Origin of the sequence: Microbispora sp. NPDC049633, assembly GCF_040675265.1 — a bacterium.
Taxonomy (GTDB): domain Bacteria; phylum Actinomycetota; class Actinomycetes; order Streptosporangiales; family Streptosporangiaceae; genus Microbispora; species Microbispora maris.
Window position 1 is genome coordinate 1 of the sequence record NZ_JBFAOO010000021.1, and the last position, 57,671, is coordinate 57,671.

43 protein-coding genes and 2 pseudogenes (1 of these 45 running past the window's edge) are annotated in these 57,671 nt (G+C 70.9%); 19 read left to right on the forward strand and 26 right to left on the reverse strand.

Annotated features, from left to right (window positions below; genetic code table 11):
* From AB0J39_RS08235 to AB0J39_RS08265, 7 genes and pseudogenes are all read left to right on the forward strand, one after another.
* Positions 1–114 (forward strand): annotated as a pseudogene (locus AB0J39_RS08235) (nucleoside deaminase); the annotation flags it as partial.
* Positions 115–205: 91 nt separating this feature from the next.
* The gene (locus AB0J39_RS08240; RefSeq protein WP_363462727.1) at positions 206–634 is read left to right on the forward strand and encodes a hypothetical protein; all 429 of its coding nucleotides are present in this window, start codon (positions 206–208) and stop codon (positions 632–634) included.
* 28 nt (positions 635–662) lie between these two features.
* Entirely contained in the window at positions 663–1,103 is a 441-nt protein-coding gene (locus AB0J39_RS08245; RefSeq protein ID WP_363462728.1) for an Lsr2 family protein, read from the forward strand.
* A 263-nt stretch (positions 1,104–1,366) separates the two neighbouring features.
* Complete coding sequence (locus tag AB0J39_RS08250) at positions 1,367–2,284, forward strand: TIGR03619 family F420-dependent LLM class oxidoreductase (protein ID WP_363462729.1); 918 nt, start codon at positions 1,367–1,369, stop codon at positions 2,282–2,284.
* A gap of 241 nt (positions 2,285–2,525) precedes the next feature.
* Positions 2,526–2,855, forward strand: coding sequence for a hypothetical protein (locus AB0J39_RS08255; RefSeq protein WP_363462730.1), 330 nt, complete (start codon positions 2,526–2,528; stop codon positions 2,853–2,855).
* 398 nt (positions 2,856–3,253) lie between these two features.
* Positions 3,254–12,649 (forward strand): calcium-binding protein, encoded by a 9,396-nt coding sequence (locus tag AB0J39_RS08260; protein ID WP_363462731.1) that lies wholly within the window; start codon positions 3,254–3,256, stop codon positions 12,647–12,649.
* Between the two features lie 14 nt (positions 12,650–12,663).
* The gene (locus tag AB0J39_RS08265) at positions 12,664–14,907 is read left to right on the forward strand and encodes a hypothetical protein (RefSeq protein WP_363462732.1); all 2,244 of its coding nucleotides are present in this window, start codon (positions 12,664–12,666) and stop codon (positions 14,905–14,907) included.
* A gap of 78 nt (positions 14,908–14,985) precedes the next feature.
* Here AB0J39_RS08265 and AB0J39_RS08270 read toward each other — a convergent pair whose 3' ends face one another.
* The 8 genes from AB0J39_RS08270 to AB0J39_RS08305 all read right to left on the reverse strand — a co-directional run bounded on the left by AB0J39_RS08270 (position 14,986) and on the right by AB0J39_RS08305 (position 22,805).
* Positions 14,986–15,603 carry a hypothetical protein gene (locus AB0J39_RS08270; protein WP_363462733.1) on the reverse strand — a complete coding sequence of 206 codons (618 nt, stop codon included), beginning with the start codon at positions 15,601–15,603 and terminating at the stop codon, positions 14,986–14,988.
* Positions 15,600–15,761 carry a hypothetical protein gene (locus tag AB0J39_RS08275; RefSeq protein WP_363462734.1) on the reverse strand — a complete coding sequence of 54 codons (162 nt, stop codon included), beginning with the start codon at positions 15,759–15,761 and terminating at the stop codon, positions 15,600–15,602. The genes AB0J39_RS08270 and AB0J39_RS08275 overlap by 4 nt, the downstream gene beginning before the upstream one ends.
* A 188-nt stretch (positions 15,762–15,949) precedes the next feature.
* Positions 15,950–17,266, reverse strand: coding sequence for an MATE family efflux transporter (locus AB0J39_RS08280; protein ID WP_363462735.1), 1,317 nt, complete (start codon positions 17,264–17,266; stop codon positions 15,950–15,952).
* 151 nt (positions 17,267–17,417) lie between these two features.
* A complete protein-coding gene (locus AB0J39_RS08285; RefSeq protein ID WP_363462736.1) occupies positions 17,418–18,446 on the reverse strand; it encodes a hypothetical protein in 1,029 nt (342 codons plus the stop codon).
* A gap of 414 nt (positions 18,447–18,860) precedes the next feature.
* The gene (locus AB0J39_RS08290) at positions 18,861–19,379 is read right to left on the reverse strand and encodes a cellulose binding domain-containing protein (RefSeq protein ID WP_363462737.1); all 519 of its coding nucleotides are present in this window, start codon (positions 19,377–19,379) and stop codon (positions 18,861–18,863) included.
* Positions 19,380–19,421: 42 nt separating this feature from the next.
* Positions 19,422–20,417: a lysylphosphatidylglycerol synthase domain-containing protein gene (locus tag AB0J39_RS08295; RefSeq protein WP_363462738.1), complete on the reverse strand. Its 996-nt coding sequence runs from the start codon at positions 20,415–20,417 to the stop codon at positions 19,422–19,424.
* The gene (locus AB0J39_RS08300; protein WP_363462739.1) at positions 20,414–21,496 is read right to left on the reverse strand and encodes a glycosyltransferase family A protein; all 1,083 of its coding nucleotides are present in this window, start codon (positions 21,494–21,496) and stop codon (positions 20,414–20,416) included. Before AB0J39_RS08300 ends, AB0J39_RS08295 begins: the two co-directional genes overlap by 4 nt.
* Before the next feature lie 82 nt (positions 21,497–21,578).
* Positions 21,579–22,805 (reverse strand): endonuclease/exonuclease/phosphatase family protein, encoded by a 1,227-nt coding sequence (locus AB0J39_RS08305; protein ID WP_363462740.1) that lies wholly within the window; start codon positions 22,803–22,805, stop codon positions 21,579–21,581.
* 208 nt (positions 22,806–23,013) lie between these two features.
* On the opposite strand from AB0J39_RS08305, the gene AB0J39_RS08310 reads away from it, so the two are divergent.
* From AB0J39_RS08310 to AB0J39_RS08330, 5 genes are all read left to right on the forward strand, one after another.
* Positions 23,014–24,021 (forward strand): glycosyltransferase family 2 protein, encoded by a 1,008-nt coding sequence (locus tag AB0J39_RS08310; protein WP_363462741.1) that lies wholly within the window; start codon positions 23,014–23,016, stop codon positions 24,019–24,021.
* Between the two features lie 6 nt (positions 24,022–24,027).
* Complete coding sequence (locus AB0J39_RS08315; RefSeq protein ID WP_363462742.1) at positions 24,028–24,729, forward strand: sulfotransferase family protein; 702 nt, start codon at positions 24,028–24,030, stop codon at positions 24,727–24,729.
* Positions 24,726–25,757: a glycosyltransferase family 2 protein gene (locus AB0J39_RS08320; protein WP_363462743.1), complete on the forward strand. Its 1,032-nt coding sequence runs from the start codon at positions 24,726–24,728 to the stop codon at positions 25,755–25,757. Before AB0J39_RS08315 ends, AB0J39_RS08320 begins: the two co-directional genes overlap by 4 nt.
* A 1-nt stretch (position 25,758) precedes the next feature.
* Positions 25,759–26,799 carry a glycosyltransferase family 2 protein gene (locus tag AB0J39_RS08325; protein ID WP_363462744.1) on the forward strand — a complete coding sequence of 347 codons (1,041 nt, stop codon included), beginning with the start codon at positions 25,759–25,761 and terminating at the stop codon, positions 26,797–26,799.
* A gap of 130 nt (positions 26,800–26,929) precedes the next feature.
* Positions 26,930–28,009, forward strand: a complete 1,080-nt coding sequence (locus AB0J39_RS08330; RefSeq protein ID WP_363462770.1) for an endonuclease/exonuclease/phosphatase family protein — start codon at positions 26,930–26,932, stop codon at positions 28,007–28,009.
* Here the strand turns inward: AB0J39_RS08330 and AB0J39_RS08335 are convergent.
* The 11 genes from AB0J39_RS08335 to AB0J39_RS08385 form a co-directional block, all read right to left on the reverse strand.
* A complete protein-coding gene (locus tag AB0J39_RS08335; protein WP_363462745.1) occupies positions 27,990–28,787 on the reverse strand; it encodes a BTAD domain-containing putative transcriptional regulator in 798 nt (265 codons plus the stop codon). The genes AB0J39_RS08330 and AB0J39_RS08335 overlap by 20 nt on opposite strands.
* Positions 28,788–28,828: 41 nt before the next feature.
* Entirely contained in the window at positions 28,829–29,812 is a 984-nt protein-coding gene (locus AB0J39_RS08340; RefSeq protein ID WP_363462746.1) for a UbiA prenyltransferase family protein, read from the reverse strand.
* 15 nt (positions 29,813–29,827) lie between these two features.
* The gene (locus tag AB0J39_RS08345; RefSeq protein ID WP_363462747.1) at positions 29,828–30,868 is read right to left on the reverse strand and encodes an NAD-dependent epimerase/dehydratase family protein; all 1,041 of its coding nucleotides are present in this window, start codon (positions 30,866–30,868) and stop codon (positions 29,828–29,830) included.
* Positions 30,850–32,283, reverse strand: a complete 1,434-nt coding sequence (locus AB0J39_RS08350) for an aminotransferase class III-fold pyridoxal phosphate-dependent enzyme (protein WP_363462748.1) — start codon at positions 32,281–32,283, stop codon at positions 30,850–30,852. The genes AB0J39_RS08345 and AB0J39_RS08350 overlap by 19 nt, the downstream gene beginning before the upstream one ends.
* A 148-nt stretch (positions 32,284–32,431) precedes the next feature.
* Positions 32,432–34,357, reverse strand: coding sequence for a BTAD domain-containing putative transcriptional regulator (locus AB0J39_RS08355; protein ID WP_363462749.1), 1,926 nt, complete (start codon positions 34,355–34,357; stop codon positions 32,432–32,434).
* A 414-nt stretch (positions 34,358–34,771) separates the two neighbouring features.
* Complete coding sequence (locus tag AB0J39_RS08360; protein WP_363462750.1) at positions 34,772–35,902, reverse strand: lytic polysaccharide monooxygenase; 1,131 nt, start codon at positions 35,900–35,902, stop codon at positions 34,772–34,774.
* A gap of 356 nt (positions 35,903–36,258) precedes the next feature.
* Positions 36,259–37,764: an endo-1,4-beta-xylanase gene (locus AB0J39_RS08365; RefSeq protein WP_363462751.1), complete on the reverse strand. Its 1,506-nt coding sequence runs from the start codon at positions 37,762–37,764 to the stop codon at positions 36,259–36,261.
* A gap of 776 nt (positions 37,765–38,540) precedes the next feature.
* Positions 38,541–39,959 (reverse strand): cellulase family glycosylhydrolase, encoded by a 1,419-nt coding sequence (locus tag AB0J39_RS08370; protein ID WP_363462752.1) that lies wholly within the window; start codon positions 39,957–39,959, stop codon positions 38,541–38,543.
* A gap of 329 nt (positions 39,960–40,288) precedes the next feature.
* A complete protein-coding gene (gene lgt / locus AB0J39_RS08375; protein WP_363462753.1) occupies positions 40,289–41,125 on the reverse strand; it encodes a prolipoprotein diacylglyceryl transferase in 837 nt (278 codons plus the stop codon).
* A gap of 123 nt (positions 41,126–41,248) precedes the next feature.
* Positions 41,249–42,280, reverse strand: coding sequence for an NAD(P)-dependent alcohol dehydrogenase (locus AB0J39_RS08380; protein ID WP_363462754.1), 1,032 nt, complete (start codon positions 42,278–42,280; stop codon positions 41,249–41,251).
* Positions 42,281–42,285: 5 nt separating this feature from the next.
* Positions 42,286–42,708, reverse strand: coding sequence for a hypothetical protein (locus AB0J39_RS08385; RefSeq protein ID WP_363462755.1), 423 nt, complete (start codon positions 42,706–42,708; stop codon positions 42,286–42,288).
* Positions 42,709–42,827: 119 nt separating this feature from the next.
* Here AB0J39_RS08385 and AB0J39_RS08390 point away from each other — a divergent pair, with 119 nt between their 5' ends.
* Together AB0J39_RS08390 and AB0J39_RS08395 are read left to right on the forward strand one after the other, a co-directional pair.
* Entirely contained in the window at positions 42,828–43,631 is an 804-nt protein-coding gene (locus AB0J39_RS08390) for a helix-turn-helix transcriptional regulator (protein WP_363462756.1), read from the forward strand.
* 344 nt (positions 43,632–43,975) lie between these two features.
* On the forward strand, positions 43,976–45,613 hold the full coding sequence (locus AB0J39_RS08395) for a hypothetical protein (protein ID WP_363462757.1): 1,638 nt from the start codon (positions 43,976–43,978) through the stop codon (positions 45,611–45,613).
* Positions 45,614–45,743: 130 nt separating this feature from the next.
* Here AB0J39_RS08395 and AB0J39_RS08400 read toward each other — a convergent pair whose 3' ends face one another.
* The 3 genes from AB0J39_RS08400 to AB0J39_RS08410 all read right to left on the reverse strand — a co-directional run bounded on the left by AB0J39_RS08400 (position 45,744) and on the right by AB0J39_RS08410 (position 48,141).
* A complete protein-coding gene (locus tag AB0J39_RS08400) occupies positions 45,744–46,196 on the reverse strand; it encodes a hypothetical protein (RefSeq protein ID WP_363462758.1) in 453 nt (150 codons plus the stop codon).
* Positions 46,197–46,361: 165 nt separating this feature from the next.
* A complete protein-coding gene (locus tag AB0J39_RS08405) occupies positions 46,362–47,015 on the reverse strand; it encodes a response regulator transcription factor (RefSeq protein WP_363462759.1) in 654 nt (217 codons plus the stop codon).
* Positions 46,993–48,141, reverse strand: a complete 1,149-nt coding sequence (locus AB0J39_RS08410) for a histidine kinase (protein ID WP_363462760.1) — start codon at positions 48,139–48,141, stop codon at positions 46,993–46,995. Before AB0J39_RS08410 ends, AB0J39_RS08405 begins: the two co-directional genes overlap by 23 nt.
* A 167-nt stretch (positions 48,142–48,308) precedes the next feature.
* Between AB0J39_RS08410 and AB0J39_RS08415 the strand changes: the two genes are divergently transcribed.
* Entirely contained in the window at positions 48,309–50,180 is a 1,872-nt protein-coding gene (locus AB0J39_RS08415; RefSeq protein ID WP_363462761.1) for a serine hydrolase domain-containing protein, read from the forward strand.
* 59 nt (positions 50,181–50,239) lie between these two features.
* On the opposite strand, the gene AB0J39_RS08420 is transcribed toward AB0J39_RS08415, so the two are convergent.
* From AB0J39_RS08420 to AB0J39_RS08430, 3 genes are all read right to left on the reverse strand, one after another.
* Positions 50,240–51,157 (reverse strand): endonuclease/exonuclease/phosphatase family protein, encoded by a 918-nt coding sequence (locus tag AB0J39_RS08420; protein ID WP_363462762.1) that lies wholly within the window; start codon positions 51,155–51,157, stop codon positions 50,240–50,242.
* Positions 51,158–51,354: 197 nt separating this feature from the next.
* Positions 51,355–53,115 carry an ATP-binding protein gene (locus AB0J39_RS08425; protein ID WP_363462763.1) on the reverse strand — a complete coding sequence of 587 codons (1,761 nt, stop codon included), beginning with the start codon at positions 53,113–53,115 and terminating at the stop codon, positions 51,355–51,357.
* Between the two features lie 421 nt (positions 53,116–53,536).
* The gene (locus AB0J39_RS08430) at positions 53,537–53,779 is read right to left on the reverse strand and encodes a hypothetical protein (protein ID WP_363462764.1); all 243 of its coding nucleotides are present in this window, start codon (positions 53,777–53,779) and stop codon (positions 53,537–53,539) included.
* Positions 53,780–53,861: 82 nt separating this feature from the next.
* On the opposite strand from AB0J39_RS08430, the pseudogene AB0J39_RS08435 reads away from it, so the two are divergent.
* Positions 53,862–54,092, forward strand: a pseudogene (locus AB0J39_RS08435) (integrase core domain-containing protein); the annotation flags it as partial.
* Between the two features lie 7 nt (positions 54,093–54,099).
* On the opposite strand, the gene AB0J39_RS08440 reads toward AB0J39_RS08435, so the two are convergent.
* Complete coding sequence (locus tag AB0J39_RS08440) at positions 54,100–54,318, reverse strand: transposase (protein ID WP_363462765.1); 219 nt, start codon at positions 54,316–54,318, stop codon at positions 54,100–54,102.
* Positions 54,319–54,545: 227 nt separating this feature from the next.
* Here AB0J39_RS08440 and AB0J39_RS08445 point away from each other — a divergent pair, with 227 nt between their 5' ends.
* From AB0J39_RS08445 to AB0J39_RS08455, 3 genes are all read left to right on the forward strand, one after another.
* On the forward strand, positions 54,546–56,510 hold the full coding sequence (locus tag AB0J39_RS08445) for a BTAD domain-containing putative transcriptional regulator (RefSeq protein WP_363462766.1): 1,965 nt from the start codon (positions 54,546–54,548) through the stop codon (positions 56,508–56,510).
* Between the two features lie 67 nt (positions 56,511–56,577).
* Complete coding sequence (locus AB0J39_RS08450) at positions 56,578–57,234, forward strand: peroxiredoxin (RefSeq protein ID WP_363462767.1); 657 nt, start codon at positions 56,578–56,580, stop codon at positions 57,232–57,234.
* A 41-nt stretch (positions 57,235–57,275) separates the two neighbouring features.
* Positions 57,276–57,671, forward strand: the 5' portion of a protein-coding gene (locus tag AB0J39_RS08455; RefSeq protein ID WP_363462768.1) for an FAD/NAD(P)-binding oxidoreductase. The gene runs 747 nt beyond the window's last position; only the first 396 of its 1,143 coding nucleotides appear in the window; it begins with the start codon at positions 57,276–57,278; its stop codon lies beyond the right edge, outside the window.

The window sequence follows — 57,671 nt, forward strand, 5'->3', positions numbered from 1 at the left end:
GTGCGGACGCTCCCGGTCGACGAGGTCGCGCCCGGGGTGCGGGTGGCCGGACCCGTGCCCGCGCTGGTCGACGAGATCCGCGCGCTGCACCGCCGCCTCCACACCGGCTCCTGAAGCGGTGTCCGAGCACCCCGCACCGCGTGCGGCGAAGGCCCGCCGAGCATGGCCGTGGCTGATCCTGGCGGTGTCCGCCTCGGCGGCGCCCATGATGTTCCCAATCGCGACGGAGAGTGGATACATCGGCTACCAGGCGATCCTCTCCTTCCTGGGGCTCTTCATCGGAGTCGCCGCGCGGCCGTTCTTCGGCGTCGACGCGATGGTCGCGTGGTGGCTGCCGATGCTCGTCCTGCTGCCGGCCGTCTTCCACCGGCACCTGAGACGGACGAGGTGGGTCGTCGCGGCGCTGCTCGGCGTCATGACGGTCGTCAACCTGGTGGTGGCCATCGACGAGTACCCGCACGCGGACGTGAGCGCGGGCAGCCAGCCCGACTTCTCCGGTCCGGGAGACTTCCTGCCCGCCCTGCTCACGACGGTCGCGTACGGCGTGGCCGCGGCGGCGCTCGTGCTCGGGTCGAGGGACCGGGGAGGACGGGCCGGCGAGCGGAGCACCAGTAAGATGCCACGGTCCAGATAGACGGAGATCCACCCTGGAAGGGCTGCACGTGGCGCAGAAGGTGATTCTGGTTGACGACCTCGACCACTCCGAGGGCGACGATGTGGCGCGACGGGAGTTTCCGCTGCTGAACCGGACCTTCGCCATCGACCTGTCCGACGCGAACCAGCAGCGGCTGAGCGAGGCTCTCGCGTTCATCGAGGAAGTGCTGGAGAACGCCCGTGAGGTGAAGCAGGCGTCGCGGTCCAAGAAGGCCGCCGACACCTCCCCGCGCCTGCGGGGTTACACCCTGACGGACGTCCGCGAGTGGGCCCGCGAGCAAGGGCTGGACGTGCCTCCGCGCGGGAAGATGGCCGACGAGGTCATCGAGCGGTTCGTCGCGGCGCACCCCGACGCCGCCCCCGAGGACCCCGCCGGACAGTCCGCGGAGGAAGCGGAGGAATCGGCGGAGACGATCACCGCGCGGGCGGAGGCGACGGCCGGCGTCTGAACGGCCGCCTCGCAGCGGGCTCCGCCCGGCCCGGCCGCCGTGACAGGCGTCCGGGCCGGGTGAGCGTCCGGCCCGCGTCGCCGGGCGAGCGGCGCGGGCAAACCCTCGTGACGCCGGTTTCGACCCCCGGCCTCCGGTAACGCCAGCCCTGGGATGCTCCTTGGACCCTGCCTGTCCAAGTTTTCCGCAAGCGGGCCTTTCTAGCGTCTCCGCCGACGCCCGGACAGGGCGATTCCGCTACGGCGAAGTGCGAGGAGACACTCATGCGGCTCGGATACACGGTTCCCCAGTACGGCGCGTTCGCCGACCCGGACTTCATGCGGCAGGCGAGCGCGGATCTCGAGGCGATGGGCTACGACAGCCTGTGGGCGGGCGACCGCATCCTGCTGCCGCTGAACCCCAGCGACCCGTACCCGGGAGGAGACGGGACGGTCCCCCCGGCCTTCGGGACGTTCTTCGACCCGCTCACCGCGCTGACGCTGGCCGCTGTCAGCACGCGCGAGATCCGGCTGGGGACCAGCACGCTCAACGCGCTGTGGCAGCCGCCCGTGCTGCTCGCCCGTACGCTGACCTCGCTCGACCTGCTCAGCGACGGACGGCTGGACGTCGGCATCGGCCTCGGTTGGCTGCGCGACGAGTACACCGCGACCGGGGTGCCCTGGCGGGGCAGGGGAGACCGGCTGGAGGAGACGCTCGACCTGATGGAGGCCGTCTGGACGGACGAGGTGGTCGAGCACAAGGGCGCGCTCTGGACGGTGCCGCCGTCGCACATCGACCTCAAGCCCCGCCAGCGGCCGCGTCCTCCGATCCTGCTGGCCGGTTACACACCCGGGGCGCTGGAGAGGGTCGGGCGGCGGGCCGACGGCTGGCTGAGCGCGGCCATGCCCATGCCGTACCTGACCGGCCTGTGGGACATGGCGCTGCGGGCCGCCTCCGGTGCGGGCCGGGACCCGTCCGCGCTGCGCATGGTGGTGCGCGTCAACCCGGCGATCACGGACTCGCCGGCCCCCGCCGACCAGGTGCCGCACGCGGGAACCGTGCGGCAGGTCGCCGACTACCTGCTGACCCTCGCCGAGGCCGGGGCACACGAGGCGTTCGTCGACCTGCAGACGACGAGCTCTTCGCGTGACCGGTTCCTCGACGTCGCGCACGAGCTCGTCACCATGGTGCGCGCGGGCTGAGGTCCGACTGATCGCTCGACGAAATCGGACATTAGGGGATAAAGGCGGCATAAGTTCCCATCCAACGCCCCTTATTCATCAATAAGTCGTTAAACGCCTCCAGCCACCGTTTATCGCTTGTCCGGCCTGGAAAACATGACGTCGCGGGGCAATGGCCGCTTAACGGTCATTAGGCGCCATTCCTGTCCATTCAGGATTGGCGCACACATTAGGCAGTTGAGCCTTTAGAGGGGGATATAGAATGCCCAAGCTCAAGAAGGTCATCGCCGGACTCGCACTTTCCGCCGCGCTCGGCGGTGGCGCCCTCGTCGCGGGCGCCACGGCCGCGAGCGCGACAACCGCCCCAACTGGCTGGGGCTGTACCAACCCGTGTAGCAACGAGTTCGACAACGGGTTCAACAACACCTTCGAAAACAGCCGGATCCAGAACGGAGCCTTCCAAAACGGATGCTCCCAGAACGGATGCTCCCGGAACACCTGCTCGGATCTCGACGACATCCTCTGGGACGTCTGCGTCGCCGGCAACTGCTCCGACGCACTCCCCGCGTTGTTCGGCTGCGGTTTCAACTAAAAGCCGGTCTGACGTCCTGGGGAATGGGCCGAATGCTGCTCGGAGCGCGAGCTCGCACATCCACTCGCCGATGAGTCACATGGAGGCGTTCATTTCCCAGGAGCAGGAACATGGGCTCCGGCGGTCGAACCGCCGGAGCCCGGACTTTTCGCATTCCCCGGCGGGAAGCCGGAGCGGCGGCCCGCACGCCTCGGCGTGCCCCTCCGCGTCCACGTGACGTGCGTGGAGGGCACCTGCCCGGACGTGCCCACGCGTCCTGCTGAAGTCAGATCCAACCGGATCACAAGTCGCCGTCACTAGAACAGGCCGTCGGTATGCAACCCGTCGGTTCTGGGGGTCCGGTGTCAAGGCGGCGATTGATCAGCGCGTTATGCGCCGTGGGAATGATGTCAGGCTTGGTGACCGGCCTGCCACAGGCCGCGTCCGCGGCCGCGCAACCGGACGCGGAGACCACCGCGCTCGTGTCCGCGGTCGAGCGCTTCGCCGCCGTCGGCAGGGGCATGGCGGTGCTCGGCCCGATGGGCGAGCAGTTGCCCCTCGTCGGACTGGTCCCCGGCGGGGAGGACGGCCTGGGCCTGGGCGACCTGTTCGACGTCGCGGTGTACGACCGGCTGAAGAACCTGACCAGCCTGTCCGATCTGGAGGACGAGTATCCGCTGTCCGGTCCGCGTACCGGCCGGTTGCAGGCCAAGGCGAGCACGCAGGGCGGCGTCAGGCACCTCGACCTGACCCTGGAGGTGACCAGGACGGTCGCCGACCGCCCGGTCTCCGTCAGCAGCGCACAGCCGAAGGTCGCGCTCGCGACGTCCGGGGGTGTGGACGTCACGCTGAAGCTCGGCGCGAAGCTGCCCTTCGCCTACGACCCCGCCACCAAGACGGCCTGGCTGGGCACGGACGCCGCGGTGACGGTGCAGGCCGACGGGCGGCTGGCGGCGGGGGCCAGACCCACGGCCGCCTTCGGCATCCTCGGCGCCGACCTGTCCGCGGGCTCGTCGCTCTCCTTGACGTCCACGTTCACCTCCACCACCTCCGACCCGGACGGCGACGGCAGGCTCGACCCGCGGGAGCTGGGCGCGGACGGCGCGGCGGCCGGACTGTTCGCTTTCTCCAGGAAGGGCTCGGCGGCCGCGAGGCTCGCGGTCACCGCGCAGCCGTTCGCCGGCGCCCAGGTCGAGGGCGCCACCGCGACCGTCGACGTGAGCTGGCCCGATCTCGCCACGGGTGGACCGCAGGTGAGCGTGAGTCAGCCCGACCTCGACCGGCTGAACCGCTTCCAGACGCTCACGCCGAAGGACCTGCTCGACGGGCTGACGCACCTGTCCGGCGCGATCACCGCCGTGCAGCGGGCCCGCTGGGGCGACCAGGGAGGTCAGGGCGGCCAGGGCGACCTGGACCTGCCGTTCATGCGCGGTTCCCTGGCCGACGCCGTGCGCATCTCCGAGGCGATCGACAAGTTCGTCGCCGACAGCGTCGACCGGAACACCGGCCAGCCCACCTTCACCTCGATCCAGGACATGTTCGCCGCGCTCGGCAGGGCACGCGGCCTCCCCGGCGGCGCGATCATCAAGGTCGCCGACGCGGGCTACGACGACGCCACCAAGAAGATCGCCTTCACGCTCGTTATCGACCGCGCGGTCAACCCCGTGCCCGAGCCGCTCAACCCCGGCGGGCAGGCGAACAGCGGCGCGGGCGCCGGCGTCACCTACACGGCCACGACGCTCAGGCACGCCGGCCAGAAGTGGACGCCCGGACAGTTCGCCGGCCGCACGATCACCGCGGGCACGTCGACCGGCATGGTGGCCGACAACACCGCCGACGTCGTCACGCTGACCGGCGAGGGCTGGCGCGCGGGCGTGCCCGCGGCCGGTACCGCCTACCGGATCGCCGCCGCCGACCCGATGATCGGCCAGGTCTCGTTCGGCGACGCCTTCAAGGCCCGCGCGGGCCTCGCCCAGGCCAACGCGACCACCTCGGTCGCCGGGGTGATGCGCGGCTACCACGCCGCCGCCACGGTCGTGCTCGACCTGAGCGACCCGGCCACCGGCCAGGCGTGCGCCACCCGCCCGGACGGGCAGCAGAAGGCGTGCCCCTACAAGCACACCAACCCCGACGGCAGCGCGACCGTGGTCACCGAGCTGCCCCGGCCCGCCGACCGGATCATGCTGCGTACCGGCCGTGACCTGTTCGGCGCCCGCGTGTCGGTCCTCACCTCGGTCAACGTGGACGCCGTCGTCGGCTACCTCGGCGTACGGCTCACCGGCGACCTGTCCATGAGCAGCAAGACCGGGGGCGACGTGGTGAAGGTCGCGCTCAAGGACGCCGGGGACGTGCCGCTGACGCGGCTGTTCGAACGTCTTGCGAGCGACCCCGCGGACGTCCTCACCACCCAGGTGGACGCCACCGCCACGGCCAGGCTGACCCTCGGCGTCCCCGGACTGGCCGACTTCTTCGGCGGCAAGGTCACCGGCGACGTGCAGATGCCGGACGTCCGCACGCCCGGCACCGTGGTCTTCCGCGGCTTCGACCAGATCGGCAAGGTCAAGGACTTCGCCTTCGATCCCGACAACCCGCAGGCGCTGTTCGGCGCGCTGGTCAAGTCGCTGGGCGCGCTGACCACCTATCTCGACCACGTCAAGCCCGACGGACCGGTCGGCACGGCGATGACGGCGAAGCTGCCGCTCCTCGGCCGCTCGCTGTCCGACCTCGTCGCCGCCGACGAGATGGGCTCCGGCCCCGGCGTCGTGTACGGCGACGGCGCCTGCGGCAGCGAGAACGGCTTCGTCACCGACCCGTCCCGGACGTTCACCCAGGCGCACATCGGGCGCGGTGTCGTGATCGGCACCCGCGTGATGACCGTCGGGGCCGTCTGCGGCCAGCACACCATGGCGTTCACCGCGAAGTTCGGCCAGGTCCGTCCCGAGCCGGGCACGGCGTACGCGCTGCGTTCGCCGCTCAGGGACGCGATCGACCGGCTGACCGCGGCCCCGCCGGACACCGTGCAGGCGCTGGTCGCCGAGCTGAACAAAGCCTTGGGCGGCCAGGTCCGCATCGGCTACGAGGACGGCGCGCTGCGCCTGTCGCTGGCATACGACAAGAAGGCGGCGCTGAAGGAGCCGCTGCGCTTCTCGTTCGGCGACAGCAGCCTGGTCGCCGCCTCCGGTTCCGGCACGCTCGACGCCTCCGTCGGCGGGCAGATCCGGCTGGGGCTGCGGGTGGCGCTCAAGCGCGACTTCGACCTCGCCCGCGACCTGCTCGTCGACACCGACTCCGGCCTCGACCTGGAGGCGAACGCCCGGCTCGACGGCGCGATCAAGGCGAACATCGGCCCGCTGCCCGTCTCCGTCGGCAAGGCGGACGACGACGACCCGATGCAGGCCAGGCTCGCGTACGGCGTGACCCTCCGGTACGACGGCGAGCCGCAGGACGCCGTGCCGCCGGCCGACTTCTTCGCCGGGCTCGACCTGGCGCTCAACGAGACGACGGACCCGGTCACCTGCGACCGCGACCCCCGGCGCGACGAGACCGACCTCGCGCTGTGCGCGGTGCTGCCCGCCTACGTGAACGGCGGCCCGATCACGGCGGACGGCAGGCACGCGCTCGTCCTGCGCCTGCCCAGGGCCGCTCCGCTGGCCGAGATGTTCGACCTGACGAAGAAGCTGCCGGGCGACGTCGACCGGCTGGAGGTGCCCGAGTTCGACTTCTCCACCCTGCCCGCGGGGCTGGAGCTCGACTGGACCAACCTGGGCGACGGCATCGACCGCTACCTCACCGCGCTCGAGGCCGGCCTGCGTACGGCCTCCTACGGCGGCAAGCTGCCCCTGGTCGGCGACGACCTGCAGCAGGGCGCGGACTTCGTCGGCGCCAAGCGCCAGGAGATCAAGGCGGCCGTCGCCAAGCTGCCGAACGGCGGCCGGGTGCCCACCGGCAAGGACCTGCGCGAGTGGTACAACGCCGAGCTCGCCCCCAAGGTCGGTCCCGGCGTGCAACCGCTGATCACCTGTGTGCAGGCGCCGGAGCCCGCGGACCCCACCGCCTGCGACGCCGCCAAGGGCACCGAGCTGACCGGCGTGAAGTTCACGATGAGCATCGGCAAGGGCACGGTCGACCCCCAGCAGGGCTGCGTGGAGGGCTGCGCGGCCGTCGAACGGCAGCTGGACATCGGCGTCCCCGGCCTCGCGCTGCGTCAGGGCCCGGGCAAGGGCGTGCGGGCCGAGCTCGGCTGGCACGTGGACGTGACCGTGGGCCTCGACCGCGTCAACGGCTTCTACGTCGACGCGACACCCGACAAGCGGCCGCAGGCCACCGTGGGCGTGAACGTGTCGCTGCCCGACGAGATCAACGCCAAGCTGTCCATCCTCGACGTCACGGTGAAGAACCGCTCGCCGCAGTCTCCCGACCTGTTCGCGGGCACGTTCACCGTCGGGCTCAAGCCGGTCGGCAAGATCGGGCTCCAGCAGCTCGCCGACGCCTCCGAGCTGGTGGAGACGTCGCTGCACGCCAACGCGGCCGTGGACTGGCGCTTCACCGTGACGCCCGGATCGCCGATGCTGCCCGGGCTGTTCGGAGACTTCCACCTGGCGTGGGACCTCACCAAGGGCGGCGCGCCCGACCCCGCGAACCTGTCCATCGCCTTCACCGACGTGAACCTGGAGGCCGGCGACTTCTTCCGTACGGTCCTCGGGCCGGTGGTGACGCAGGTCAAGCGGGTCACCGACCCGGTGCGGCCGGTCGTCGACCAGCTCTACGCGCCCATCCCGGTGCTCTCGGACCTCAGCCGGGCCGCGGGCGGCGGCGACGTGAACCTGATGACGATCGCCAAGAAGTTCAACACCCTGGGCGGCAACAGCACGACTCAGTTCATCGAGCGGATGATCGAGATCACCAAGCTGGTGACCTCGCTGCCCGACTGCCGGGGCGAGCTGCACATCCCCATCGGCAGCTTCACCGTGGCCGGTGACAGGGCTCTCACCACGGAGAACTCGCCGGACGTGGCGGACTCGCTGATCGCGGACGTGACGCCCAAGACCGACAACCTGCTCGCGGCGCTCGACCAGGGCGCCAGGACGTGCGACCAGGCCAAGGCCGCCACCGCCACGAAGACCGCCACCGCCACGAAGGCCGCCGCGGACGCGCAGGGCCCGATGCAGCAGTCCGGCAAGGCCGGTTTCAGCTTCCCCGTGCTCGACAACGCCGGGCGGTCGATCTTCAGCCTGCTCATGGGCAAGGACGTCGAGCTGGTCGCCTTCGACTCCGGTCCGCTGCGCCTCGGCTTCACCTACAGCCAGTCGTTCGGCCCGGTCTACGCGCCGCCGCCCATCATGGTCGTCATCTCCGGCACCGCCGGGGTCGAGGCGCGGATCAGGGCGGGCTTCGACACCTACGGCATCCGCAAGGCCATCGAGCAGGGCAAGGCCGACCTCCAGATCCTCGACAGCCTCTACCTGAAGACCACCGACGAGCGCGGCCGCCCCCTCCCGGCGATCAGTCTGTACGGAACGCTGGAAGCGGGAGCCGGAGTCGACCTGCTGCTGGTCAAGGCGGGCGTGAGCGGAGGAATCGCCCTGGGCATCTCGATGCTCTGGGCCGACCCGACCAACGACGGCAAGTTCAGGTTCTTCGAGTTCGCGGGCATCCTGCTGCGCAACCCGTTGTGCCTGTTCACCATGGAGGGCAAGCTCAAGGTCTATCTCAAGGCCTGGGTGGAGATCGGCATCTCGATCTTCAAGAAGCGGTTCGACTGGACGATCGTCGAGGCCACGCTGCTCGACTTCTCGGCCAAGCCGAAGTGCGACGAGGCCCCGCCCAAGCTGGCCACGGTCAGCGGCGAGGCGCTGGTGCTGCACATCGGCCCGATGCGCGCGGCCAGGGGCGGCAGCACGGCCAAGCCGAGCGACGACGCCGAGCAGTGGACGGTCAGCCAGCTCCCCGGCGACGAGGGATTCGTGGTCAACGCCCTCGGCGTCCGCGAGGAGCACCACACTTCCGGTCTCGACCGGGTGCTGGCCGACGGCCGCGGCGCCAAGGGCGGCCTCAAGCTGGTCTTCCAGGGGTACGCCGACGACTCCGGCGCGCCGTTCCCGTTCGACCGGAAGATCGTCGCCTTCGGCGGCGACGGCGACGACATGGTCCTCGCCGGCGCCGGCAAGAACGTGATCGACGGCGGCAGGGGCAATGACCAGATCACCAGCGCCGACTCCTACGACGAGCAGGGCGGCCGGGCCGCGATCGTGGCCGGCGGCCCCGGCGACGACTACCTGACGATCGGCGGCGCGGGTGGCTGGGTGGCCGGCGACGGCCGCCTCACCCCCGCCGTCCGCAAGGTCGGCACGGCCGAGGTGGCCGACTGGACCGCCGACGGCCTGCCCGGCGCGCCGGACGACGGCCCGGGTGACGGAGACGACCGGATCGCCGCCGGGCTCGGCGCGAACCGGCTGTGGGGCAACGGCGGAGACGACACCATCGGCGTCGCCTCCGACAGCCCTCTCGCCGAGACCGATTCGTCGCCCCGCTACCGCGCCCAGCCGAGCCTGCTGGTCGGCGGGCCCGGCGGCGACACCCTCACCGGTGGCTCGGCCGCCGACGAGATCCACACCGGGCCGCGGGAGGAGTTCGGGCCCGACGCGCAGGGACCGGCCGACTCGGGGCCGAACTACGTCGACACCGGCGCGGGCGCCGACAAGGTCTACGGCAGCCAGGCCGTCGACCTGGTCGCCGGGCACTCCCGTCCCGGCGAGACCGTACGGATCCTCGGCGGCGGCGGCGAGGACGTCCTGGCGGGCGGCCACGGCAAGGACGAGATCTTCGGCGGCCCCGGCGACGACTGGGTGATCGCCGAGCCGTCCGACGTGAGCGAGGCCGAGGGCCGCGACGACTACGGCCCGGCCAGGCGGGTGCGTCATCTGCCGCTGCCCGCGGGCGTGGAGCCCTCGGTCAAGCTGCTGGTCGGCGGTGACGGCGACGACCACGTCGTGGGCGGCGACGGCGGCGCGACGATCTTCGGCGACCGGCTGCGCGAGGAGCCCTGCACGGACGCCGGGGCGGACGGCGACGGCCGCGACCTCGTCCTCGGCGGCTCCGGCAGGGAGACCGTCTCGGCCGGCGGGGGAGCCGACCGGGTCGAGGCGGGCGGCGGCCAGGACCGCGTCTGCGGTGAGAAGGGCGACGACACCCTGTACGGCGGCGCGGGCGACGACGACGTGAGCGGCGGTTCGGGCGACGACACCGCCTACGGCGACGACGGAGCCGACGAGGTGACCGGCGGTCCGGGCGACGACACCCTGTACGGCGGCGCCCAGGACGACGTGGTCGCGGGCGAGGCCGGCGAGGACACCGCGTTCGGCGGCCTCGGCGACGACCTGCTCGTCGGCGGCAGCCGTACGGCGGGCAGGGACGACGCGGGCGACACGCTCTACGGCGACGCCGGGGCCGATCGCCTGGTCGGCGACAACGGCGACGCCACCGGCTCCCTCGACCTCGACGGGACGCCGGAGAAGGCCGGCGGGCCCGACGTGATCCACGGCGGCGACGGCGACGACACCGCCTTCGGCGGGATCGGGGCCGACGAGGTGCACGGCGACGCCGGTGACGACCACCTGGAGGGCGGCAACGGCGCCGACAGGGTCTTCGGCGAAGCCGGGGAAGACGAGCTCGCCGGCGGCGGCTCCGGGCCGCACCCCGACGGGGGCGACACCCTGCTCGGCGGGGACGGGCCGGACGTCATCGCGGGTGACAACGCCGTCCTGAGCACGACCGGCACGGCCACCCCCGTCGCCGTACGGCCCGGCCAGTCGCACACCCACCGGGTGGAGCCGCTCGCGGGCGGCTCCGGCGCGGACGTCGCCGACGGCGGCGCGGGCAACGACGTGATCTTCGGCCAGGGCGGCGCCGACCGGCTCCGCGGCCAGGACGGCGACGACTACGCCGAGGGCGGCGCGGGCGTCGACTGGGTCGAGGGCGACCGGGGCGACGACGACCTCGTGGGCGGCTCGCACGTCGCGGCCGACGACGACGCCGACGCGCTGTTCGGCGGCCCCGGCGACGACGTCGTCGCGGGCGACAACGCGCTGATCACGCGGGCGGGCACGCCTGCCCGGGCCACGGTCCGGCTGGGCTCGGCCGGTGCGCCGATGGCCCCGCGGGCGGTGCGGCTCCTGGGTGAGGGCTCGGGCGGGGACCGCGTCTCCGGCGGTTCGGGCGTCGACGTGCTGTGGGGACAGGACGGCGACGACCACATCTCCGGCGGCGGCCAGGGCGACTACGCCGAGGGCGGCGGCGGCGCCGACCAGATCCGCGGCGACCTCCCGCTGTCGGCCGAGTCCGCCCAGACCGAGAGCGAGCCGCTCGGCGACCCCGGTTGGAAGGGAACCGCGAGTGAGCCCGCCGAGTTGGAGGGCGACGACGCCGCTCCCGGCCAGGACGACCTCATCGGCGGCTCGGCCACGCCGGGCGCGGCCGACAAGGGTGACGCGATCGAGGGCGGCGGCGCGGCCGACGTGCTGCTCGGCGACAACGGCTCGCTCGTCCGCACGCTGACCGGGAACACCGAGCGGGTCTACACCGAGCGCTACGCGGCGGGCCAGGCGCCGGCCGACGCGACGCGCAGCCGTACGCACGACCCGGCGCTGCCCGGCGGCTCCACCCGGTTCTGCACTCAGGCCCAGCCGACGTGCGAGCCCGCGGGGGCCTTCGGCGACGACCGCCTGTACGGCGACGAGGGCGACGACGGGCTGTGGGGACAGGACGGCGACGACCGGCTGTACGGCGGCGCGGGCGACGACGACCTGTTCGGCGAGCTCGGCGACGACGAGATGGACGGCGGTGCGGGCGAGGACGCCATGCTGGGCGACCGCGGCGGCGTGGTGAACGAGCGCATCGACGCGGGCGACGCCCAGCGGCTCGGCTTCACCGTCAGCCTGAACGCCCCGCCGAAGGAGACCTACCGGGGCTTCCCGGCAGGCTCCTACGACCGCCGTACCGATTTGCTGCACGACGCGGACGGTGACACCTGGGTCACCGCGGCCATGCCGCACGACGGCTTCGCCAAGGGCGGCGACGACCGCATGCGCGGCGGGCCGGGCCGCGACAGCATGCACGGCGGCGCGGGCGACGACCTGATCAACGGCGACAGCGGCGGCGACGAGGTCTTCGGCGACGACGGCGCGGACGTCATCTGGGGCGGCAAGGGCTGCGACCCCGTCCTGGACGCGGCGACCGCCGACTGCCTCAGCGGCGGCGCGTTCGACCCGGCGGCCCGGGGCACCGGCGACCGGTTCGTCGACCACGTCTTCGGCGGCGCCGGGGCGGACCTGCTCGACTACAACCCGCGCGGCTCCTACCCGGACGACTGCGCCTCCGGCCGCATGCCCGAGGGCACGCTCACCACCGTCGTCGACCCGTGCCTGTGGTTCCGGATGACCGGCAAGGACAACGCGTCCGCCGCCGACGACCAGCACCACCAGGGCGTCGACTGGCAGTACGGCGGCGAGGGCCGGGACGTGCTGCAGGGCGACCGCACCGCGAACGGGCCCAACCCGGGCGACAAGATGATCGACTGGAACGGCTCGTTCAACCTGTACACCCACTGCGGTCCGGCCAACGGCGGGCACAACATCGTCCGCCAGCACTCGCCCGCGATGCGCGACTTCCTCGCCAAGGTGGCCTGGGGCTCCGGCGCGGGCCGTGTCCAGGGCGACCCCTCGGCCGAGCGTGAGCTGGCGATCCCCGCCGGCGACAACGGCTCGCCGTACCCCACCTCACCCGGACACTTCGACTCGCCCGTGGCCTGCGCGGGCTGATCAGGAGATACAGGATGTTACGCCGAATGATGGCGGCCGCCGTGGCCGCCACCGGACTGGCCGCGGCGGGCCTCGCCGCGGCCCCGGCCCACGCGGCCCCAGCCAAGCCGCCCTCGTGCGATCCGGGGTACTGCTTCACCGTCGGTGTCAGGCTCGACCACGCCCCGGCCGTGGGACAGACCGCGACGCTCACGGTGGAGGTCACCGCGAAGGAGGACCTGCCGGACGCCACGACCGTCATCGAGCTGCCGGAGACCCTCCGCTGGGTGCGCCCGCCCGCCGGGCTCGACCACCGGGCGGCGACGATCGGCCGCAGCCCCGTGGACCGCGCGAGCCGTACGGAGCGGGCCCGGCGCGGCAAGGCCGTCCGCTACGAGGGCGTGGTCGCCGCGGTCGCCCCCGGTCCCGCGTCGATCCGCGTCCAGGCCCGCGACGGGCGGCCGGGTCCGGGCAGCGAGGGACTCGCCTACCTCACGATCGGGGAGCGGTCGTCGATCTTCGGCATGCCGCGCGACCTCCCCGTACGCGAGGCGCGGATGCCGGCCGCGACGAAGTCCCTCGCCGGGGACACCTGCGTGCAGGGGCGCGTCAAGCACGTCCAGTCGGAGGACGGCACGGTCAGGGGCGTGCCCAGGACGCTCGTGGAGGCGTGGGACACCGACGCGAAGGGCCCCGACACACTCGGTTGGACGTTGACCGACGGCGCGGGCGACTACAAGATCTGCTTTCCCGGCGTCGACCAGGACGGCGGCGCGCAGGACGTCTACATCCAGGTCGGCTCCATCAACAACGAGTGGGACGTGGTGAACCCGGCCACCGGGGACTCCTACAGCGGAGTGAGCGAGGTGACCTGGGACGTGCCCGCGGGCACGCTGACGACCATCGACTACGAGTCCGGGCGCGGCAGCCCGCTCGAAGGCGCGTTCCGCGTCTTCACCTCGGCGTACGCGACCTGGAAGGCGTACACGGGCTGGCTCGGCGTGCCCGGGAACGACTGCTGGAAGCCCGGCGAGGCGAACTGCCGGTCCCTACGCATCCTGTGGGCGCCCGACCTGCTCGGCGGGTCCTACTACTGTTCCGGCGGGGGCGACGTCCAATGCCCGAACCGCTTCGAGGTCCATCTGGACGCGCCGGCCCAGCTGAGGAAGATGACGGTCGCCCACGAGCTGGGGCACTTCATCATGGACTACACCTACAACGGCATGCCGCCCGTCGACCCCTCCTGCCAGGTCCACTGGGCCCAGAAGATCACTACGCCGGGTTGCGCCTGGACCGAGGGGTGGGCCGACTGGGTGGCGCTCCAGGTCTACGACGACACCCACTATCGCTGGGGCACCGAGGCCTCGGTCGACCTGGAGAGCCCGCGGTGGTTCACCGAGGGCTGGCCGAACGGCGACGGCGACAGGGTCGAGGGCAGAGTGGCCGGCGTCCTCGTCGACCTCGGGGACTCCGGAGTGCGCAACGAGAAGTACTGGGACACCTCCAGCCTGGGCCCCGCGGCGATCGTGACCGCCTTCAGGAAGGCGCGGGCGGACGACATCCACCAGTTCCTCGGTCAGCTGGAGGCCCGGGACCGGCCCGCCGCGGACGACGTCCTGTTCCACAACACCGTGCTTCCCGACTACTCCGAGATCCTCAACGACAGGAAGGCGGCGTACCGGCCCGCCAACCTGCCGTACACGCAGGACTTCCTCACCACCGCCGGCAGCTGGTCCGTCGTCACTACGGCCACCTCGGGGGCCGGCGGCGCGGACGTCGACATGCGGGTGACGCCCGTCGGCGCTCCGAACGACGCGGTCGCCAGTTCCGAATGGGGCAGCTCGGGCCCGGACTTCGTGGCCGTGCAGCCCACCCCGCAGGACCAGCTCTTCTCCGTCGCCGCGACTTCCGACACCGACTACCAGGAGTTCGTGACGGAGGCGGCGCAGGCGCCCGACGGCGACCTGGAGAAGGGCACGCCCATGGAGTTCGGCATGGGCGCCGACCGCCTGGTGGAGATCCGTACGACCTGGATCGAGAAGGGCGTGCCCTCGACGATCAACATCGTCCCCCGGAACGGCCAGGACGTCGACCTGTTCGTCATGGCGCCGGACGCCAATCGATGGGGCCTGCCGCGGTCCGCCGCGCGGCGCTCGGCGAGCGGCGGACCGAACAAGGCCGAGCGGGTCACCATCGCGGACCCGAAGGTGACCGGCGTCTACGCGGTCATCGTGATCAGGAAGAGCGGCGAGGGGAACGTCCTCCTCACCCACACCTGATCGGTACCGGAGCCGGGCGGCGGCCCTCCCTCCTCCCGTGGAGGGCCGCCGCCCCCGTCCCGTCCGTGCTCGCAGCGGTCAGAGGTCCGAGAGCCGGTCGAGCAGCACCTCGACGTGATCCCAGCGGGTCACGACGTCGCGCGCCGGGACGCTGGGGTAGGCCGTGGTCAGAGCCTTCGCGGTGAGGGCCTGCAGGGATTCGAGGCAGGACGTGGCCAGCGATTCATGCCCCCGATGCCGCATGGGTTCGAGGTTGAAGCAGAGGACCTTGTCCACCGGGTAGAGCTGGACTATCCGCAGGCCGCTCCGGCTCAGCACGCGGACCCCGCTCGGCGCGTTCTGCAGCGCACGCCCCTGCTGCCGTGTCCACTGTTCGAGCCGATCCCACAGCTCACGCACATGGTCGTCGGCGCTGTCCCGCATCTCCTGCAGGTTGGGCCGCTGCGGAGCGGTCTTCACGGAAGCGGCGGCGGTGCGTCCGTAGACGACCGGAACGAGCGTCTTTCCGGGGTAGCCCTCCGCGAGGTACTGCTTGACCTCCACCGCGAGCACCTCGGCCGGGTTCATCTGCTCGTTGAGGAATTCCACGATCCGGCGGAGCTCGTCGGGGACGACGTCGGCGACGAAGACCATCCGTATCCGGCCCGTGCGCAGATTGTCCGCGACCCTGATGAAGAACTCGTCCAGGGTGATCATCGCGTCGCCGCAGAGCCGGCCGATCGCGTCCTGCGGGTCCTGGCCGATCTCAGCAGCCGGCGGCGAGGAACATCGGGGGTCATCTGCCCGCCGGCGAGCAGGTCCGGATGGGTGGCGAGCAACTCCTGCAGCACCTCTTCGGCTTCGTACGGTGCCACGCGCATCGCCACGAGGCCGTTGTTCTCGTCGATGTGAAAAAGGCCGTCGCCGCTGATGTCCCGCTCCTGTCGATCTCCCGTTGCGTCGGGTGACCATGCTAGGAAACGAGGCCGGTGTTCGCCGGCGATCGGGGGAGGAGAACCGGTCTCCGGACGGTTCGCACGACTCTCGTGGACCGCGCGGCGGGTCAGCGTTCGGCGCCGAGCACCGCCCAGCGGCCGGACCGCAGTCTGGCCAGCGAGGCGACCATCCGGATCAGGAGGAAGGCCGACAACCCCGACCAGATGCCCACCAGTCCCCAGCCGAATCTGAGCGACGCCCACACCACCGGCAGGAACCCCAGCACCGCCCCGCTCACCGTCGCGGTACGCAGGTAGGCCGCGTCGCCGGCGCCGAGCAGCACTCCGTCCAAGGCGAACACGACGCCGCCGATCGGCTGCAGGACGACGAAGAACCACCACGCCCGCGGCATCTCGGCCAGCACCGTGGCGTCGGTGGTGAACACGTGGGGCAGGGACCCGGCCAGCGCCGCGAACACCACGCCGAGCAGGCTCCCGAAGACCAGCCCGCAGCCGGTCACCCGCCAGGCCAGGCGGCGCGCCCGCGCCGCGTCGTCCGCGCCGAGCGCGGCCCCGACCAGCGCCTGGGCGGCGATGGCCAGCGCGTCCAGGACGAAGGCCAGGAACATCCACAGCTGGAACACCACCTGGTGGGCGCCGGCCGCCGCGGCGGAGGTGCGGGCGGCGACCGCGGTCGCCGACACCCAGCACGTCTGGAAGGCCAGGCCGAGCACCACCAGGTCACGCGCCATGCCGAGCTGCGCGCGAATCGCGGCCGGACCCGGGGCGAGCGGCACGCCCTCGGCCGCCAGCGCCCGCACGAACAGGCTCGCGGAGATCAGCTGCGCGACCACGTTGGCGACCGCGGAGCCGTTGATCCCCCAGCCGAGCCCGTACACCAGCACCGGGCAGATCACCGCGGAGATCCCGTTGCCGAGGAGCACGTAGCGCAGCGGGCGCCGCATGTCCTGGACGCCGCGCATCCAACCGTTGCCGGCCATCGTGACCAGGATCAGCGGCGCGCCGAGCAGGGCGATCCGCAGCCAGCTCACCGCGGCGTCGGCGACCGGGCCCTCACCGGCGAGCAGGCCGGCGGCCGGTGCGGCGAGCAGCTGTCCCGCCAGGGTGATCACCAGCCCCACGACCGCGCCTAGCCAGGTCGCCTGCACCCCCTCGGCCACGGCGTCGGCCCGGCGGCCGGCGCCGTACAGCCGGGCCGCGCGTGCGGTCGTGCCGAAGGACAGGAACGTCATCTGCGAGGCGATCTGCGCCAGCACGATCCCGCCGACCGACAGCCCCGCGAGCGGCACCGCGCCGAGACGGCCGACCACGGCCGTGTTGACCAGCAGGTAGAGCGGCTCGGCGGCCAGGACCCCGAGCGCGGGCACGGCGAGCGCAAGTATCTGGCGCAGCGGTGACCCGGCCCGATCCCCCTGCTCACCCATGGACGTCCTCAAGGAAAGGGCCCAGTGCTGGACCTCGCGACGTACTTGTTGCCAGTCTCTTGTTATTGCGAATACTTCGCAACAAGTGCCGCTGAGTGAGGCAGAGAAAGGCCGGCCCTCGCCGGTGATGCGAGGGCCGGCCAACACGTGATCAGGACGCGGGACTCGGGGTCGGGGTGTCCGCGGGCGTCGGCTCAGGGCTGGGAGTTGTGGTCTCCGTAGGGGTCGCGGTCGGCTCGGGTGTGGCGGCCGGCGGCTCGGTGGGGATGAGCGTCGGCGTCGGGCAGGGCTTGGGGGTGCGCCAGACGGGCTTCCCGGAGCGCCACTGCAGGGAGTACGGCGTGCTCTTGCCGTGGTACCACAGCCGCTTGCCCGGCCGGGAGAGGTCGAAGACGTAGGCGGCCGCCGCCGTCTCCCCCTGCGGGGCGGCGGGCGTCGTCTCCTCGATGGGCGGAGGAACGGAGTCCGTCCCGCCCGGAAGGGGAGTGGGGGAGTCCGCGGGTGGCGCGGGCGTGCCCTGGGAGGGAGCCGCGGTGCCATCGGGCGGCGTCGGCGTGCTTACCGGAGGAGTCGGGGTGCCCTCGGCCGGAGGAGTCGGGGTGTTGCCGGGCGGGGTCGGCGTGCCCTCGGTCGGCGTGCCCTCGGTCGGCGGGGTCGGCGTGCTGTCCGGTGGCGTCGGCGTATCGGTCGGCGGCGGGGCCGGGCTCTGCGGGGCGGGGCTCTGCGGGGCGGGCTGCGCGGCCGCGACCACCGAAACCCAGGCGTCCTGCCGGATCTCGCCGCCGCGGCGCCCGGTGAACACCCGCGTGGAGTCGGCGATCGCGTACGACCGCTCGAAGCCGTCCTGGCTGCGGATGGTGATCGAGTCCTCCGCCACGGCGACGGCCTGCCCGGTCTGGGTGAAGACGGTGACGGTGCCGCACCCGTCCTTGGTGGGCACGACCACCTCGCCGTGCAGCGCGCCGAGGAACGGGCCCACCAGGGGGACCTCGGTGGTGGGGGTCGCCGCGGGGGCGCCGGTGGCGGCCTCCGCCGGGCCGGCCGTCGGCGTGATCGTGACGGTGGCCGTCACGACGGGCTCGGACGTCTCGGGCGGCGGATTGACGGGTGTGGCGGCGGAGGCCGCGGACGCCCCGGCGCCGCCCGCCGCGGTCAGCACGAACGCGGTCGCGAGGATCATAGGTGGGGAGACACGCCGGCGTGGCCCACCCGATCGGGACCACAGTCCTTTTCTCGGGTGGTGGGGGTTGGTCGGCATCACCGTTCCTCCGTATCGTCGATCCGATGGTCGCCGCCGAACGGCGGCGGTCGTATCGGAGCGCCCTGCCCCGATATCCGACGGAAGTGACCGGCAATTTGTTGCCAAACCGTGTCACTTCCGAGGGATTGTGGAGACCTTCCCCATATAGACCGACTCCATTCGGGGCAATCCGCGCCATGAGGACGGTCCGGTCGTCTTTCGGCAGGTCGCGCGGGGATCGACTGATTTCAGATTCTCCGGTCATCCGGGCGTTGACCGGGTGGGTGGGCCCACACCCCACCACACGGTCGCGGGCCGGGCGCACGCCGCGCCCGGCCCGCACCGTGTATCCGATCAGCTCGCGGCGCAGGACAGCGTGGGGACGCTGTTGCCGCCGTTCCATGACCCGAGGAACCCGAAGGTCGTGCCGGCTCCGGCGCCGAGGCCGCCGTTGTAGCTCATGTTGCGGGCGGTCACGCTCGCCCCGCTGCTGCTGACCGTCGCGTTCCAGGCGTTGGTGACGGTCTGGCCGTTGGCGAAGGTCCACGTCACCGTCCAGCCCTTGATCGCCGAGCTGCCCGCGGTGACCTTGACCTCGGCCTGGAATCCGCCGCCCCACTGGCCCACCACCTGGTAGGTGGCGGAGCAGCCGCCGGGCCGGGGCGAGACGCTCGCGGACGGCGAAGGGGACGGCGACTTGGACGGGGACGGGCTCGGAGACGGCGACGTCGACGGCGAGGCGCTGGGCGACGGCGAGGGGCTGCTGCCGCTGTAGATCGACGCCTCCTTGGCGGTCGCCTTGATGCCGTTGGCGCCGTTGAAGACCCTCGTGCCGAAGGTGGTGAGCTGCTTCGGGTCGAAGTTGACCGTCATGTCCAGGATCGGGTCGGTGTTGCCGCTCCAGGACGGGAAGGCTCACACACCAGCGGATTCGCCGTCAAAAGTTTGGAGACCAGAGAAACTTCGCGGCTTGCGGCGGATGAAATATTCGGCGGCGGTGAGGGCGGCCGCGCCGAGGACGACCTCGCTGACGGTGGAGACCAGGCGGCTGGCCAGGGCCACCACCGCGGCGGCGGGGGCGGGGAGCACCAGGGCGAGCGCGGCCGCCAGCACCGCCTCGCGGACACCGATGCCGTCGGGGATGAACACGCTGGCGATGCCGATCGTCGTGGCGAGCGTGAACGCGCCGACGCACAGGGCGAGGGAGCGCGACGGGGGCGCGCCCACCGCGATGGCCAGGGGCCACAGGTGCAGCCCGGTGACCACCCAGGACAGGCTCTGCCAGGCGACCGCGAGCCGCACTCCCCGGACCGAGACGGCACTGGCCGCCGAGGGCCGGCGCAGCAGCCGCAGCAGCAGAGCCGAGCCCCGGTTGACGATCTGCGGGCGCACCAGGACGAGCACGATCAGCACGGCGGCGCCCGCGAGCCAGGCCGCCCGGGCGCCCAGCATCTGCACGCCCGCGAGCAGCCCGACCGTGAACCCGCTCAGCAGCACCAGGCTCATGACGAGCGCGGCGGTGCTCATCAGCCGGCCGAAACCGACGCCGTTGGCCGTGGCCACCTTGGTGATCGCGATCATGCCGGGCACCCGCCCGGGGACGTACTTGGACAGGAAGCCGACGAAGAAGATCCGCACCACCCGCGGTTCGCTGACCGGGGGGCCGCTCTCCAGCAGCACGACACGCCAGGCGAGGAACCCGAACGACAGTCCCGCCATGCTCGCCAGCAGCGCGCCGCCCAGCAGGAGAACGATCTGCCCGGCGTCGCGCCGGGCGAACAGGACGGCGACCACGCCCCAGTCCAGCCGGCTCAGCGTCAGCGCGATCGCGCCCACGGCGACGAGGACGAACGCGGCCACCAGCGCCCGCCGGACCGGGCGTGGCAGCCGGGGGAGCCTGATCGCCCTCACTCGGGCGCGCCGCTCGACGGCACCGGCGACAGGCCCGTCCTGACCGGCTCTCCCTGCCTGCGGCCCAGCTCGTAGGCGACGCGTACGAGCCCCACGCAGGCGCCGAGGAAGAACGCGGTGTGGAAGCAGAGCTGCATCCAGGCGACCCACAACGCGAAGCGGACGCCCCCGTGACGGCGGGCGAAGCCGATGAACCTGCCGTTCATCCTCAGGAACACCCCGAGCGTCGCCGCCGGCACGACCAGCATCCAGGGGCTGAGGAGAGCGAGCGGCAGGGTGAGGAAGGTGGCCGTCGCGGACGCGGACGACACTCGGGGAGGCTTGCGGCGTTTGTGCTGGCCCGTCCCGATCATGTTGAGCTGGAAGCCCACCTTCCCCTCGTCACGCAGCCGGCGGGCACGCACCATGATCACCGGTAGCGTGGTCGACCGGACGAACCGCTCCACGAGGCATCCCCAGAACTTGTCCTCGTCGTCGGCCTTCGTCACCACCGAGGTGGTCACCACCAGCCGGTAGCGGGCCGGGACACGCGTGCCGAACTCGAAGTCCTCGCCGTCGCGCAGCCGCTCGTCGAGCCGTCCCGCCTCCTCGAAGACATGGCGCGGGATCAGCGTGCAGGACAGGAACGTCGCCGTGGTCTGGCTGCGCTCGTAGTGCTCGCACAGCACCCGGTAGCGCTCGACCGGGCCGTCGTCGTACAGCGGATCGGCGTCGTAGATGCCCTGCACCATGCCGCAGTCCGGGGTGTTCCGGTACTCCTGCACCGCGTTGCGGATCGCGTCCGGCGCGAGTGCCGTGTCGGAGTCGACGAAGAACAGCAGCGGCGCCGAGCTCCTCGCCACCCCGAGGTTGCGGGCCACCGCGGGCCCCCCGTTGTACGGCGACTCGACGATCGTGCACGGGAAGTCCCGCGCTATCTCCAGCGAGCCGTCGGTGCTGACGTCGTCGACGACGATGACCTCGGCGGGCCGGTAGGTCTGCGCGTACACCGACTCCAGGCAGGCGCGCAGGGTCTTCCTCTTGTTGTAGTTCGGCACGATGACCGCGACGTCATCACGCCACATCGGCTCGTCGGACATGTCCGGTTCCTCTCGTCGGTCAGGTCGTCGGCAGGATCGTCCGCGGGGTCGTCTGCAGGGTCGTCTGCAGGGCCCGCGACGGTCAGGACACCGACATGAGCATGCGCTGGGCCCGGTGATCGGACTGCTCCTCGGCGCCGGGCAGCTCGTAGTCGTGCACCGCCACGTCGGGGGTGGTGAAGAGCCAGTCGATCCGCCACAGCTCGGCGGTCCCCGACAGGTAGGTCGCCGGGTAGAGGGACGAGAGCGCGGGCGTCCAGTCGACCAGCCCCTCGGGGAGCAGGCGGCGGATGCCCATGGCCGGGGAGGTGTTCAGGTCGCCGGCGAGCACCACGGGATTGGGGTTGGCCGCGATGTCCGCGCTGATGGCGTGGTAGCTCGCCTCCCGGCGGAGGGTCCGGCTCTCGTTGACGTCGCGGGACTCGGCGTCGTACAGCCGCCATTCGAGCGGGGGCTGGGAGACCTGCGCGTCGTAGAAGGAGACGACGGTGCCGTTCACGTCGATGTCGGTGCGCAGCGTCTCGACCGTGTACCCCTCCGGCCAGTGCCGGAGGACTTCGGGGATCTCCTTCTGGTCGGCCGGCAACCACGGGCGCATGTCGAGGCCGCGGTGCGCGGTGATGGGGAACCGCGAGAGCGTGATCTGCTCGCCGGAGACCGCGACGTGCCAGCCGGGGAACTCGCGGCGCAGCTCCGCCAGCTTGTCGATGCGCAGCGCCAGGTCACCCGTCCAGCGCTGCACCGGGCGCATGTCCCTGTGCAGGTACTCCGCGAGCAGGTAGACGTCGGCGTCCAGTGTGTGGAGGTAGTCGTAGAACCCGGGCGAGAACGCGGTGCCGTCGGAGGTGCGCAGGTCCTGGTCCCAGAACTCGGTGTTCCAGGCGACGACGGTGATGGCCCCGGGGCGGGCGGGCGGCGGGGTGTACCAGAGCGTGGCGTAGTTGACCCCGCTCCGCCCGGCGCCGAGCACCGCGGCGACCACCAGCAGCGACATGATCCGCCAGCGGACCGGCCGGGCCAGTGGCGCCACGATCATCAGCGACGCGGGGACCGCCAGGAACAGCAGCGGCGGGATCAGCTCGAGCGGCGCCCACAGCGACGTGCGCCCGCTCGCCAGCAGGTGGCAGACCACGAAGAGCAGCCACGCCACGGTGGCGGTCACGACCAGCCTGGTGCCCAGGCACCAGCGCCGCCGGGGGCGGACGAATCGGCGGACACGTGCCGCCCAGCCCGTCCCGGGCTCGGACTGGGCGGGGACGGACTGGGCGGGGATGGACTGCTCCTCGATCAGGGCGTCCCGATCGCTCATCAATCGACACCATCCTCGGTGGGGGGACCGGCGACGAACCTACTGAGCGCTCCTTGTCGCATCCTTGTCGGCCGCCGACGGCGGGAGGCGCGGCCGGCCCGCACGTAGGCGACAAGATTGGGACAAGCCGCCGTGCCTAGCGTGTGCCGAACACGAGGTCTGACATGCACGTTTCGGAACCGACGACCTCCGGCCTCTGGAGCACATCATGAATCAGGACCATCCGCTCGTCTCGGTCATCATCCCCAGCTACAACCGGTCCGACGTACTGCGACTCTGCCTCGACGCGGTGAAGGAGCAGACCTATCCACACATCGAGGTCATCGTGGTGGACGACTGCGGCACCGAGGACGCGGCACGGGTGGCCGAATCGAAGGGCGTCACGGTGGTGCGCACCCACGTCAACGGCGGCCCGACCCCCGCGCGCAACCTCGGCGCCGAGCACGCCACCGGAGACATCCTGTTCTTCCTCGACGCCGACATCGCGCTCGACCCCGACGCCGTGGAGAACGCGGTGCGGATACTGGAGTCCCACCCGGAGATCGGCGCGCTGGGCGGTGTCCTGCGGCCCGAGTCGCTGGTGTCCCAGAGCCTGGCCTCCCAGTATCGCGCCGTGCAGATGCACCGCTGGTGGATGCCCGCCCACCGGCCCACCCTGGAGCTGCACGCGTCCGTGCTCGCCGTACCGGCCAAGGTGTTCGCCGAGGTCGGTCCCTTCGACCCCCGCCTGCGCGAGACCGTCTCCTCCGACTACCGCATCCGCGTGACGCGGTCCCACCAGGTGAAGCTCAGCGACGCGATCCGCGGCAGGAAGGACCACGACCCGACCGTACGGACGATCCTGCGCAAGGTGTTCCGCCGCGCCCGCCTCAGCGCCCTCGACTGGCACCAGGGCGAGACGCCCGGCGACTCGGTGCCCCGCGCGGTCGGCGGCGTCCTGCTGCTCGCCGCGGTCCCCGCGCTCGCCCTGCCCATGGTGGCGGGCCGGGCCGGGGCGCTCGTGTCACCCGCGCTCGTCGCCGCCGCCGCGGCCCTGGACGCCGGCACCCACCGCTTCGCCTTCGCCCAGCGGGGGACCGCGTTCGGCGTCTACTTCTCCGGCGTGCACCTCGCCGTCACCTTCACCGGCGCCCTCGGCGGAGCGGTGGGCGTCCTGCAGCGTCTCGCCCTTTCCCGCCTGGAGAAGCCCGCCCAGATGCTCGCGGCCCAGGATTGAACGGCCATGCAGGTCATCGGCACCGGCTTCGGCCGGACGGGGACGCTCTCCCTCAAGACCGCGCTGGAGCGGCTCGGCTTCGGGCCGTGCCATCACATGGTGGACGTGTTCACCCGCCCGTGGCAGATCAGGAGCTGGCTCGCCGCCGCAACGGCCCGCGAGGCGGACTGGGACCATCTGCTCGTCGGCTACGAGTCGTGCGTGGACGGCCCGACCTCGATCTACTGGCGGCAGCTCGCCGAGCACTACCCGAAGGCCAAGGTCATCCTCACCACGCGTGACCCGGACCGCTGGCTGGAGAGCATGCGGCGGACGCTGTTCGCCCAGCGGCGGCGCATCGAGTCGCTGCCGGGCCGGGCCGCCGTCCTGCTGTCGTCCCTGCTCGGCACCGACCTCGCCGCGTTCGTCAGGATGGTCGACACGACCCTCGACGCGCGGACCTTCGCGACACCCGCCGACCGCGAACGCGAACGGGCCATCCGGCTGTTCGAGGAGCACGCGGCCAGGGTGATCGCCGCAATCCCGGCCGAGCGGCTGCTCGTCTTCGACGCCGCCGACGGCTGGAACCCACTGTGCGAGTTCCTCGGGGTCCCGGTTCCGGACGAGCCGTTCCCCCGGGTGAACGGCGCCACGGACTTCACCAGGAGCGGCCTCGGCCGGCCTCTGCCGTTGCTGCTGCGCCGTACGAGGCGAGGAGGACACCGATGACGTCACAGGTACGCCCGCTGGTCTCGGTCATCGTGCCGAACTACAACTACGCCCGCACGCTCGACCTGTGCCTGAGCGCACTGGAGCGGCAGACCTATCCGCACATCGAAGTGATCGTCGTCGACGACCGCAGCACCGACGACTCGGTGGAGATCGCGCACCGGCACGGGGTGCGGGTCGTGGAGACCGAGACCAACATCGGCGCTCCGGCGGCGCGCAACCTCGGCGTGGAGTACGCGCGCGGGGACGTGCTGTTCTTCCTCGACTCCGACCTCGCCCTGGCCGAGGACGTGGTCGAGCACACGGTGGACCTGCTCACCTCCGACCCCACGCTGGGAGTGGTGTGCGGCACCTACGACCCGGAGCCGCTGATCCCGGACAGCCGGGTGGAGCGGTACCGCAGCCTCCAGCTGCACTACTGGATCTCCGGCGACGAGGGCGAGATCACCACCATCTACTCCGCGCTGTTCGCCATGCGGACGGAGGTCTTCCGCGAGGTCGGCCCGCTGAACCCGGCCTTGCGGCACAGCGAGAACGCGGAGTACGGCCACCGGATCACGCAGCGGTACCGCATCGTGCTGGACAACCGGATCAGGGGCAGGCACGACCACGACGACAGGCTCGGCGTGGTGCTGTCGAAGTTCTTCCACCGCGCCCGCCTGCACATCCCGCTGTACCTGCGCCGCCCGGACTTCAACGGCGGCCCGGCCCAGAGCAGCCGGGGCTGGGGCTCGCTCGCCGCCCTGTTCGCCGTGCTCTGCGCCCCGCTGCCGCTGCTGCTCGGGCCGGTCTGGCTGGTGGCGCCGGTCGCGCTGCTGGCCGCATCGATCGCGTCGGACCTGGGCATGTACCGCTTCGTCCTGGGCTACGCCGGCGCCCGGTTCACGCTCTACTTCGCCGCGGTGCACTTCCTGGTGAACGTCACCGTCGCGGTGGCCGTGTTCGCCGGCGTCGCCCAGTGCGTCCTGTCCAGCCGGTTCCGCCGTACCTACGACATCCCCGCCCGCTCCGCGTCGGTGGAGGCGTGACATGACCGAACACTCGCCGCTGGTCTCCGTGATCGTGCCCAACTACAACTACGCCGCCTCCCTGGAGCTGTGCCTGCGGGCGATGCAGGCGCAGACCTACCGGGCGATCGAGCTGATCGTGGTGGACGACGGCAGCACCGACGACTCGGTCGAGGTCGCGCGGCGGCTCGGCGTCCGAGTCGTCCGTACGGAACGCAACATGGGGGTGGCGGGGGCGCGAAACCTGGGCGCCGCGCACGCCCGTGGTGAAATCCTGGTGTTCGTGGACTCCGACGTGGCCGCCTATCCCGACGCCGTCGAGGTCGCCGTGGGCATGCTCGCCGCCGATCCGCGACTGGGGGCGGTGTGCAGCATCCACGACCCCGAGCCGCTGATCCGTCACAGTCTCGTCGAGGAATACCGCGCGCTGCAGTACCACTACTGGACGGCGAGCTCCGAGGGGCCCATCTCGTTCCTGTTCCCGGCGCTCATGGCGATGCCCCGCCGTGTATTCGACGAGATCGGGCCGTTCAACACCCAGCTGCGCGAGACCGAGGAGGTCGACTACGGCCACCGCCTCACCCAGCGATACAGGATGGTGCTCACGTCGGCGATCCGCTCGCGGCACGACCACGACCACGAACTGCCCGGCCTGCTGCGCAAGCTGTACCGGCGTGGCCGCGCCCGGGTTCCGCTGTACGCGCGGCGGCGCCGGTTCGCCCGCGGGTTCGAGACCTCCAGCAGGGCCGGCGGCAGCCTCGCCGCGCTGGCGGCGCTGGCCGCGATACCGGTGGCGGTGCCGCTCGGGGCGGCCGGCGCCGCGCTCCCGGCCCTCGCCCTGGCCGCGTCGGTCGCGGCCGACCTCGGCATGTACCGCTTCGTGCTGCGCCGGCGCGGCCCGCTGTTCCTGCTCTACTTCGGCGCCGTGCACTTCCTGGTGAACGTGACCATCGCGGCCGGTGTGGCCGCCGGAGCCGCGCGCTGGCTGTGCTCGGCGAGGTTCCGCCGGCTCTACGACCCCGACCTGCCCGTGCGCTCCCCGGCCCTCGGGGAGGCCGTGTGACGGCGCTCGCCGTGCCCGTCGCGCCGCGCTCCGGCACGGGGCGCGGCGCATGACCGGCGGCACACGGGTCGCGACGCGACCGGGCGGGTCCCTGGGCGCTCCGAGGGCCCGCCGGAGGATCCCGGTGGTGATGCCGGCGGCGGCGGCCTGGCTGATGTTCGCGGGGCTGCACCGCGCGCTGTCCGGCCGGGTCTGGTGGTGGCAGGTCCCCGAGCTCGTCCCGCCGCTGGCGTTCGCGGCCGTGCCCGTGGTGCTGCTCGCCGCGGTCGCGGTGGCGCGCCGCGCACGCCGTACGGCTCTCGCGATGGCTCTGGTGTCACTGGTGCTGGGCGGGGGCGCCGGCGGGCTCAACCTCGCCTCGCTGTGGCACCGCGCGGCCCCCGCTCCGCCGGACGCGATCAGCGTGTTCTCCTGGAACACCTGGTATTGGGACCAGCCGGCGGCGGGCGGACAGCCGATGCCCCCGCCCACCGGCACGCCCAGGCGGGACGTCGAGGGTTTCTACCGCTATCTGCGGGCCCAGCACGCCGACGTGCTCCTGCTGCAGGAGTACGTCTATTTCGGCGCCGACTCCCGGCCGATCCGGGTGAACGACCTCGACAGGCTGCGCCGCGAGTTCCCGGGCTACCACGTCGCCACGGTGAGCGAGCTGGTGACGCTGTCGCGCTTCCCGATCGTCGCGCAGCGCGGCCTCGACCTGCGCCCGTGGCTCGATGACGGCCGCGACACGCCCGTGCCGCCCGGCTCCGGCTGGCCCGGCTTCCACACGGTGAAGACGCTGCGCACGGACCTGCGCGTCGGCGGCAGGACGGTCTCGTTCTACAACGCGCACATCAACACGCCCGTCGACTCGTCGCCGCCGGGCCTCGACCCCCGCCGCCTCAACCGCACCCAGCACGAGGCGCGCGAGGCCAACCTCCGCGCGCTCGCGGCCGACGTCCGGGCGAACCCGCTGCCGGCCTTCCTGGCCGGGGACTTCAACGCCTCCCCGGCCATGGGCATCATGCGCCTGCTGCCACGGCGGCTGACCGACGCCGCCCCCGCGATGGACTCGCTCTACCCCGCCACCTGGGACGAGCGGTGGCCCCTGTGGCGGATCGACTGGGCGTTCACCAGCCCGGAGGTCGCCGTACACGAGTATCGGCTGGTGCCCTCCGACGGCCAGTCCGACCACAGCGGCCAGCGTCTGGTCATCTCACTGACTCGCTGACCTGGGCCAGCAGCAGGTCGCGCGGCTGAGCCCGCAGGCCCGTCCGCACGAGCGGTTCCGCGTCGCCGCGCAGCATCCGCAGGTGCAGCGCGCGCAGTTCGGGGCCCGGCTCGACGCCCAGGCGGTCGGCGAGATACCCGCGCAGACGGGCGTACAGGGCGACCGCCTCCGCGGTGCGGCCGAGGGCCCACAGGCCGCGCATCAGCATGTTCGCGAGGGGCTCCGCGAGCGGGTAATGCGGCACCAGCGGGGTGAGCTCGGCGACCACCATGTCGGGGCGGCCCTGGCGCAGGTGCGCCTGGGCCCAGGTGGCGAGGGCGCCGACGAACTGCTGCTCGATGCTGTACCGCATGCGGGCCGCCCAGTCGCCCGGGACGCCGGTCAGCGGCGCGCCGCGCCACAGCTCCATGGCCTCGGCGAGCAGCGCGGCCCGTACGGTGTCGTCCCGGGCGTTCTGCGCCTGCCTGGTCAGCCGGCGGAACCGGTGGGCGTCCACCCGCTCGGGGTCGACCTCGAGCGCGTACCCGCCGCCGCGGCGCGCGATGCCGACCCCGGTCCCGGTCAGCGCCTGCCGCAGCCGGGCTATGTGGGCGTACAGCGAATCGGTCGCCCGATCGGGCGGGTCGTCCCAGACCCGCTCGATCATCGTACGGAGCGACACGGGACGGTCGGCGTCGACCGCGAGTGCGGCCAGCACCGCGTGCCGCTGTGGCGGCCCCAGGGGGACGCGGCGGCCGTCCAGGGTCACCTCGACCGGTCCCAGCAAGCGGACGTCCATCGGCTTCCTTCCATGTCGCTCCATGTCGCTCCATGTCGCTCTCACCACGAGAGGGCGGCCGCCAGGGACGGGTGGTGGACGAGCGCGAGCGTCACACCCAGGGTCGCGGCCCACACCATCGAGTTCGCGACCATGACGCGGTCGCGCAGCAGGATGCGGACCGGGTCGCCGCCCTCCTTGTCCATCAGCTGGATCTGCAGGTAGCGGAACAGCGCGAACAGCGCGAACGGCGTGGACAGCATCATCGCCGTCTGACCGTGCTGGGGTCCGAACGGCCCCTCGTCACGCAGGTACATCAGGCCGGAGACGAGGGCGAGCACGGAGGCGATCTGGAGCAGCCAGTTGGTCAGCTCCATCGAGTAGCCGCGCAGCGCGGGCCGGTGGACGGATCCGCCGTGCAGCAGTTCCTGGCGGCGCTTGCCGAGCAGCAGCAGCAGGGACATCGAGAACACGGTGATCAGCAGCCAGGCGGGCGCCCGGCCTCCGGTCACCTCGAACCCCTGCACGACGCGCAGGACGAAGCCGGCCGCCACCGTCCCCACGTCGATGAGCGGCAGGTGCTTGAGGATGCGACTGTAGGCGATGTTGAGCAGGAGATACACCAGCACCGGCCAGTACGACGCCGGGGCCTGGGCGACGATCACGGCGAGCAGCGCCAGCAGGACGGCGCAGCAGGCGCCCGCGGTCACCACGCCCACCCGGCCGGCCGCGATGGGACGGTGGCGCTTGACGGGATGGTGCCGGTCGCGGTGCCGGTCGGCGATGTCGTTGCCGATGTAGACGGCGGCCGAGGCGACGATGAAGGCCACCGTGGCCGAGACGACGCCCGTCACCTCGGCCAGGCCGTAGGCGGGGGCGCCGATGAGCGCCACGGGGACGAGGAGGATCGCCTTGGCCGCGTGGGACGGGCGGATCAGGCCGGCGAGGTCCGCGACGAGGCGGCTCCGGGTCCGTACGACCCGGTCCTGCGCCTGGTGCGGACGCTCCGGGCTGCCCGGAAGGTCTGCCGATTCGACGACGCGCATGCTCTCCCCGTCAGCTCAGAAGAAGACTCTCGCCAGCGACAGCGCGCCCTGCCGCCACGCGTCGCGGCTCGTCTGGCCCGCGCCGCGCGCCGACCCGGCCGCGCGCTGCTCCCGCCACCACGCGTACGTACGGAGGATGGCGTCCCGGTTGGACAGTCGTGGGCGGAAGCCGAGCCGTTCGCGGGCCTTGTCGATGCTGACGTAGGAGTCGGCGAGCAGCTTGCGCACCAGCCGTCCGTACACCGGGGACAGCCGGGTGCGTTCCAGCAGCCGGAGCCCGGCCAGGGCCGGGCCGGCGGGCACCGAGACGACCCGCCTGCCGTGGCCGGCCGCGTCGAGCACCGCCTGGAAGTCCTCGCGCAGCGTGCCGAACTCGGCGGCCGCCAGGTTGTAGGTGTCGTTGGCGACGTCGGCCGGCGCGTCGAGGACGCCGACGATGGCGTCCACCAGGTCCTCGACGGCGAACATCTGCACGCGCTTGTCGCCCTTGCCGAGGACGGGGAAGTTGCGCCCCTCCTCGGCCCATTCGAAGAGCATCGCGAACAGGCCCATCCGGCCGGGGCCGAGGAAGGTCTTGGGGCGCAGGATGGGCAGGCACATTCCCCCGGCACGGTACTTCTCGGCCAGTTCCTCCGCCTCGGCCTTCGCCCTCGTGTAGGGATCGACCGGCTCGCGCGGGTGGTCCTCCGGGGTGGGGACGAGCGTCGGCAGCCCGTACACGGCCGTGGAGGAGATGTGGACCATCCGCTCCACGCCGGTCAGGCGCGCGGCCTCCAGGACGGTGTGGGTGCCCCCGACGATGAGGTCGTGGATCTGCTCGGCCGGGTAGCTCGGCAGCGCGCCGGCGCAGTGGACGACCACGTCCGCCCCGGTCATCGCCTCGCGCAACAGCCGCAGGTCGCGTACGTCGCCGCACCGGTGACGCGCCGCGAGCAGCGGGTCGGCCTGCGGGCGCAGGTCCACCCCGAGCACGTCGTGTCCGTCGACGACGAGCCGGCGGGCCAGGGTGCCGCCGAGCATTCCGGCGCTGCCGGTGACTACGATCCGCTGGACCACCGCGACCCCACCTTCTCTCGTACGAACCGGCTGAGCAGCCGCGGCAGGCCCTTGGACAGCGTCTTGTCGAGGCTCTCCAGGAAGAACTCGAGCTCTTCGGGCTCGATGACGAGGGTCGGCGCGACGACGAGGGGATTGTCGGCGTTCGGGCTGTAGTAGGAGACGATGCCGTGCTCGCGGTAGAGGTCCGCGATCACCGAGAGGGTGATCAACTTGGTGCGGAACCGCGGATCGTGGGAGAAGCCGGGCGCGAGCTTGCCGGCCAGGTCGAGGATCCTGGGGCCGCCGGCGAGGAACACCCCCCACAGCGCGCCCACGCCGCTCACGCGGCCGACCACGTCGTGATGGCGCTTGGCGATGTTCTCCAGGCCGGGCCGCAGGACGCGCTCGATCTGCCGCGCCCTGGCGGGGTAGTCCTCCTCGATCGCGATGTTGATCGCCTCGATGGCGGTGACGGTCTCCTCGCCGAACCCGTAGTAGGTCGTGCTGTGCAGGATGACGTCGGAGAGACGGTCGTACGCCTTGCGGAAGACCGGCTCTCGCGCGGTGTACCCGGAGATCGACGCCTTTCCGCCGCCGAGCGACTTGGAGTACACGAGGACGTCGGGCAGGAGGTCGGGGTAGCGCATGAAGTAGAAGAGGCTGCCCGTCTTGCCCCACCCCGTGTAGACCTCGTCGAAGATGAGCATGATGTCGTTCGCGTCGCAGAGCCGCCGCAGCTCGTACAGGTCCGCCTCGGACCAGCAGCGCATGCTCGACGCGCTGTACGGCTCGGCCATGATCGCGTAGACGTCGCACTTCCCGTCCGGAGTGCGGGCGTTCTCGATCAGCTCGCGGACGGCCGCGACGTCGCCGTAGGGGTACACGGCGATGCCCGGAAGGCCGGGGAAGCGGAAGGAGTTCTCGGCCGAGCCCGTCAGGCTCCCCGCGCCGAGGGTCTTGCCGTGGAAGCTGATGTCGGAGCGCAGGATCGTGTTGCGCCGCCCCTCGTGGTACTTGTACGCCAGCTTGACGGCTCCCTCGTTGGCCTCCGCGCCCGAGTTCGGGAAGTAGGAGATGTTCAGGTCGCCCGGCAGCACCTCGGCCATGTTGTGGCTCAGCGCGGCCACGTACGGCGAGAAGAACGCCTTGTGCACCTCCATGCGCCGCCGCTCGGCGAACCGGCGCCGCGCCTCCAGGATGCGGGGGTGGTTGTGGCCGTGGTTGAGCACCCCGACCCCGCCGGTGACGTCGAGGACCTTCCGCCCGTCGCGGGTCCAGATCCAGGCGCCCTCCGCGCGCTCGACGAGTTCCCGGCCGAAGCCGAAGGAGGTCATGAGATTGACCTGACTGCGGCTGACGTACTTCTTGTACAGGTCCTGGACCTGTTTCACGGTGAGGTTCTCACACGCGTCGAGGCCGATCAGTTCAGACACGTTCCGCCCATCCCCTTACGTGCTAGGAAATTGCACGTAGCCAATGCTGGTGAACGCGGCCACACCCCACCCCACACGAACGCGTGTAGGTCGGTGTGGAGGAGCGGGGCGGCGGAAAGAAAAAGCGGCCGGAATCGGCCGCGGCGGATCATCGGTCGGATCTCACGATTCCCGCGGAGGATTTCCCGTGGACCGGGTGGCCCACCGGTCGCAGCCGCTCGCGGTCCCCGCGGGCAGGCGGACCGGGCGGCGACCAGATGCTGCGCAGCAACCGCCGCACGGCCTGCGCCTGGTCCTCCTCGGTCTCCTCCTCCCGGGCCCGCTCGCGCGCGAACAGGCGGAGCAGGTCGTGCATGCCGTACCAGTCCTGGTCACACGCCTCAAGAAGGTGCGCGTCGGCGAGGCGGTCCAGCAGGTCGGCGGTGCGCGGCTCCGTGCGGTCGGCCAGGGCCGCGGCGGCCGCGACGCTGACGGCCGAGCCGCCGGCCAGGCTGAGCAGCCGGAACATGCGGGAGGACTCAGGGTCGAGCCTTCGGTAGCTCGTCATGAAGCACGGCCGCACGGCCCGGTCGTCGGTCTGGAGTTCGGACAGGCGGTGGTCCTCCACCGCGAGCCGGTCCGCCAGGGCGCGCAGCGACAGGCCCGGCCGGGCGATCAGCCGGGCGGCGGCGATCCGGACCGCCAGCGGCAGCCCTCCGCACAGCCGCACGATGGCGCGCGCCGCCCGCGGGTCGGCGGCGACGCGTTCCGGCCCGATCAGGTGCCCGAGCAGCATGCAGGTCTCGTCCTCGGTCATGACGCCGAGGGGAAAATGCGACACGGCGTCCAACGAGGTGAGCGTCCTGCGGGCCGTGATCAGCACCCGGCAGGTTGGGCTCGCCGGCAGCAGCGGGCGGACCTGCGCGGCGTCGCAGGCGTTGTCGAGCAGGAGCAACAGGTGCCTGCCGCCGGTCAGCGAACGGAACCGCGCCGCCACCTCGTCCACGTCGGGCCGGACGGTCCTGTCGTCGCCGAGGGAGCGCAGCAGGCGGGCCAGCACGTCGGCGGGGTTCAGCGGTGCGACGTCGGGTGTGGAGCCGTGCAGGTCCACGTAGAGCTGCCCGTCCGGGAAGCGGTCCGCGACCTGGTGGGCGACGTGCACGGCCAGCGCCGACTTGCCGGTCCCCGCCGCGCCCGTGATCGCCGAGACCGCGACCGCGCCCGGACCGGCCGAGGTCAGCGCCGCCCGCAGGCGGGCGATCTCGGCGGTCCTGCCGGTGAAGGCCCGGCAGTCGATGGGCAGCTCCGCCGGGGCGGGAGGCCTGAGGGCGGCGCTCGCCTCGGGCGGCGCCAGGGCGGGGTCGTCCACGAGGATCCGCTGGTGCATGCGCCGCAGATCCGGGCCGGGGTCGATGCCGAGCTCGGCCGCGAGCACCCCCCGCGCGTGCTGGTAGGCCGCCAGCGCGTCCGCCCGGCGGCCGGAGCGGTACAGGGCCAGCATGAGGTGTGCCCGGAGGCGCTCGTTCAACGGGTCTCTGCTGGTGAGGGTCTCCAGGTCGGCGAGCATCTCGCCGTGCCGGCCGAGCGCGCGCCGGGCCTCCAGCGAGGCGTCCTGGACGACCGCCCGCAGCCGCTCCAGGCGCGCCGCCTCGCCGCGCAGCGGTGCGGGCAGGGGCAGCCCCTCCAGGACGGACTCGCCGCGCCACAGGCCGAGGGCCCGGGTCAGCCGTTCGAGCGCGGTGTCGTGCCGCCCTTCGGACAGCGCGCGCAGGCCCTGCTCGGCGAGGTCCTCGAACAACGTGACGTCGACCTCGCCGGGCATGACCCGCAGCACGTACCCGTTGCAGCCCGCCTCGATGCGGGACGGGGCGCCGAGCACCCTGCGCAGCGCGGAGATGTAGGTGTACAGGTTCGACTCGGCGGCGGCGGGGGCCCGTTCGCCCCACAGCCAGTCGAGCATCCGTTTGCTCGGGATCGCCCTGCCGGCGTTGAGCAGCAGGGCGGCGAGCAGCACCCGCTGTTTGCGCCGCCCGAGCGGGAGCGGGGTCCCGTGGGAGGTGCGGACCTCGATCGGTCCGAGGATCTTGAAATCCATGTGATCACCCTGCAGTGCCCGGCGTTCACCGACAGGAACCGTACAAATGCCGATAAAGGCTGATTTGTTTGGAACTATGATCGGGAAAATCGGCCTGCGGATGGTACTCGCGTAAAAGGAATAATGCTATTACGTCACACGAATTCCGGGCCCGCCGGAATTCTGTGGACAGTATGCGGACATGTGGTGTTACGGGCTTTCCTTATTTATATCGGCGCGGGGATCGGCCTTCTTTCTAGGGGTCGACTGCGGTGCCGGCGCCATGAAAGGACCGGCGCATAATCGGCCGTGCGGAAGCCCGGTCGCGCTCGCCGCGGCCGCCGGCGGGCACGAGTGCGCCCGGGAGGTACGGGGCGATCGCCCCGCCCCTCCCGGGCGCCGGGATGTGCGAAGTGGGTGCGACGAGCCGTCGGATCAGGCGGCGACGCAGCCGAGGGTGGGGGTGCCGCTGGTTCCGGAGCCGATGAACCCGAACGTGGTGCCCGCGCCGGCGCCGAGCGAGCCGTTATGGGCGGCGTTGCGGGCGCTGATGGTGGATCCGCTCGTGGTCACGGTCGCGTTCCACGCCGAGGCGACCGTCTCCCCGTTGGCGAAGGTCCAGGTCACGGTCCAACGGGTGATCGCCGAGGAGCCGGCGGACACACGTACCTCGGCCTGGAAGCCGCCGGGCCACTGCGAGGCCACCCGGTAGGTGGCCGAGCAGCCCAGGGAGCCGGTCGGAGTCGGGGTGGGCGTGGGCGTCGGAGACGGCGTGGGGGTGGGCGTCGGGGACGGCGTGGGCGTCGGAGACGGCGAGGAGCCCGGACCGCCGGTGAAGTTGACGTCGCTGCAGAAGTAGTACGACTGGTCGAGGTGGCTGGCCTGCCACAGGGTGAAGACGATGTGGTGACCGGTGCGGCCCGGGGCGTACACCTCGACGGGCGTCGTGCTTCCGGTCGGCATCCTGCCCGTCTGGGTGACCATCTCCAGGTCACTCCACTTCAGCCGCTGCTTGGTGGGGTCGAACCCCTGCTTGGTGACGTAGACGCGGATGAAGTCGGCGCCGTGGGACGATCCGTCCAGCAGGTTGAGAGTGAAGCGGTTGGGCTTGTCCACCGTCTTCCACGGGCCCGGCTCGTCCATCGCGGCGTACCGGCCGTCGGCGGTCAGGCCGCCGCTGCACAGCTGACCGTCGGGTACGGCGGTCTGGTACTGACCGGCGACGCCGTCCCGCAGCAGCCCGTTCCAGTTCCACATCGCGCTGGGATCGGCCTGCCAGGCCTTGTAGCACATCGGGTCCTCTGCGGCCATCCGCGGGGACTGCCACTCGCTGGCCCAGCGCGTGTAGCAGCCGTACTGCCGGGCGGGCGGGTCACTGACGGCGCCGTGCGCCGAAGCGGGGGAAGCCAGAAGAGGGGTCAGCAGGAGCGCGGCCGCCATCGCGACGACCATCCGCCCCGCCCGGGTCAGGCCGCGGGACCGGCGCTCCCCGCCCGGTCCCGGGTCGCCCGGGCCGGTTCTGTGGATCCGGTCACTTGGGGGGAGGAGCATACGCAACCTCTTCATCCGCACGAGTCTCCTTCTGAACAGTCGCCGGCGTAGGACGCGATCTCTTGACCGCCGGCCTCGCACACCGTTGCGCAACCGAGTCAGCGTCGGCAACCGGACGAGAGCCGCGAAAAAGGAGCACGCCGCCGACCTGGGCATGCGGGGGGAGACCCGACAGGGACGCAGAAAGTTTCAACCGGTCCGGAGCACGACAAGGCCTCCGGTGCGGCGGATCGCGCCGCACCGGAGGCCGGGGAAGTGTCAGGGGTGAGATCGATCCGATTCGTCAGGTCGTCCGCCACGCCGGGAGAGACCGGCGTGGCGGGCCGTGGACCAGAGTGACGTGCCGGGTCGGCTCGCCCGTCAGGGCCTGGTTATCGGTTCCAGGTCCACTTCTGGTTGTTGCCGCCGTGGCAGGAGTACAGCTGGAGCTGGGTGCCGTTGCCGGTGCCGGCGCCGACGGCGTCGAGGCACAGCCCGGACTGGACGCCCTGGATGCTGCCGTCGGAGTTGACGCGCCACTTCTGGTTGTCGCCGCCCCAGCAGGAGTAGATCTGGATCTTGGCGCCGTTGCCGGTGCCGGCCGCGTCGAGACACTTGTTGCCGTACACGCGGATTTCACCGGCAGAGGTGGAGCTCCACGTCTGGTTGGTCTGGCCGTTGCAGTCCCAGATCTGCACCGCGGTGCCGTCCGAGGTGCTCGCGTTCGGCACGTCCAGGCATCGCCCGGAGGCGACACCCCTGATCGGGCCGCTGCCGTTCCCGCCAGGGGTGGGCGAGGTGCCGGGGCTGGGCGAGGTGCCGGGGCTGGGCGAGGTGGGAGGGTTCGGTGAGGCGGCGTTGAGGGCGTTCAGCACCGAGTTGTAGGCGGCCTTCTTGTTGCCGTTGCTGTCGAACAGCAGAGGGGTGGTGTTCGCGCCCAGCCAGGAGTCGCTGTCGCGCACGCCCCACACGGTGACGCCGATGCAGCGGGAGACGGCGAGGCAGTCGTTGACCACGCTGGCGTAGGTCGAGGCCGAACCGCCCTGGATGTCCAGCTCGGTGATGGCGACGTCCACGCCGAGGGCGGCGAACTGGGAGATGGTGGTGCGGTAGTTGCTGTTGTACGGGCTCTGGCTGTTGAAGTGCGACTGCAGGCCGACGCAGTCGATCGGCACGCCGCGCTGCTTGAAGTCCTTGACCATGTTGTAGACGCCCTGCGTCTTGGCCCAGGTCCAGTTGTCGATGTTGTAGTCGTTGTAGCAGAGCTTGGCGGACGGGTCGGCGGCCCGCGCGGTGCGGAAGGCGACCTCGATCCAGTCGTTGCCGGTGCGCTGCAGGTTCGAGTCGCGGCGGCCACCGGAGTTGCCGTCGGCGTACGCCTCGTTGACAACGTCCCAGTAGGGGATCTTGCCCTTGTAGTGGTTCAGGACGCCGTTGATGTGGTTGATCATCGCCTGGCGCAGCGAACTGCCGGACATGCTCTGCATCCAGCCGGGCTGCTGGTTGTGCCAGGCCAGGGTGTGGCCGCGCATCTTCTTGCCGTTCTGCGTCGCCCAGTTGTAGATGCGGTCGCCGGCGCTGAAGTTGAACTGGCCCGGGTTCGGCTCGGTCGCGTCGATCTTCATCTCGTTCTCGGCCGTGATCATGTCGAACTCACGGTTCGCGATGCCGGTGTAGGTCCCGTCACCGAGTTTGCCGCCGGCGATGGCGGTGCCGAAGTAGCGGCCGCTCTGCTGGGCCGCCGCGGCCAGTGTGCTGGCCGCCGCGTCGGCGGGAACCGACACCGTCACCAGTGCCGAGGCCGCGCCGAGCACGCCGATCGCGCCGGCGACCAGGGCCCGGCGCCAGCTGTTGACGGAACGCGGGCTTCCAGACGGGGTTAAGGCGTTTGCGCCCATGCCTGAGCCTCCATAGCTGAACGAACGATAAGAGGGGACACACGGGGGGATCCCGTGGAATCGACGCCGCGCTCCGTCGGGAGCGCACACCACGAGGGCGTCGTAGATGCGGGCCCCCTGCAGTGCACCACCACCGGGCAGGGGGACCGCCTTGGGGACTCAGTGTGGGAACCACGCCGAAATGTGTCAAGACTATTTAGAAAAGTTTCGGCACTTTCGCTCCACGAGGGGGCCTAGCCCGTGTCCAGGGCGCGAAACATTTTCGAGGACGTCGTCGCCGCGTGCCCGCGAAAAGGGGTGAACCGGCGTCGGCCGAGGCGGTGAACGATGAAACTTTCAACTTGATGCGACGAGTTCCCGCGCACGGTGATCTCGATGCCCAGATGGGCGCATCGCGCCCATGTGCGCCGGCCCGGCGAGTGACGGTCCTCTTGACAGCGCATCCCGGCCTCGGATTTGCTCCGGCCACCACCACCTCCACCCGTCCGAGGGAGAGGCGACCGTGAACGACATGTGAAGTGTGAACGTTAACAATCATTGCGCGTAGGACTTCGGCGACCGGTGACCGCGTGACCCGGACAGACACCATGTCCTGGCCCGCTGCCGATGCCGGCGCGAGTCCGCCGGGCCGTGACCACCGACCGGCCCGCTTCATCGGTCTTCGCCGCCGTGGCCTGCGCGGCAGGCTTCCCGATCCCGGGCATCCGGGGGCGGTCGCGGCACGTGCCGATCGGCCCCGCCCGTGAAGGCGGGGCGGACAGCGTCGGGAACGTCGTCTACTTCATGTTGGCGACGACGAACGGGGCGTGGCCGTGCAGGTAGTTGTTCCACCCGCCGGTGACCGGCGCGCCGCTGGAGAGGATGTTGGTGGAGTCGGTGCCGACGTCGAGCTTCCAGGCGGTCCAGGAGATGCCGTTCGCCTTCATCCAGTTGATCCAGGTCTGCGCCTCGTCGAGGCAGACCCTGCCGTCGAGGCCGCCGTCGGCGTTGCTCGCGCCCCACTCGGTGACGAACAGCGGCAGCCCGGCCCTGATCGCCGCGTCGCCCTTGGCGCGCAGGGAGGCGCCGTGCGTGCACGAGTAGAAGTGCAGCGTGTACATCAGGTTGGTGCCGGAGACGGGGCTGGTCGCCGCGGTGTCCACGTCCTGCGACCAGGTCGGGGTGCCCAGCACGATGATGTTGTCCGGATCGGCGGCGCGGATCGCGGACACGACCGCCTGGTGGTACGGCTTCAGCACGCCGGTCCAGCTGAGCTGCAGCGGCTCGTTCCAGTCCTCCCAGATGACGTTGGGCAGGTGGCCGTAGCGCTTGGCCAGGTCGGAGAAGAACGCCACCGCCTGCGCCTGCTCCTTGTGGGCCTCATGCGCGTGGAAGTCCACGATCACGTACACCCCGGCGGCGACCGCGTTGTTGATGATCGTCTCCACCTGCGCGCGGGCCTTGTTCGGGTCGCTCAGGTAGGCGCCGGCCGGCTCCACGCCCATCGCGGCACGGAAGACCTGCAGGTTCCAGTTGTCCCGCATCCACTTCAGCGCGGACAGGTTCTCGGCGTACGGAGCGGTCTCCCAGTTGAGCCACATGCTGCTCACGCCGCGCAGCTGGACCTTCGCGTTGTTCTTGTCGCACATCGTGGTGCCGCAGACGTGCAGCTGGCCGTGCCGTTCGACGGGAGTGCCGGTGCCCGGCGTGACGCTGGGGCTCGGCGAGGGCGAGGGCGAGCGCGTGGGGGAGGACGAGGGAGAGGGAGACGGGGAGGCGGACGTCACACCGCCGGTGCAGGTCACGCCGTTCAGCGCGAAGCTGGACGGCTTCGGGTTGGAGCCGTTCCAGCTGCCGTTGAACCCGAATTCCGTGCTGCCCCCGCTGGGGAGGGCGCCGTTGTAGGACAGGTTGGTCACCGTGACCTGGGAGCCGGACTGGGTGGGGGTGCCGTTCCACAGCTGGGTGATGGTCTGCCCGGCCGGGAACGACCAGGTCAGCTTCCACCCGTTGATCGGGTCACCGAGGTTGCGGACGCTGACGCTCGCGCCGAAGCCGCCTTGCCACTGGTTGGTGACCGTGTAGCTGACCTGGCATCCGGCCGCGGCCGCCGACGCGGCGTGCGTGCCGGCCACACCGGTACCCGCCGCCACCAGCGCGGCGACGGCGGCGGCCGACAGGCTCAATCGGTGGCGCAATGAGCTGACTTGTCGCATAGATGTTTCCACTTTCCGGGAGGTGATGTTCCTCGGGGCGACGAATACGCCCTGGTGGGACACCAGTTGAGGACCGGCGCCGGCGCGAGAGCGGTGTCCTGGCGCTGACGTTTCGCGATGCCGATGTCCGCAGGTGGTGTCTGCCGCGGTGAGCCAATCCCGGCGAGGAGGGATGAGTCAACGAGGTGAGGTTTGCCCTGTTCTCACCTCGCCCGCGTGGAATGCCGCTCGAACAGGCGCTTCGCGTGAGCATGGGGAAAGCCGGCCGTCACGACGGCGATGAATGTTTCACCCCTGCTCCGCGCTGGAACGGGCGGTCCCACTCCGAATCAGGGGGCCGGCAGCGCGATCCGTTCGTCTTCCTTGTCGCGGGTCGTCCAGAGGTAGACCAGCGCGCCGGCGAACAGCACGACCGAGGTCCACTGGTTGATCCGCAGCCCCAGGAGCGTCACCGCGTGATCCACACCGCCCACCGGGTCGACCCGCAGCCCTTCGATCCAGAACCGCCCGAACGTGTAGCCGGCGACGTAGAGGGCGAACAGGCGGCCGTGGCGCGGCGTGAACCGCCTGCCGGCCAGGATCAGTGCGAAACCGAGCGCCGCGTCCCACAGCGACTCGTACAGGAAGGTCGGGTGGTAGAGCACCCCCGGCTCGCCGCCGTGTGCCTGGTCGATCTCCAGGCCCCACGGCAGCGTGGTCGGACCGCCGTACAGCTCCTGGTTGAACCAGTTGCCCCAGCGGGCGATCGCCTGCCCGAACGCGAGGCTGGGCGCGATCGCGTCGGCCACGGCGCCCAGAGGCAGCCCCCTGCGGCGGCATGCCAGCCACACGCCCACGCCTCCCAGGGCGACCGCGCCCCAGATGCTGAGCCCGCCTTCCCAGATGAACAGCGCCCGGTACGGCTCCTTGATCGCGCGCGGGCCGAAGTAGGTCTGCCAGTCGGTGATGACGTGGTAGAGGCGGGCGCCGATGAGGCCGAAGATGACCCCGGGGACCGCGATGTCGCTGATCGCGCCCTTCTCGCCGCCGCGGGCGCGCCAGCGGCGCTCGCTGAGCCAGGTGCCGAAGACGATCGCCACAATGAAGCACAATGCGTAGGCCCGGATCGGGATGAATCCGAGATACCAGACCCCTTCGGAAGGGCTGGGAATCGAGGCGAGGGGCATGCCGGTGAGGCTAGTCAACGTGAGGCCGGCGGGGTGCTTTCGTGACCCGATCGCAAATCATTCATGGAGCCGCCGCGAACGCCGATGAGCGTGCGTGGCGGATCGCGCCGCCACGCACGCCGTTTATCGGATTCCGATGACGACCTTTCCGAACGGATTGGCCGATTCGTAGTAGCGGAACGCCGCGGCGGCGTCCTCGAACGGGAACACCCGGTCGATGACGGGCCGGAGCCGGTGCGCGGAGATGATCTCGTTCAGATGGACGAACTGCGCGTGGCTGCCGACGGCCAACGCCCGGACCGTCCCGGCGACACCGAACAGCAGGCGAGGGTCGAGGGGGCGCCAATCACCGGAGACGGACCCCACGAGAGCGACGTGCCCGTCGAGGGCAAGCGACTTCAGTGACTGTTCCAGGGGCCCGGCGGTGTGGACCACCCGGTCGACGCCGCGCCCGCCGGTGAGGTCGCGGACCGCGGCGTGCCAGTCGGGAACGGCGCGGTGGTTCACGACCTCGTCAGCGCCCAGGTCGCGAAGGCGCTGCTCCTTGTCCGCCCGGCCTGTCGTGGCGATCACCTTCGCGCCGAGCAGCTTGCCCAGTTGTACCGCGAACAGCGACACGCCGCCCGATCCGGTGGTCAGCACCGTGTGCCCTGGCTGGATCCCAGGACCGTCCCCGGTCAGCGAGTTCCACGCCGTGACCGCGGCACACGGCAACGTCGCCGCCTCGGCGTAGGAGAGGTGGCCGGGGATGGGGACGAGGGCCTGCTCCGGCATGACGGCGAGTTCGGTGAGCATGCCGTCGAGGGAACCGCCCAGCTGTGGCAGGGATGACGGCCGCAGGGGGCCGTCCAGCCATCGCGGGAACAACGTGGCGGTGACCCGGTCACCCGGACGCACCCGCCGGACACCCGGTCCCACAGCGATGACCTGCCCGGCACCGTCGGAGACAGGGATGACGTCCGGCTTCACCGGCAGCACGTACTGCCCGCGCAGCACCAGCAGATCGCGGAAGCTGAGCGAGACGGCGTGGACCACGACCGCGACCTCGCCGACGCCCGGCGTGCGCGGTTGGCGGATCCGCAGCGACAGCCCGTCGACGCCGTCGCCGCTGTCGACGTGGTAGCTCCGGACGGACGTCGGCAGTGCCGCCGTCATCGCGGTCATCTCTCGATGAACTGGTAGTCGCCGACGATGCGACCGTCCGCGCCGAGCATGAGGATCTCCAGCCCGACACCGGCCACATCACCACCGGCGCGAGCCGTCATCTCCCAGTGGAACTTGATGACGTCGTGGAGCTGTTCGGCATCGCCGCAGGGCCGGAAGACGAAGGTGCCCGGCGCGACGAACTCCTCGTAGGCCCGCGTCACCCGCGGTTCCAGCGCGTCATGCCCGCGCGCCTCCAGGACGAGTCGATCGAACCCCAGCCCTTCAGCGGCCTCTCGCATCTCCTGCGGGGGCCGCAGGACGTGGACCGCGTCGGGGGACCACAGCTCGCGGATGGCGGCGCGGCGACGTTCCGGGTCGGGCTCGTTCCACACGGCGACGTAGCGGTCTGTGAGGTCCTTCACGTCGATGTCGGCCATGGTGATCCTTCGGGTCGTGGACGGTCGTCATGCCGACCACGACTGTGCTGCGCCCCGCGTGCCGCCACAATTCCCCGCAGGGAATCGCCCGCCGGCGCCGAACCCGGTACACAGGAGCAATGATCACCGAATCGGCGAGCGGCGGACTCGCGGCCGCGTTGCGCACGTGGCGCACCCGCCGACGCGTCAGCCAACTCGAACTGGCGGTGCGCGCCGGCACCACCCAGCGGCACGTCAGCTTCATCGAGAGCGGACGCTCGACCCCCGGCCGGTCGATGATCATACGGCTGGCCGAGTCGCTGGAGGTGCCGATCCGAGAGCGCAACGAACTGCTCCTCGCCGCGGGATTCGCGCCCGCGTACCCGCAGACCGACCTGGACGATCCTCAGTTGGCGCCGGTCCGGACCGCCCTTGACCGCATCCTGTACGGCCACCTGCCGTACCCGGCTGTGATAGTCGACCGGCACGGCGACCTCATCTCGGCCAACGCCGGGTTCCACATGATCACCCGGGGAGTCGACCCGGACCTGCTCGCCCCACCGGCGAGCGTTCCCAGGGTCCTGCTGCATCCGCGAGGGCTCGCGCCACGCATCGTCAACCTCGACGAGTGGGCCTGGCACATCATCGACCGCGTCCAGGCCGAGAGCCTGCGCAACCCGAGCGACAGGCTCCGCCGCCTCGCCGCGGAACTCGCCGACCTGGCGCCACCGCGTCCACGGCACCTGCCGCCACATCACCTCGGCTTCGCGGTGCCGCTGCGACTCCGCACGGGCGACCCGGACAGCCGGGAACTCCGGCTGATCACCACACTCACGCACTTCGGTACCGCCACCGACGTCACCATCGCCGAACTGCGACTGGAAGCATTCCTTCCGGCCGACGAGGCGACCGGCGCCGCGCTGGCCGAGCTTGTCACGTGGTGAACACCATCCGCTCACGCCGCTGGGCCGGCGGCGGAGATCCGAGTGCGGACGCGTCCGGCTCTGCCGGGAAGTGGACTGCCCTCTGCTGACTGTCCGGCCGCTTATCGGTGCGAGGTGCCGGAACCCTCGCCTACCGACGAACTCGAAGATCACGCTGATGTGACCTCGGCGCCCTGGACGGCGGTGCCGCGCTATGCGAATATACGTTCGATTGACGGAGATCATCAGCGGAAGAGAGCGGCTCGAGTCATGCCGGGGCGCTCGCTTCTCACCTCCTTCAGAACGGAGTGCATGTGCGCCCATCGACCTCTGGCCGTGCTTCTCTATCCCACCGATTAGTCGCCTTGGCGGGATCCCTGCTCCTGATGGCGGGCCTGCTCGCCGCTCAGTCACCCGCCGCCGCGGCCGAGGCCGCCGGGGTCGTCGGAGACCTCGGCGTCGTCGCGGGGAGGGGCGGAGACGTGGTGGCGGGCGGTGGCAAGGTCTTCGTCGCCGCCGACGACCGGATCGTGGTCGCGTCCTACGACGGCCGGCCCATCGACACGATCGGCGGCCTGTCCGGCGCCGTCGCCCTGTCCGCATCGGACGGCGCCAGGAAGGTGTACGCGGCGCTGCGCGATTCGAATGAGCTGATCGAGATCGACCCCGTGAAGGTCACCATCACCCGGCGTTTCGACCTCACCGCATACCCGTGCCCGTCGACTCTGGCGCAGTCCCACGACCGGGTGTGGATCGGATACGGGTGCGGCGAGGCGGGAGAGGGAGGTGTCGTCCATCTCATCGTGTCGGCGGCGACACCCACCCCCGTCCGGGTCGGGCCGGGCACGACTCGGCCTCCGCTGGTCGCCGTCGCCGGGGCCACGCTGGCGGCCGGGGAGCCGGGAGTCAGTCCCGCCGTAATCAGGCTGTACGACGTCAACACCACCCCGGGCATCCCGCGCGGCGAGATCCGCGGAGACGCGGACGGACTGCCGCCCCTGCGGGATCTCGCCCTCACCGAGGACGGGTCGGCGCTGTCGGCGTTGGCCGGCACCGGCCGGTTCGACGCCTGGGACACGACAACCCTGACTCAGGTCCGTGCCTACGACAGCAGCGGGTCGAGCGAGCACGGTGTCCCCGCCGCGGTCGCGGCCAGCCCGGACGGCGCGTACGTCGTGGGCGGCTGGGACTCCTCCGCGGGTGACTCGGCGAAGCTCGTGGTGTACGACCCGGCCACGGCGGAGGTGATCTACGAGGCCGACCACCAGGGGAAGACGTTGGTGGCGGGCAGCATCGCCTTCCACGGGATCTACACCTGGGCGGTGCTGAAGGACCCCGGCACCGGGCGGATGCACCTTTGGCGGCTGCCGCCGTCGCCCTACCACTCCTCCACGCTCACCTTGACGGCTCCCTCCGCGGCGACCGCGCTCAAGCAGTCGACCTTCAGCGGACGGCTCACGCTGAGCACCGGGTCGCTGCCCGGTGTGCAGACGCTCGAGCTGTACCGCTGGCTCCCCGACGGCACCTCCAGGCCCTATCAGGAGATCACCACGGCGGCGGACGGAACCTATGAGTTCACCGACACGCCACCTTCCAGCGGGACGTTCCGGTATCAGGTGTACTGGTCCGGCAACTCATGGTTCGACGGTGACGGCGCCTCGGCGACCGTCACGGTGGCCCCGTACCAGCCGGTGCTCACCGTGACCGGACCGGCGACGGGCGCCGTCGGAGAGCGGCTCGAATTCAGCGGTACCTTCGGCGCCGACGGCGTCTCCTTCCCGCGAACGACGATCGTCGTCGCACGCAGGGTCGTCGGCCCGGATGGCACCGTCACCTCGAAAGCCCTGTCCAAGGTGGCTCCCGCCGCCGACGGGTCGTTCGGCTTCGCCGACACGCCGACCACGGCCGGCGAACACACGTACACCGTCAGGCTGGTCGGGAACTCGGTCATCGAGCCCGCGAACACCAGCCACGTGGTCACCGTCCTCCAGCCGGACGCGTAGCGCCCCGACGACCGGGTGACGGCGATCCCGATCGCCGTCACCGACGGGCAAGCACTCTCGTCAAGGCCGGCCAGGACGCGAACCGCCCAGCCACGGGAACCAGGGCGGACGGCGGCCGGGTGAACGGGCATCAGGTGTCGTACTTGCCGCTATCCCATGGTTCGGTGAAGGCCATGTAGCCGCCGGGCTCGAGTATGACCCACCATGCGTCGTCGTCTTCCTCCGGCTCTCTGGGGATCAGGCCGAACGTCGTTCCGAACCGCTCGATCGCGAAGGGTTCGACCTCGATGCGGGTGAACGTGACCTCGCCAAGTTCCTTCAGCCGCGCGTCGTACGCCGCCCGTCGCGCCGCGCGGTCCATCTGGGCTCTGGGACCGAAAGCATCGATTCTGGCCTGCAGGAACCGGCCGTCGGCGTCGAAGAGGTATATGGCGACGAACTCCTGACCGTCGTCCTCGCCGCGGATGGCCGGTTCGAAGGGCGTGGTGAGGAAGAACTGCCTCCCATCAGTTGTGCGTCCCACATGCTCCGCATGGTGATGATCGTGATTGATGGCAATGTGGCTCGGCGGTCCGATCCTCATCAAACTGGTTTCCTCCTCGCTTCGATGGTGGGAGCAGTCGTGATCGCTGCGCCGGCACCATGTTCCCCGGCAACCTCACCTCGGTGGTCGCCATCGACGCTTCGCATCTCCCGTTCCTCTTCATGCCTGGCCGGGTCGCGGGCAGGCATGACGGGCTGGGCCGAGTCAGTCGACCAGGCCGGCGCGGTAGGCGGCGATGGCCACCTGCACGCGGTTCGTGACGGCGAGCTTGTCGAACAGGTGGGAGATGTGGCTCTTGACCGTGGCCTCGCTCATGTGCAGGCGGGCGGCGATCTCGGTGTTGGAGTGGCCAAGCCCGACCTCGACGAGCACCTCGCGCTCGCGGCCGGTCAGGGCCTCCAGCCGGGCGAGCGCGTCACGGCGGCGCCGGATGGGCTGGTCGATGGTGAGCCGGTGGATCAGCCGCCGGGTGACCTGCGGGGACAGCATCGAGTCGCCGCCGTGCGCGAGACGGATCGCCCGGATCAGGTCGTGCGGCGAGGTGTCCTTGAGCAGGAACCCGCAGGCTCCCGCCTCCAGGGCGGTGAAGACGTGCTCGTCGGTGTCGAACGTGGTCAGGATGATCACCGCGGGTGCCCGGGAGAGCCGGCGGATGGCCGCGGTGGCGGCCAGGCCGTCGTACCGGGGCATCCTGACGTCCATCAGGACGACGTCGGGCCCCAGGCGGCGGACCGCGTCGACGGCCTGGTTGCCGTCCTCGGCCTCGCCCACGACCTCCACGTCGGGTGCGGACTCGATGATGAACCGCAGCCCGGCGCGGATCAGCGACTCGTCGTCAACCAGCAGTGTCCTGATCATGTGATTCCCTCGGGGATGCGTCCGCGGCGTGCCACGGCAGCCGGCCCTCAAGACGCCAGCCTCCCGCATCGTCCGGCCCGCCGCGCACCGTTCCGCCGATCAGCCGGAAACGCTCCGCCAGGCCCACCAGACCGACCCCGGCGCCGGTCTCCAGACTCGGCTGGGACGATCGTCCGTTGGCGACCACGATCGTGACGCCGTCTTCCCTGCTCCCGGTCGCCGTGACCGTGACCGGGGCCCCGCGGGCGTGCTTGTGCGCATTGGTCAGGCCCTCCTGGACGAGGCGATGGGCGGCCCTGGCCGTTGCCGGTGGCCACGTGCCGATATCGCCGTGCAGGGTGACGGTCCCGCCGGCCGATACCCAGGAGTCCACCAGCCGCCGCAGGTCGGGGAAGCCGTCGTCATCGCCGGGCCCGGCGCGCAGCATGCCAAGGATCTTGCGTAGCTCTTCGAGCGCCTCCTGCGCGCTGACCCTGATCAACGCCGCCTCCCGCTCGACACGCTCCGGCCCCGCGCTCGCGTTCACCTCCAGGCCGCCGGCATGCAGCGAGATGAGCGTCATCTTGTGCGCGAGCACGTCGTGCATCTCCCGGGCGATCCGGCCGCGCTCAGCGGACCTCGCCCGCTCGTGGCGCAGACGCTGCTCGGTCTCGGCGCGTTCGGCGCGCTCGCGCAGCGATCGGGTCAGCTCGCGGCGGGTGGTGACGTACGCCCCAGCGGCCAGCGTGGCCCCGGTGGCGGTCGCCGCCGCGATCAGCGCGTCCGTGCCCAACCGGCCGCCGTCCACCCACTGCTGGGCCAGGAACCCCGCCATGCCGATCGCCGCCAGCGCGAGGAAACGCGTGCCCGCGCCGGAGAACAGGCTGATCAGCAGCGGCCCCGGATTGCCCGACAACACGTACGCGCCCGCCCCGGCGACGGCCACCGCGACCGGCCACCGGCCCCGGAACCACACCGCACCCGTGCCCGCGAGCCCGGCGGCGGCGATGACGGGACGCGGCAGCGGCGCCCACGGCGTCTTGACCGCCAGGACGGTGAGGAACAGGCAGAGCGCCACGGAGGCCGCGCTGATCGCGTGCGGCCCGAGCGCGGCCACCCGCCGCAGCGCCGTGCGGTACGACAGCATCGCTTCAGCGTAGCCAGGGCGGCGGCGCGCCACCTCATACCGGCGTCGATGCCGTACGCCGGGCGGTCTCCGACTTTCGTCGCATACGCCTATGGCCGCGATGGCGATGTGGACGCGCCCCCGCCGGCCGCATCGTGGATGGCCTCGACAAGGTCAGGAGCCGTCCCGTGTATCTCTTCCGTTCGATGCTCGTCGCGGTGTGCGCGGCGCTGACGATCCTCATGGTCCTCGTGCCGCGCCCCGCCGCGGCAGCTACCGATCTTCCGGACGAACGTGCGCTGGCAGAGTTCTTCGACGCCGCGATGGCGGACGGGTTGGCGGCCAACCACGTGCCGGGCGCGGTCGTCTCGGTGGTGGGCGGTGGGAAGACGCTCTTCAGCAAGGGGTACGGACTGGCCGACGTCGAGAACCGCAGGCCTTTCGACCCGGAGACCTCGATGGTCCGGATCGCCTCGATCACCAAGCTGTTCACCTGGACCGCGGTGATGCAGCAGGTTCAGCAGGGCACGCTGGACCTGAAGGCGGACGTGAACCGCTACCTCACCGCGTTCCGGATCCCCGCGACCTACCCCCGGCCGATCACGCTGCAGGACCTGATGGACCACACGGCCGGGTTCGAGGACCGCACGATCGGCGTGGGGTCGCGGAGCAAGGACGACGTGCCGCCCCTGGCGGACCACCTCGCCGGCGACATGCCCGCGCGGGTGCGCCCGCCCGGCGAGGTGTCGGCGTACTCGAACTACGGGGCGGCGCTGGCCGGACACATCGTGGAGCGGGTGAGCGGGCAGCCGTATGACGAGTACGTGCGCGACCACATCCTCGACCCGCTCGCGATGCGGCACAGCACGGCCGCCGAGCCCGTCCCCGCCCCCTTGGCCGCGGATCTGGCGCGCAGCTACGACTACGAGGGTGGGGCGTATCAGCGCAAGCCGTTCGTCTTCGACAACCTCGCCCCCGACGGGTCGATCAGTGCCACCGCGAACGACATGGCCCACTTCATGATCGCCCACCTGCGCGACGGGCGCTTCGGCGACCGGCGCATCCTCGACGAGCCGACGGCCAGGCTCATGCACCGGCGGACGTTCGCGGCCGATCCGCGCATCGACGGGTACGCCCACGGGTTCAAGGAGCAGACGCTCAACGGGCATCGCGTGATCATGCACGACGGCGGCTGGGAGGGCTTCCAGAGCGCGTTGCTGCTGGTGCCCGACGCCGACATCGGCCTGTTCGTCTCCACGAACAGTATGAACGGGGGCGACGCCATGACCACGATCATCCCTGCCTTCTTCGACCGCTTCCTGCCCGGAAAGCGTGCCGTGCCCGAAAAGCGTGCCGTGCCCGGCGGCGGTGCTCCCGTCATGCCGGTCGAAGGCTTCTACAAGCTCACCCGGTCCGCCGAGTCCAGCATCGAGAAGGTGGTCGCCCTGACCGGCTCCACCCGGCTGCGGGTGGAGGGCAGGAAGCTGACCTTCCGGGGCTCGACGTGGAGCCCGCTGGGGCCCGGGCTGTATCAGCAGGACGGCGGCACGCAGCGGCTGGCGCTGGTCACCGGCGGGAGCGGTGTCGCGTACGTGGCCACGGACGGCCCCGCCTACCAACGCGTCTCCTGGTGGGACACCCCGCCGGTCAACGTCGTCATCGTCCTGCTGTTCGCCGTCACCGCCCTGACCGCCGTACTCGGCCTGCCGGTGGCCGCTGCGGTCCGCCGGGCCAAGAAGCGTCCCGTTTCGCGTGTCTGGCGCGCCGGGCGTGTCCTGACCGGACTCGCCGCCGCGGCCGGACTGGTGTTCGTGGTGCTGTTCACGCTGGTCCTGACCGGCGACACGAGCATCCTGTACGGCGTGCCGGCCAACGTCCAGGTCCTCCTGGTGCTGCCGCTGCTGGTCCTCGCACTCACCGTCGCCGCGATCGCCACCACCGTGAGGGGCTGGCGAGGCGCGGGCGTCCTGGCCCGCGGCCACCAGGTGGTCGTGCTGGCGGGACTGCTCGCCCTCCTCTGGTTCTGCCAGAACTGGAACCTGCTCGGCTGGCACCTGTGACCACTCCAGCTGGCTCAGCAGGCTCTGGCTGGATGGTCCGGGATGGCACGCCGTACCGGTCAGAGGCGGATGCGGGCGGCGATCGGCAGGTGGTCGCTGCCCGTTCTCGGCAGCGCGTGGATGCCGGTCACCGTCATCGCGCGGGTCAGGATCTGGTCGATGCGTGCCAGCGGGGCGCGGGCCGGCCAGCTGAAGGCGAAATCGCGGGGTGGGGCCGCCATCAGCGAGAGGACCGGGCGCAGCCCGCGGTCGTCGACGGTGCTGTTGAGGTCGCCGAGCAGAAGGACGCGGTCGAGTGGTTCGGCGGCCAGCACCGCGCCGAGCCGGTGGGCGCTCTCGTCGCGGCGTACGGCGTCGAATCCCCCTGCACGGATGCGTACCGAGGGCAGGTGGGCGACGTAGACGGCGAGGTCGCCGTGCGGGGTGCGGGCGACGGCGCGCAGCCCGCGGTTCCAGTCCGGGCCGACGTCGTGCGGGCGGATGTCCACCGGGGCCGTCTCGGTGAGAGGAAAGCGGGACCAGAGGCCGACGCTGCCGTGCACCGTCCGATACGGGTACTCGGCGTGCAGCGCGGCCTCCCATGCCGGCAGGGCTGCCGGCAGGAGTTCCTCCAGGCCGATCACATTCGGCCGGGCCGCGATCAGCGTACGCGCCGTGCCGGCGGGGTCGGTGTTCTCGTCACTGACGTTGTGCTGCACGGCGACCATGTGATGTGGCTGTTCTCCCCGGGGTAGCAGGTGTCCGCCGAACTGGGCGAACCAGGCGGCGACCGGCAGCAGCGCGGCAAGCGCACCCGCCGCGGAGCGCCGCCACCAGGCCAGGCCGAGCAGCACGGGAACGGCCAGCGCGAGCCACGGCAGGAACGTCTCGACCAGGCTGCCGAGATGACCGATCCCGTTGGGCATCAACTGAGGGAAGGCCAGGACGGCGGCGGTCAGCACCGCGACAATGACCAGGGCGACACGGAAGACCGGCACGCGGCGATCTTCGCAGACCCCCGCCACTTCCGGCATCGCCTACGTCGCTTGCCCGTGGACGGCGGCACGCTCGACGACGGACGAACGGCAGGCGTCGAGGATTCGGTGAGTGCCCCGGGCCAGGCACGACGCAGATCTACAGCGCTGCCGTCTGCGGCTTTCCGCGGTCGTATCGCATGGACCGGTGTTGCCTCTCACTACTGAGGATCGGCCGGCGAAAAGAGAGAGCCCTGACGCGTCTGGCGGTACCGGGCGGTTGAGCTGCGGGGAGAACTACCGACCAGTTCCACCGTGCCCTCCTCTCGCATGATCGAGAGCCAGCGCCGTACCGTCTGATCCGTGAGCCCAGTGCGCCGGGCCAACTCGGCTCTCGAGAGAATCTCGTCGCCGAGCGCGTCCAGCAACTGCGGACGCCGGTCGGCCCGTGTGAGAGCCGAGGTCCCAGCAGAGGTACGGCCGCGCAGCCGTTGGGACAGTTCGTAACGGGCCCACCGCCGGGTCCCTGTTTGAAGCACGAGCTCGCGCGACACGAGATCCTGCAACTCGGCCGTGGCGACCCGCGAGTCCACGCCGGCTGTGCTCCGGTAGGAGCGGTTGTCCAGGATCTCCCCGTCCCGGAGCATAGCCAGTGCGATGCACTGGCTGTCGGTGAGTCCCCTCTCTCCGAGGCTCTCGATCCATCTCACTGTCTTCTCACTCAGCAACGCGTGGTTGGGAATGGTGACGGTGAAAGAGGAGATCCGGTCATCGAACTGCGGCGGGCTCATTCCGGCTGCCCGGAGCGCGGCGACCATGGCGCGGATTCCGGAACCCCGGTTCTCGCAAATTGTTCGTGTCTCACCTGGGATGGGAACGTCTTCGAGGATCCTCATCAGGGTCGCGTTGCGCGTGGAGGAGATTCCCTCATCGGTGAGGTTGTCGATGGTGACTGGGCCGAACAGGCCGCCGGGGTTTCGGACGGTCAGCTTGTCGGGGTACATCTCGATCTGGATCTGCGTGCCACGGGCAGCGCTGGAGAGGTCCCTGTGGACGAGCGCGTTGACTATAGCCTCTCGTAGAGCGGTTTCGGGGTATTCCCATACGTCCTGTCGGCCGGCTCCTCCGATGACGGCCCTTCTGGACATGTTCCGCCGGACCGCCGCCAGCGCGTCGCGGACCATGACAGGGATGGGGCCCTCAATGGTGACATTGTCCAGGAATCGCGTCCCCGCCGCCGATGCGTCGCCGGTGGGCGGCGGGTAGTGGACGAAGCTGATCATCAGCTGCGGGAAGTGCTCCTGAGGATAGGAACCGAGCGCGATCAGTGCCGCAAGGGAAAGACTGTCCGTGCCATCAGGCCCGGTCACCAGTATCCGGGCTCGTCTGAGCAGCGCATAGCGGTCAAGATCTTTAAAGGCGTACGGCCTACTGGTCCTGACCCGCGCGACGAACGCCTCCAGCATGACCGGATCGAGGAGATCAAGGCCGGTCCCCGGGACACTCTGCTCGTCCTCGCGAGGCTGACCTCGTGAGGACAGCATGATCTGGACCTCGTAACTCGACAGACGCCGGTCACCGTCACCGACGCGGACGAAACTACCCTTGGTCATCCCGGCGCCTCGGTAGAAGCACGGCCGCTGGGCCGGATCCAGTTCAGGAATCTCCGCGACGACGAGCTTCACGCCTTCGAAATGATGGACATGGATCAGCGGTCGCAAGGCGGGCTCCATGTCGGTGGAGCAGAGCGAGGCCAGATCGTTGGAGAGCTTCAGGGCATCGTGCACCCCGGTCGCCGCGAACCCCCTGGTCTCGTCCAGACCGAGGATGAGCACGCCACCGCCGGTGTTGGCGAAGGCCGAGAGGGTCTCCCGGACGGTCTTCGGCAACTCGCGCTGGGACTTCTTCACCTCTACATCGGAGACGTCTCCGCCCAGCGTTCGAAGGTTCCTGATGATCTCGGCTAGCTCCTCGTCTTGCATCATTCTCTCCCCGCCAGCCGGTACGGACGAGACATGCTAACGAGCATGCTAACGAGCATGCTAACGAGCATGCTGGGTCGATATGGAGGATGCCGCGCGGCCTCCAGAGTGACCGCAGATCAACTAGAAGACCGAGGGCGGATGGCCGAAGATCGAAAATGATTGCTGCAGCGCAGGGCGAGGAAAGGCGGCATGTCCACGGTTGGTGTGATAAGTGCCCCCGGCAGGATTCGAACCTGCGGCACCCGCTTTAGGAGAGTGGTGGCCGCAAGGCGGGCTCATATGGTTTGAGCTGTGCGAACACCTAGCGCAGGCGCCAGTCTGGAGGAGATCATCCCGCGCATGTCCCGTATCCCGTTCCTGTCGCGAGGATCACATGAAGGGACGCAAGAGGGGCTCTGCCGGCGCGTCGCTGTCTCGATTACTTCAGCTCACTCCGAAGATCCTTAAGGGACCGATTGTTGTTTTCCCGGTGCCACGCTGACCACCCGTCTGTCTCCTGGCCGATGAGCTTCTTGCAGGCAGGGGAGGGCTTCGTAAACACCTCGCCTGTGCTGATGCGAATGCAACCGCCCGCAAGCACGGTCGCGTAATGGGTCTCGCCGATTCGCGGACGGTTCCACACAAGCCACTCCCGGGCGATCGTGGGCTGGTCGGCCGCCACGACCAAGCGGGCCTAGCTCGTCTTGGACGCCCTGGACATGGGGCTGTGGCGGCGCGACCAGACCGGCCACCCGGCCGGGCCGGGGCTGGTTCATCACAGCGACGCCGGCAGTCAGTACACCTCCTTCGCCTTCACCGCCCACCTGATAGAGGCCGGCATCGACGCCTCCGTCGGCACCGTCGGCGACGCCCTCGACAACGCGCTGATGGAATCGCAGATCGGCTTGTACAAGACCGAGCTGATCAAGCCACGTAAGCCCTGGAAAGGCCTGGCCGACGTCGAAGTGGCCACCGCCGAATGGGTCGACTGGTTCTAGCGCTTCAGTCCGGGACATCACGCCAGGGGGTACCCGTGCGGACCCGCCAGCGGATCCCGTCGATCAACTGCCGCTTGCTGAACAGCGACGGCCGCCTTGAGCGTTTCGGCGCAGGTAGCAGCGGTTCCAGTACCGCCCACTGCGCATCGGTCAGGTCGAACCGCCTCGTTACCACTGAGGTGGCCACGAGGTCTCCGGTCTTCGGTTTGTCTTGGTCGATCAACCAAACACCGGAGACCGCTTGCGTTGTCGATCTACGACCTCTCCGACTCCCCGACGCTCAACCTCAAGCCGCCCCGCCCCCGGACTTTGATACAGGTAGTGCGTACGGGCGCGATTCAGGGATGTGTGTGAAATGATCTGCATCGTGCTGATCACGTCTTCTTTTGGAACGATGTAATGGATTTCCGGATCGGGCTGTTCGGGGGTTTTCGGGTCTCGGTGGGAGGGGTGCCTGTCGTACCGGAGTCGTGGTCTCAGCGGAAGCCCGCGGCGCTGGTGAAGCTGCTCGCCCTGGCACCTGGGCACCGGCTGCGGCGGGAACAGATAATGGAGGCGCTGTGGCCGGAACTCGACCAGCGGGCGGCGGGGGCGAATCTTCGCAAGGCGCTGCATTCCGCACGGCGCAGTCTTGGTACCCACGAAGGGAACGAGCTGATCGTGTCGGTCGGGGATCTGCTGTGCCTGCCTGATGGGACCTCGGTGGATGTGGCCGACTACTGGTCGCTCGTGGCCGTGGCCCGCAGGTCCAGGGAGCCCGACGCGTACCAGGTCCCGATCGAGGTCTATCGAGACGGTCTGCTTCCTGAGGACCTGTACGAGGACTGGGCCGCGGCGCCACGGGAGGAGCTTCGGCTCGACTGGCTGGGCGTCGTCGAGGAGTTCGCCGCGCTGCTGGAAGCGCGAGGCGAGCTGAACCGCGCGGCACGGGCGGTGCAGCAGCTGGTCGCGGCCGATCCCTTGCGGGAGGACGCGCACGCCTGGCTGATGCGCTTGTACGCGCTGGCCGGCCGCCGGGACGAGGCACGACGCCAGTACGCGCGCCTGCGGGAGCTGCTCGACGTGGAACTCGGCGTCGAGCCCCGTCCGGAGACGCAACGCCAGTTCGAGGAGATCAACAGCGGGCAGACGTCCGATCCGAAACTGACAACGGACCTCTGGGAACGGGTCGGCGACCTCCGGGTGCAGTCTGGCGATCCGGCGGGGGCAGTCAAGGCGTTCGGCCAGGCCCTCGCCGACTCGGCGGATCCCGCGGAGGCCGGTCGCATCCACCGCAAATGCGCGAGTGCGTGGTTGATGCAGCACCTGCCCGACGAGGCCGAACCGCATCTGGCCGCCGCGGACGGCCTCGCGCCCGACCAGGCCGAGCATGGGCGGCTCGTCTGCCTGAGAGCGAACCTCGCCTGGGAACGCGGCGACTTCGCCACGGCACGCCGCCTCGCTGAGCGGGCCCATGCCATCGCCCGCGCCGACGGAGACTCGGCCGACGTCGCGGCGGCGCTGGAAGCGCTGGCGTTCATCGCGCACGTCCAGGGGGATTGGCGGCCAGGGCTGCAGGCGCAGATCGAAGGGCTCGCCGGTGTGGCGCTCGGGGTCCGGGTCGCCCGTTTCTGCGACTTCAACCACTGTCTCAGCCAATACCAGCTCTACGGTGACGGGCTCGCCGGCGACGTCGAGGAGTACGCCCGCGAGACGCTGGCCATCGCTGAGCGAGCCGACGCGATCCCGGCGCAGGCGTTCGCCTGGTGCCTGCTGGGCGAGTCGCTGCTGCTGCGTGCCCAATGGGACGAGGCGGAGGCGTGCCTGGAACGGAGCTGCGAGCTGTACGCGCCGCTGGGAAGCCGTTCGGTCGCGCTGCCGTGGCTGCGGCGGGCGGAGCTGGCCGCCTGCGGGGGCGCGCACGACGACGCGGCGATCTATCTGAAGCGCGCGGCGGCGATCGCGACCGTAACCCCGATGGCCCGCCATGCGTGGGCCCGGCTGCATGCGACCGCGGCCTTCGCCGCCCTGGAGCGGGACAGGCCGGAGGAGGTGCTCCGGGCGGTACGCGCGACCCAGAGCGCGGCGGCCCGCTACGGCGACTGCCCGACCTGCAGCGCGCTACTCCACCCGGTCGGCGCCCAGGCGTGCGCCCTGGTCGGCGATCGGGAGGGCGCGCACGCCCACGCCGCGGCGGCCGCCCAGTTCGCCGGCTCCTTCGCGAGCTCGGCCTGGAGCGCGATGGCCGAGTCTGCGGCGGCGAGCGCCGCAGTCGCGGACGGCGACCTGTACGCGGCCCGCGAGCGGTTCGAGTCGGCGGCCGCGCTCTATGCGGAGGTCGGGCATTCCTTCTGGGCCGACCGGGCGACGGCTCAGGCGAACAGTGTGCGGGACGGCCTCGAGCGAAGGAACGTTCAGGGAACGCGGCCGTCCTAGTGTCTTCGACGACAGGGCGTCCGGCTTCACCCGGAAGCAGGACGCTCCTCTCGAATGGAGACTGACGATGGGCCTGACCATTGGTGACACCGCCCCCGACTTCGTCGCCGCCACCACGGACGGCGTGATCCGGTTCCACGACTGGATCGGCGACTCCTGGGCCGTGCTCTTCTCGCACCCCAAGGACTTCACCCCGATCTGCACGACCGAACTCGGCTACATGGCTGCGATCAAGGGTGAGTTCGACCGCCGCGGCGTGAAGATCATGGCGCTGTCGGTCGACCCGGTCGACAAGCACGCCGCCTGGGCCGCCGACATCGAGGAGACCCAGGGCACCGCGCCGAACTACCCGATGGTCGGTGACGCCGACTTCACCATCTCCAAGGCCTATGGGATGCTCGGCGCGGACGTCAGCGGGGACCCGGCGGACCGTACGGCCGCCGACAACCAGACCGTGCGCGGCGTCTTCGTGATCGGCCCGGACAAGAAGATCAAGTTGATCCTGCTCTATCCGATGACGACCGGCCGCAACTTCGACGAGATCCTGCGAGTGATCGACTCCCTGCAGCTCACCGCGAGACACAAAGTGGCCACGCCGGCGAACTGGACGCAGGGCCAGGACGTCGTCATCGCGGGATCGGTCTCCAACGACCAGGCCAAGGACCTCTTCGGCGACTGGGACGAGCCCAAGCCCTACCTTCGGATCGTCCCCCAGCCGAAGTGATCTGACGGATTCGAGGAAATCTCAGGAAAGTAGCGCAGACCATGCGGATCCTCGTGCTCGGCGCCGGTTTCGGTGGCCTGGAGCTGACGGCCCGGCTCTCGGAGGAACTGGGGGACGACGCCGACATCGTCTTGATCGACAAGTCCGAGGGCTTCGTTTTCGGCTTCTCCAAACTCGATGTGATGTTCGGCCGCACCACCGCCGAGGCGGTGCGGCACCCCTACGCGGACGTCGTCCGGCCCGGCGTGCGGTTCGTCCAGACCACCATCCGCGCCGTCGACCCCGAACGGCGGCGCGTCGAGACCGACGCGGGGCCCTTCGAGGCCGACGTGATGGTCGTCGCCCTCGGCGCCGGCCTCGATCCCGCGGCGACGCCGGGCCTCGTCGAGGCGGGCCACGAGTTCTACACCGTAGAGGGCGCGTTCGCGGTCCGGGAC

Bases quoted from the DNA above. Each gene is read 5' to 3' on its own strand.
- AB0J39_RS08240 (WP_363462727.1), top strand. From the start codon at position 206: ATGATGTTCCCAATCGCGACGGAGAGTGGATACATCGGCTACCAGGCG.
- AB0J39_RS08250 (WP_363462729.1), top strand. From the start codon at position 1,367: ATGCGGCTCGGATACACGGTTCCCCAGTACGGCGCGTTCGCCGACCCG.
- AB0J39_RS08255 (WP_363462730.1), top strand. From the start codon at position 2,526: ATGCCCAAGCTCAAGAAGGTCATCGCCGGACTCGCACTTTCCGCCGCG.
- AB0J39_RS08265 (WP_363462732.1), top strand. From the start codon at position 12,664: ATGTTACGCCGAATGATGGCGGCCGCCGTGGCCGCCACCGGACTGGCC.
- AB0J39_RS08270 (WP_363462733.1), bottom strand. From the start codon at position 15,603: ATGATCACCCTGGACGAGTTCTTCATCAGGGTCGCGGACAATCTGCGC.
- AB0J39_RS08280 (WP_363462735.1), bottom strand. From the start codon at position 17,266: ATGGGTGAGCAGGGGGATCGGGCCGGGTCACCGCTGCGCCAGATACTT.
- AB0J39_RS08285 (WP_363462736.1), bottom strand. From the start codon at position 18,446: ATGATCCTCGCGACCGCGTTCGTGCTGACCGCGGCGGGCGGCGCCGGG.
- AB0J39_RS08290 (WP_363462737.1), bottom strand. From the start codon at position 19,379: ATGACGGTCAACTTCGACCCGAAGCAGCTCACCACCTTCGGCACGAGG.
- AB0J39_RS08300 (WP_363462739.1), bottom strand. From the start codon at position 21,496: ATGTCCGACGAGCCGATGTGGCGTGATGACGTCGCGGTCATCGTGCCG.
- AB0J39_RS08305 (WP_363462740.1), bottom strand. From the start codon at position 22,805: ATGAGCGATCGGGACGCCCTGATCGAGGAGCAGTCCATCCCCGCCCAG.
- AB0J39_RS08310 (WP_363462741.1), top strand. From the start codon at position 23,014: ATGAATCAGGACCATCCGCTCGTCTCGGTCATCATCCCCAGCTACAAC.
- AB0J39_RS08315 (WP_363462742.1), top strand. From the start codon at position 24,028: ATGCAGGTCATCGGCACCGGCTTCGGCCGGACGGGGACGCTCTCCCTC.
- AB0J39_RS08320 (WP_363462743.1), top strand. From the start codon at position 24,726: ATGACGTCACAGGTACGCCCGCTGGTCTCGGTCATCGTGCCGAACTAC.
- AB0J39_RS08325 (WP_363462744.1), top strand. From the start codon at position 25,759: ATGACCGAACACTCGCCGCTGGTCTCCGTGATCGTGCCCAACTACAAC.
- AB0J39_RS08330 (WP_363462770.1), top strand. From the start codon at position 26,930: ATGCCGGCGGCGGCGGCCTGGCTGATGTTCGCGGGGCTGCACCGCGCG.
- AB0J39_RS08335 (WP_363462745.1), bottom strand. From the start codon at position 28,787: ATGGACGTCCGCTTGCTGGGACCGGTCGAGGTGACCCTGGACGGCCGC.
- AB0J39_RS08340 (WP_363462746.1), bottom strand. From the start codon at position 29,812: ATGCGCGTCGTCGAATCGGCAGACCTTCCGGGCAGCCCGGAGCGTCCG.
- AB0J39_RS08355 (WP_363462749.1), bottom strand. From the start codon at position 34,357: ATGGATTTCAAGATCCTCGGACCGATCGAGGTCCGCACCTCCCACGGG.
- AB0J39_RS08360 (WP_363462750.1), bottom strand. From the start codon at position 35,902: ATGAAGAGGTTGCGTATGCTCCTCCCCCCAAGTGACCGGATCCACAGA.
- AB0J39_RS08365 (WP_363462751.1), bottom strand. From the start codon at position 37,764: ATGGGCGCAAACGCCTTAACCCCGTCTGGAAGCCCGCGTTCCGTCAAC.
- AB0J39_RS08370 (WP_363462752.1), bottom strand. From the start codon at position 39,959: ATGCGACAAGTCAGCTCATTGCGCCACCGATTGAGCCTGTCGGCCGCC.
- lgt (WP_363462753.1), bottom strand. From the start codon at position 41,125: ATGCCCCTCGCCTCGATTCCCAGCCCTTCCGAAGGGGTCTGGTATCTC.
- AB0J39_RS08380 (WP_363462754.1), bottom strand. From the start codon at position 42,280: ATGACGGCGGCACTGCCGACGTCCGTCCGGAGCTACCACGTCGACAGC.
- AB0J39_RS08385 (WP_363462755.1), bottom strand. From the start codon at position 42,708: ATGGCCGACATCGACGTGAAGGACCTCACAGACCGCTACGTCGCCGTG.
- AB0J39_RS08390 (WP_363462756.1), top strand. From the start codon at position 42,828: ATGATCACCGAATCGGCGAGCGGCGGACTCGCGGCCGCGTTGCGCACG.
- AB0J39_RS08400 (WP_363462758.1), bottom strand. From the start codon at position 46,196: ATGAGGATCGGACCGCCGAGCCACATTGCCATCAATCACGATCATCAC.
- AB0J39_RS08405 (WP_363462759.1), bottom strand. From the start codon at position 47,015: ATGATCAGGACACTGCTGGTTGACGACGAGTCGCTGATCCGCGCCGGG.
- AB0J39_RS08410 (WP_363462760.1), bottom strand. From the start codon at position 48,141: ATGCTGTCGTACCGCACGGCGCTGCGGCGGGTGGCCGCGCTCGGGCCG.
- AB0J39_RS08425 (WP_363462763.1), bottom strand. From the start codon at position 53,115: ATGCAAGACGAGGAGCTAGCCGAGATCATCAGGAACCTTCGAACGCTG.
- AB0J39_RS08450 (WP_363462767.1), top strand. From the start codon at position 56,578: ATGGGCCTGACCATTGGTGACACCGCCCCCGACTTCGTCGCCGCCACC.